Below are 57671 nucleotides of genomic sequence, written 5' to 3'. Positions count from 1 at the left end.
CAACAAAAATTTTAAGTGATTTTAGATCCATAAATTATTCCAATATAGAATAATATTTATAAAATTATTCATTATTTCACATACGTACAGCATATAAAATTACCTTATCTTCAAAATCAAGCTGTGATATTAATGCCTGTACAAATCGAACATCCGACCCGACTCAAATATATCAGTAAAATCATTTTGCAAATCAGTTTATTACTTGCTTTCTGGTGGATTGGCAGCATACTTCAATCCTTATTTAAACTTCCAGTATCTGGTGCAGTGATCGGGCTTTTTATTGTTTTAGCAGGTTTATTGACTGGATTTTTTAAACTTGAATGGATCAAGAGTGGCTCCGATTTTATTTTGGGTGAATTGGTTTTATTCTTTATTCCCTGTTTTGTTGGACTAATTAAATATAAACATCTTTTTTTAACAGAAGGCTGGCAATTAATCTTTGCTGTTATTCTGGGCACCATTTGTGTCATGGTGGTTACAGCATATAGTGTACATCTTGGCTTTCATTTTGAAAATAAAATCAAGAATAATCGCTCCCAATCTCTGCGTAATATAGATCAGGATGGAAAATAATCATGACTTTAATCGCCATTGTTTGTCTGATTTCAACTTTACTTTTTTATACTGTCGTAAAAAAAATCCATCAAAAATATTCTTATCTCATTTTATCACCAGCGATACTACCCCCTATCCTTCTGATTATTTTAATCTTATCTTTGAATATATCCTATGATACGTATATGCAAGATAACCAATGGATTGTCTGGATGTTAGGCCCTGCAACAGTCGCCTTTGCCATTCCAATTTATGAATACCGTGAAATAATCAAAACACATCTACTTTCTATCAGTATGGGCGTGGTGATAGGGATGCTAGCAGGAATGATCAGTTCATTTTATTTGGCTAAGCTGTTTAATTTTGATCAGTCAACGACCTATAGCTTAATGGCGCGTTCCATTTCTACACCTTTTGCAATGGAGTTGAGCAATCATATAGGTGGCTCTGTCGAACTGGTTATTTTGTTTACCATGATTACTGGTGTTATAGGTATGATCATTGGTGATATTGTGCTAGCCGCCTTACCGTTAAAATCTCATTTTGTCATGGGTGCATCTTTGGGCAACGCAGCACATGGATTTGGAACGACTAAAGCCTATAGTCGTGATAAAGAAGAAGGGGTGATTGCCAGCTTAACAATGGTACTTGCTGGTATTTTTATGGTTTTGGTAGGTCCTTTTCTGGTTCATCTGCTTGTATAGTTTGGTTCTGTCGTATTAAGGAATTTAGCTACATTCAAGATAGTGGTGATAATGCAAAAATGCGAGCTTATACCTCCCATTTTAGTCTTTAATTCACTTTTTCGCTTCGTCATAAACTATGCTATCAGCTCGTTTTCTAACGGTGTTCAGCAAGATAACTACCTAATCATCTTCGGTGGTGTTTCAATATGCTGAAAAAAATAGGTTGGCTTTTGATAAGATAGTGAGATGCAAATAACACTAGAAATCAAATGTCCAACCTGTCTAAGTGACAGTATAAAGAAAAATGGCTTCAAACTATATGGTAAGCAAAAATATCAATCCAAAAACTGCAAGCGTCACTTTATTGGTGATCATGCTCTTAGTTATCGAGGTTCTCATTCTAATATAACGTGTAGTGTTCCGATGAAAGAACCCAAATATACCCCTGAAATCAGAGAAAGAACGGTTCAATTATTGATTGAATCTGAAAAAGATTATCCATCGAATTCGGCTGTAATCACAGCAATTGCGCCTAAGATTGGTTGTACTCCTGAAACACTACGTGTTTGGTATCAAAAGCATTTAGATCAACAAAATCCTATTAAAGTACAACAGATATCTGATCAAGAAAAAATGAAGCAAATGGAACGTGAAATTAAAGAATTAAAGCGTGCCAATGAAATTCTACGTAAAGCAGCCGCTTTTTTCGCCCAGGCGGAGCTCGACCGCCCACACAAATAATGGTGGATTTTATCCATAACAATAAAGATCGATATGGTGTTGATGCGATTTGTAGGATTTTACCGATCGCAGCTTCAACCTATTACCGAACTTTAGATCTCGCTGATGAAAAGCATCGCTTTGCAAGGGAACATCGAGCGAAACGAGATCTACATGATGAGCATCATGCTGAGGAGATTAAACGAATTTGGAAGGAAAGTTCAGGTCGGAATGGTGTGCGTAAAGTCTGGCAAAAACTGAAACGTGAAGGCTATATTATTGCACGCTGTACTGTTGCTCGATTAATGAAAAAGCTAGGTATACAAGGTGTTGGGTGTGGTTAAGACTAAACAAAATCTTGAAAATTTTATTGAAGTTATTCTTTTTAGGATTCGTACGGGCTGTCCATGGAGGGATTTACCTGCTGCTTTTGGAGAACCAAATTCCATATTCAAGAAGCTTTCCCCATAGTCAAAAGACAATAACTTATTAAAAAATATTAAAGTTAATTTGATCTGATGCTGATTCGGAATAGGTGTCTAATGATGCCCGTAATGTGAGGGCTCTGCAGCACGCTACAGGAATCAAGGATCAAGCAATCTCAAAAAGTATCAGTGGAAACAGTTTTAAAATTCATTTGGGGGGGATTCTAATGGGAATCCTGTTTAGTTTCTAATAAAGGATGGCACAATACACGATATAAAAGTGGCATAGAACTTAGTTAACAACATAGACCTAAATAAGACAAAAATTCTCTATGCTGATAAAAGGTATGACTCTGAGTCATTGAGAAAACAGATAGAAAATACTGGTAATAAAACCAATATTTCCAAAAAATCTAATACGCTTTCAAATAATGATCATATGGGTTGTTATTTTTATAAAATCAGGCATTTAATTGAGAATACCTTTGCAAGGCTAAAGCAATTTAAAGTAATCGCCACACGCTATGATAAATTGGCTCAAAACTTCTTATCAGCGATCTACCTGGCTTCAACAATCATCTGGCTTAATTGATGACACGCCCTAGTAATTTTAGAAATAGATTTACTAATAAGATTAAAAGTTCTAAAACGATTTTGTTGCACGAAACTACTCTACTCTTAAAGGCTTCTTTAGCAATATAGTTTCCAGGACGCCTACATCTAGAATCCACCGTATAACCAATTGGTCCTCGTATAACTAAACTTTAATCAAGCGAGGAAATATATCAATCTGGTTTGACCCTAAGACCCAATGGTGCACAACCACAAGGCAAGCACGAACGAAATCAAACTTATTCCGATAAAGCCATTAAATGCTATTTAATGATCAAATCCTTTTTCCATCTTTTTTTATTCATGGCCACAGGCTTTGTTCGAAGTCTAATTAAACTCTGTAGCTTGAATTGGAGAGTACTAGATTACTCTGTCCTCTATAGATGACAAAAGCATATTGATATTGCGATAAGCTATTAAAAAATTCGTGATAGGTTACTGATAAGTTACACCTATTCATCGACTCTACGGGTTCAAGATCTTTAGGTGAAGGTGAATGGAAGCGTAAGAAACATCACCCAGAATACCGTCGAATGAGATAAACTTATTGTATAGATGTTGAAACCATGCAAATTCGAGCCGTTCACCTTGCGACAAATAATGTGAGTGATTCACAATTACTCAGGATTTGCTGGACCAAATTCAGTCAGATGAGCGAATAGATTCTGTCTATACCGATGGGGCGTAAGACATAAAATGCTGCAGAGAAGTGATTTCAGACCGATGAGCACATACTGTCATTACTCCAGAAAAAAATGCAAAATTCTAAAAAGATCAAACAACAGAATCTTTAGAGAAAAACGAATTATTAAAAACAGTCAAATGTCTAGGTAGAGCTGTTTGGAAAAAAGCCAGGTTATCATCGATGCAGTTTGATTAAAACCAAGGCGCATTGCATTAAATTATTAGGAGATGAGTTGACGGAAAAACATTTTTAAAGTCAGGTATGAGATTCATCTACGGGTAGCAGTTTTGGATAGATTTACGAAATTAGGCAAACTTTATACCTAATTTGCCTAACTTAGGAAGGATCTATCTCTAAAGCCTATATGCAATAGAGCCGTTTTTCTTCTATAGTCCTTACCACTTGTATTTTTTAAGAACATATATCTCCAAAAGTGTAGCAAGTTGCTACACTTTTTTCTAAATAAGGTCTTTACCAAAAATATCATTCAATCTTTCACGAATACTTTGAACGAATTCCGGGTTATTTTTAAGTTTATGCTTCATGTTTCGTTTAAAGTCATTCAGCCCTATACCAATTTCAGCAAAATCCATTTGGAATAAAGTGTCATTAATGACAATATTTGCTTGAGAGTCAGTGAGACACCCTACTTTTTTAAACCACTTCTTGAACTGCTGATAATTTTCATCATTATTAAAAATATACCAGGAACGTACATTCATATCGAATTTAGCACCTAACTCTTTTACGAATGCATTGTCTTCAAATGGAACATCAAGATAGATTTTTTCAATTACTGCCATTTCATCCGGTGCTTTATCAGCAATCCGATGATGCAGTTTGAAATTCACACCTACAATTGGACGGCCTTTCTTAACAGTTTCATACTCTAATTGTAGATCTGTATTTTCGTTAATTTCTGCCACTATTTTGTCTAATACATAGCGTCTAAAATCTACCCAGCGATCATATTTGGTTTCATTAATATCAATCAGTGCTTTCAAGTTTTCTAAAAGTAATGGCACTTCATAACTCTTTTGATTGGCGTACTTAAATTCGTTTTTAATGAAATAAGTATAAAGACTCATACTGGCAACAGAATCTAGGGCAAAAAGATGTTTTAGCTGATAGGTAGTAAAATTACCCCCAGCCAGTTGAGTGAAATACGGCAACACCTCACTAGTAAAACGAATCTGAATCGCATTTTTAGAGTCATCTTCCCATCTTAACTCACGGATAATGGGAACGACAGAATGTACTTTTTTAGTCTTTCTCTTACCATTATCAGCAGGCTCCTCAATAATAAAATGAGCTACCCGGGATGAAAGCTCTTTATAGATCCGATCTATTGCAACATTAATTGAGTTACGTTTATTTAATCCTAGTAAATCTGCCAAATCATCCTTATACAAATAAATATAAGTTTGTTCGGTAATTTCACCATCTACCCTATTTTTCTCACTATAGTTCGCAACCGCCATTGCATATAGAAGTGCCTTATATTCATTGGATGACAACTCGATTGGGCGAATTAAGCGGTTACTGGTACTGACAACGCCATTATGGCGAATGTTGCCTATACAGTAGGGAATATAATTCGTTTCTTCTTGCAATGGTTCAGATTCTGTCATAACCGTGATATTTATAATTTGACTTAAGTTTTTATATACAAAAGTGGAAAAACTTTCAAGACTTTCACCACAAGATTCTAAAAGTGGAAGGTCCGTCATCAAAAAAAAGCGTTATTATCTGGTTTTTTGCCTTTAAAGTGGAATTAAATACAGTATTTCCACCTTACAGTGACAGACCTTCCACCTTTAGCCCCCGAAATTACAGTTCAAAATGCTTATTTTTACTTTTTTTCTTCTAGATTTAGGTAAGCTAGCTCAAATAGAAACCCTCATGTGACAAGGCTTCCACCTTTCAGTTAGATTTGAAAGGTATAACTGCACATATAATCATCAGGAAATATCCAATAAAAACAGATTATCCACAGGTCAAAAATACACAGTGACAACCTTTCCACCTTTAAAGCTTATTTACGAGACTTTATTAACAACCTAAATTATTGTTTTTTTATATATTTTTAAAAAAAAATAGCAGTTTAAAAAGTAGCAGTGACAAACCTTCCACCCTAGTGACAAACCTTCCACTTTAGAGTGACAGACCTTCCACTTTACGATGACAAACCTTCCACTTTAGAGTGACAGACCTTCCACTTTAGAGTGACAGACCTTCCACTTTATGGTGACAAACCTTCCACTTTTAAAGAAATAAGTATTTGTTTTATATAATAAAAATATGCTCTTAATTATTAATTAGCTAAATAACTAATTATTCTAATTATTAATTAAGCTAGCCTAGTTAAAGATTTATTTTTAAAGCTGTTTTACATCTGAACAAATAGGATTTATAAATTTAAAAACTATAGTAAGATGAGTGAAAGTTATTTATATTACTAGACATTCAAATACGGAAGCATCTGACACGCATGTCTGCAAAAATTATTACTGTTGCTAACCATAAAGGCGGATGTGGCAAAACAACGACTGTTGTGCACCTCGCCTCAGAACTTGCCAATCTGGGCAATAAAGTTTTAGTCATTGATTTAGATCCTCAAGCAAACGCAAGTTTACATATTGGGATCCAACATCCAAGCGAAATTGTTGTGACTACAGCAGAATTACTGGTGGGCGATATTTCGTTGTTGGCAGATGCATTACAAGAAGAAACGAACTTTGAAAAAGTATCATTAATTTATGGTTCCTTGAATTTAGGAAAAACAGAAGACCAACTAAAAGAAGAAGCTCCCCGTCCTTCTGAAGAGTTAAATATCAAGCTAGAACTGTTAAAAGATCTTTATGACTTCATATTGATTGATTGTCCACCTAGTCTTAAATTATTAACCAGCAATGCGCTGGCATCTTCAACCCATGTCATTATCCCTATCGAATCCGGATCACAATATGGACTGTATGGGGTAACAGATCTTTTAAACCATCTTGAAAAGATCAAACGTATTAATCCAGATTTAGAGCTTTTAGGCGCTTTACTGATTAAGCATGATGAACGTCAGAATGTTTGTAAACTGATTCGAGATGAAGCCTTGAAACAGGTGGGAAAAATTTTAGAAACCACCATTCCTCAAAGTACTAAAGTCAATCAAGCAGCGATTCTGCAACAATCACTTTTGAAAGTAGAAAAAAATTCAAAAGTACGTAAGGCTTTTGAAAGCCTTGCCAATGAAATTGTAGCGAAAGTTTAAACCTGAGAGCATTATGGCAAGTACCAAGGAGCTTTTAGCTCAGAAACTGAAACAGAATACAGAAAAACACCAGCAAGCACAGAAAGACAATATTAAAGAGCTAAAAGAGTTTAGACGTAATGTCCCTATTGAGGATATCAGCCGCAGTCCAAACCAGCCGCGTAAAGTCTTTGAAGAGTCACAGTTAAAGGAACTGGCGGATTCTATTAATGAAATCGGCCTCTTGCAGCCCATTACAGTGCGTAAACTGGATAATCTGAAATATGAACTGATTGCAGGCGAGCGACGCTTACGGGCGCATCAGTTACTCGGTAAGTCTGTGATTGAAGCCATTATCATTGATGCAAATAATGTAGAAGCATCTTTGTTAACCTTGGCAGAAAATTTAAAGCGTCAGGATCTAACAGATTATGAAATTTTTATTGGCCTGAACTCTCTCGATGAGAAATTAAAGAAAAACAAGCAACGTTTAGCCAATTCACTGGGTTTAAATCGCGAAGATATGTACAAGTATTTAGCGTACGAAAAGCTGCCTCAAGCAATTTTAAATGACCTTGATGTGGAACCAGGCCTGCTAGGTCGTACTGCTGCAACTGCATTCAAAAAATTTCTATCGGATCATCTGGAACAACTTTCTGAGGCCGAAACGGCTTTACTCGGGGCTTGGGAAAAAGTAAAAGACAAAAAACTTGAGCAAAGTAAAGTTACTGCCTATGCTGAAAAAATATTGAGTCAGGATCCAGGAAAACTGACCACAACATCTGTGGTTAGAAAAATTGAATATGCAGGTAAGATTGCGGGGAATATCAAACTCAATCAAAAACAGCTTAAGGTTTCTCTGAATATCTCGGAAATTGACGAAGCTAGTCTCTTACAACTAGAAGATTTTTTAAAACAGCTTATTCAGAAAAGTGAAAAAGTGTAGCAAGTTGCTACACTTTTTTAGCACCCTCAAACTAATTACATCCTCATGCATTATTGAGATTTATTTTCTTAAGTATGCTTCTTTACATTTAGTCTTTGAGAGTGCTGTTACTTTCGACTAAGATTAAACTCTAACTTTCTTCTTGGGGACTAGTTTTATATTTATCCGGAAATATTTTATATGTCCATATAAGCCCCTCAGTTTTCACGTTTTGTATCAAAAAAAAATCAATTCCTATCAGATTTTCCGATAGGGAAATTTATATGCTGGTCGAACATAAATAATTTAAACTCGCTTAATGATAGCTTTTAACTTCAAGCTATTCGTTCTTTCTGGAGACCAGTTAAGCCAACATTAATGTTAGGTAAGCCTACTACTCGAAAAAAATTACAGGATTAATTCTTAGTACATCTTGTAATAAAAATAGTTTGAATCCGCTTTGAATTCGGCTAAACATTTAATGAGAATAAAATAGCAACTAATAATATATAGTTGTTTAAGTTTAGGTTTTAGTTCATTTAGCAGATAAATTTGACTGAATTAAATAATTTCTCTTTGATTAAAGTTCAATCCCTATATTCATTTGGTGGTGTCTCAAAAAGTATGCTGAAAAAAACAGGTTGGCTTTTGATAAGATAGTGAGATACAAATAACATTAGAAATCAAATGTCCAACCTGTCTAAGTGACAGTATAAAGAAAAATGGCCTCAAACTATATGGTAAGCAAAAATATCAATGCAAAAACTGCAAGCGTCAGTTTATTAGTGATTATGCTCTTAGTCATTGAGGTTGTCATTCTGGTATAACAAATAAAATACTACACCTGATGGTTAGAGGTAGTGGTGTAAGACATATTGCAGGCATTGAGTAAATCCACTTATCAAATTCCTCCTGAGCAAAAATATTATGAATGTCTTGAAGTTGATGAGTTTTGGACTTTTGTAGGGATTAAGAGAATAAATAATTACTTATTTACGCTTACCATAGAGAAACAGGAGAGATTGTGACTTAATTTTGGGATAAAGAGATCTAGCTACAGTCCAACGACTGAAGGAAAAGTGGAAGCAGTTAGGTATTCATTATACCCGAATTTCAAGTGATCAATCGGATAGTTTTATCACTGCATTTAAAGATTGTGAGAAAAGTATTGGTAAGTTTTTTCACTGTAGGTATTGAAGGAAATAATTGCAAAATAAGGCATCAGATTAGATGTTGCTTTAGGAGAAGTTGTAATTTTCAAAAAAGCTTGAAAACCACTTTAAAGCTTTCGACTTAACCTTATTTTATATCAATAATGGCTTCATTTAATCTCAGCATACTTTTTGGAACACTACCTATTTATTTAAATCAATATAGGAATTAAAAAGTGTAGCAACTTGCTACACTTTTTAGTAGCGAACAAATCGCAGTAAATGAAATGCTGGCTTATATAGCCAAGTTCTAAAATATTAACTACGATGCAAACTATGGGATATTCAAAAGATTTTAAAGACAAAGTCATTGAGATTATGACTAGAGATAAAATGTCTGTGCGAAAAACAGCACAGCATTTCAGTGTTTTTACACGTATGATCTAACTGTGGCAAAAGTCCACAGAGCGAAAACCTATTCCTGGGCGTCCAGCTAAAATTATTGAAGCACAAATATTGGCAGATATTGAAAAATATCCTGATGATTATCAGTATAAACGAGCTGAACGTTTGGGAGTGAGTACTCATGCTGTATTTAATGCATTACATAAAGCAGGAATATCACGTAAAAAAGACGTTAACTCCTCCAAAATCAGATGCTCGTTAATGAGAACAATTTAAAAATTTAATTGAAGATTTAGGACCTGAACTTCCCTTAACTTATATTGATGAAAGTGGGTTTCAGAGTAATGATACCCGCTCCCACAGCTATAGTCATAAAGGTGCACGAGCAGAAGGTACATTTAATTGGCAAATTAAGAACAGTTGTAATGCCATTGGAGCCTTGATTAAAAATAAGTTACTGACTGTGAGTTTATTCAACTGCTCTATCACGACAGAAGTATTTGAGGGTTGGATTGAGCATGATCTATTGCCGAAATTAAAAGAGAAAAGTGTTCTCATCATGGATAATGCGACGTTTCATAAAGGTAAAAGTCTTAAAAAATTAATCCAAGAAGCAGGCCATTACCTTGTATGGTTACCCAAATATAGCCCTGACTTAAATCTGATAGAAAAAATGTAGGCTCAAATAAAATCAGTTAGGAAAAGACTTAGAATTAAGGATATAGATTTATTATTCAAAGAACATTGCAGTAACTTATTTGGAATTTAGCTATAGTGTATGGAGGTCTAAAAAATTAATTAATTTATGTCTATGAAAAAATAAAAATAAATTTTCATATATCAATGATGTATTGTTATTTTTTATAATAAATAGCCTAAGCAATTATTAGTAAATAGATGTTTTTTGGATATGGTATAATTAGCTAAAAATCCAGACATCAGTGGTAAATTAAAATAAATCTTAAAGGATGCCAGCCTTAAACTACAGCTTTAATTTTTGTCTACATACGACGTTACCCAGTGTCACGTTACGGAACTGCACTCAGTGCGCTTGCCGGATTCAACAGTCTGGAGATCTTAGTATATTGCCCTATAAAGCTCATTTTATTAAAGATAATCTTTAAGAGTCAAAGGCATTCAAATGTATAAATAGGGACTGTGTCAGGAAATGTGCTAGTAGAGGTGGGCAATAATGTCTAGAATCAAGGTACGTAATTTTCTCAGTCGATTATTACGAATAGCCGCCGATTTTGTAGATGCCTTTTAATTAGATTAGACTGTCACCACTCTCCTAGACAAATTTAGTTTATTCTTTTTGCATAAATGAGAACATTATGAGTGGACAACGATATTCTCTCAGAATCACGTATCAATCATGCTGCTAAACATTCTCATTAAAACAAGGGAATGCATCTTTTTACTGATCTGTACCCTGTTTTCAATTTTCCTCTGTTCTTTAATTTAGTACTATCTTTATCACTTATGAGCACTCACTGGATTCACTGAATGAAGTATATGGAAATCAGAGATTTGATTGAGGCTGAATTAAAAAATTACAGTTCTAATCAAATGATTCCATCCGAACGGTACTTGGCATTAAAATTTGACTGTTCAAGGGAAACAGTGCGTAAGGCCTATGAACAGCTTCGTGCCGAAGATAAAATTTTCAAACGGCAAAATCTCGGCTGGTTTGTGAGTAATAAAAAAATTCAATACTATCCAAACTCAATTGAAAATTTTCGTTCTTATATGAAGGCACAGGGTTTTAATGCCAAAACTGAACTGATCTCGACCAGACAGCTGGAGCGATTTGATCACAGTGATCTTTTTAGTGAAGAAAATCGTAAATTGGGCTTTATTGAAATTATCCGTTTACGTTATGCTGATGATGTACCAGTACTTCTAGAATATAATTATTTACCTGTTGCGCTGTTTCCAGATGTGCTGAATTATAATGTGATTACTTCGGTCCAAGACGTCATTAAAAATCACTTTCATTATAATTACACGAGTAGTCAGTTAAAAATTAAAAATACCGGTGTGTCTCATTTTGAGAGCCAGCACTTAGGTATTCCTTTAAGTCAAACCGCCACTTATATTGAACGTATTTCAAAATCAGATGATCTAGTGATTGAATATGACATCGAAATCTGGTCACAGGACAAAATTGAAATGACCTTAGATATTCAAGCATAAGCTTATATTTATATCCTGCCTATTCAAATCCTAAGAAGTTAAATGGTTTTAGGATTTTTTTTATTTTCTTAGATTAGACCTCCTTCATAAATCATTCTTACTCAGTTGCAAATTATAAATTCCAGCAACTAGATTGAATCTCAAAAGAGGGGGGCTTTTAGCTCTATTGCGATAACGTTCTGAAAGCATTTTGAAAGTTTTTAGACTGCCAAATACATACTTAATTTCTATTCTTCTTTATTGATTTCCTGATTATAGATTTTTAGTTCAGGATCCAGTTTACAGCGGCTTTTGGCCTCTAATGGCAACAGGGTATTGGGATACAAAGTATAAATCCTTTGATAACCTCTATCTGTAAGAACAAAGGCTCCTGATGGGATCTGGTTTAAATTGTGTTTGAACAATTCTAAATCAAGCGTAATTCTCAGCATGACTTTCATATCAGGATGCCAATATCAGTAAATGCCAAGAAACTTAATCCAATATTAGAGGGTATTGGGAAGTGCATTTGATTGAAGTTGAGCAGGAAGGGAAAATTAGACGTTATATCACTTCATTAATGGATCCAAGTTATAGAACCTTGGGTTTATGTAAGAATACTTATCAGATGAGCTTTTTTGTAGTATTGATCGGCCAAATACGGACCGATTTTCTTGAAAATCTTTTATAGGGAATAAAATTTAATGGCAAATTATAAAAAGAGCATAGCAATGGTCAACTACAATAGAATCCAAGAAGACATAAACAATATGAAACTAGGTACGATGAAATGGCTCGGCAATAATATTGAGTTAAATGATATGCAGGGTGTTCATACTTTCTTATTAAGTTTAGAAGAAGAAGGTGGTGTTGATATGATCGCAGTAGGTCATGAGTCTTATACAGGACATCGCTGATACATAAGGTTAAGTTTGAAAAGAATTAGCACCTCCTCTGAGAGATTTTTCTTTACCAACTCCATCTTTGAAACATCAAGTAATTTTTTGTAACTTTATTGTTATTTATCGTTTACTTTGTTTATCATAGAGAACATGAAAGGTGGAGAATTTAAGATGCTCACTAAGGTCGAAGCCATTGTTATTTCACTAATGGTAATTGCATTAATACTCATTATTTATGAGATGGGACAAGGACTTAATTGGACTTTATAAAGGTTTTCTCGGCTTAAAAAAGTCCTCATATGAATCACCAGTTGTACCGACTGATGCTCGTAAATTTGCAGCTTCTAAACGATTGGTATAGCGAATAGAAAGATATTGAACACCTCTATCGGAATGATGAATCACATTCTTTGGCATGCCTCGATCGTGCAATGCTTGCTCTAATGCATCGAGCACCATATCTGTATTCATCCGTGTCGATACTTTCCATCCAACAATTGCTCGTGAGAACACATCAATAATAAAGGCGGTATAGACCCAGCCTGAATGAGTTTGAATATACGTAAAGTCACTCACACACAGTTGGTCAGGACGATCAGCATTAAAATTACGTTTCACTAAATCATCTGCTCTTTTTTGAACATCTCGGCTACGGGTGGTTTGTTTATTCTTACCACGCCAAACACCTTGTATACCTAGCTTCTGCATCAATCGAGCAACTGTACAACGTGCGATAACATAACCTTCATGTTTCAATTGTTGCCAGACCTTACGCACACCATACCGACCTGAACTTTCTTTCCAAATTCTTTTAATTTGTTCAGCATGATGCTCATCATGTAAATCTTGCTTTGCTCGATGTTCTGGATTGTCAGCGAGATCTAGAGTCCGGTAATAGGTTGAAGCTGCGATCGGTAAAATCCTACGAATCGCATCAACACCATATAAGTCTTTATTGTTATGGATGAAATCCACCATTATTTGTGTGGGCGGTCGAGCTCCGCCTGGGCGAAAAAAGCGGCTGCTTTACGTAGAGTTTCATTGGCACGCTTTAATTCTTTAATTTCACGTTCCATTTGCTTCATTTTTTCTTGATCAGATATCTGTTGTACTTTAATAGGATTTTGCTGATCTAAATGCTTTTGATGCCAGGCACGAAGTGTTTCAGGAGTACAACCAATCTTATGCGCAATTGCTGTGATTGCAGCCCAATTCGATGGATAATCTTTTTCAGATTCAATCAATAATTGAACCGCTCTTTCTCTGATTTCAGGGGTATATTTTAATTTTGTCATCGGGATACTACGCTTCGCTACGTCTTTCGAAGCAATGCTTCTCATCTCAAGAAAAGTGGTCTCCGACAAACCCGGTACGGTTCAATATGATCAACCTAAATATTACGCTGCAAATATTGATGGTAAGCTGGGTATTGGTTATTGGGAAAAGGATCCAAATACTGTACTGCAAAAAACATTGAAAGAATATGAAAATATGCTTCATCAATCATATGTTAGCCAAGAGGATCGTATTTCCATTAATGCACAATAGAAGAAGTTAAGTGTGAGTGTGCATACTTTAATGATGTTGCCTCTAATACTATTGAGAAACTGATTGATCAAAGTATTTCAAATTAAGAAATAAATAATTTTATATTTAGCTCTGATGGGATAACCATCAGGGTATTTTTTTGTCATTAAAATCTAATTTGAGACATCATTATGAATGATTTTTTTCTAGAAACGAATCGAAGCATCAAAATCAATGACATTGAAGTTCGTCAGATACAGATGAAAGACTTCGATACTTGGGCAATCCCTGCTAAGCCGTTAAAGAACTTCATTAAAGACCAAAATCATTCAAATGAAATTTTGAGAGGGTTATTCAAAGCTCATAGTGTACAGGTCATTTCGACCATGGCATGTGTTACTGATCTGAACAATGAATCACTGGTAGAATTTGCTGCTGATAAACAGGGATTTAAAGAGCTACTTAGTGAAGTCATGAAAATGAATTACGGTACATTTCAAAACTACGTTATCGCTTGAACTGAGGATAAGAAAGCTTGTTTGAATCGATATATTTTCATCCGCAGATTATGCGCGAATGCTAAGAAATCTGGAGTTCGAATATTAACCAAAAAGAAGATCATTTTTTGATTTATGCGAGAGATCTATTCTATTTTTATATTTATAAGGCTAAACTTGCCTTCAATTTAATACTGGTATGTACCACTTAATTTTAGGGCGTGTCTTCAATATTAAATGTATTTAAAAATACTGTTTGCATGTTCGCCTAAACGATGATTTTCCATTATTAGATAATGATCTAGCTCAGGAATAGTGATGATGACCATAATTACCAATGATTTAGGTCATGGTATGGGCAATGCCTGGGAAAATAAAGACTGGGCACATATTTCTGATCCAGAATTACAAAGCCTGCAGCAGCACTATTCCTGTTTACAAGGTCATTTTGAGATTTTGTGGTATAGTCCCCGGCCATTTTCATCTGCGGCGCTGGTCAAGGTGGAGCAGGATTTTGTGATCAGGGATGAAGCAGTCGCGCATCAGTATTTGATTAAGCGCAGCCATTGTTCCTTTCGTCGTGCCCGCGATATTTTACAGGAGCATGCTGTTCTTCAGCATTTAGCTAGCAAAGAAATTCCTGTTGCAGCATTGATTAGCTCAAATCAAGGTCTGACTGCTTTAGAGCTAGGTGACTGGACCTATGAAGTCTATGCAAAAGCAGTCGGCTTAGATCTGTATGCAGATCAGCAATCCTGGAAACCTTTTTTCTATGCTGAACATGCTGCGAAAGCGGGGCAATTACTGGCAAGGTTACATATGGCGATGCAGGATTTTCCCGAACAGCAGGGCAGATCAGCATCTTATTTGGTTTCCAATCAGCAGCTTTTAGACAGTGAAAATATCATTACAGCCATTCAACGGCGCATTGCAAACAGTTCAGAATTAAGCCGTTATTTTGCCGATAAAAATTTAGATCCTTACTTCTTAGATCGAATCTTACAGGTTCACCAGCGTATTCAGCCTGTATTGCAACAGGCAAGCAAAATTTGGACCCATAACGATTTACACGCTTCTAATCTATTCTGGTCAGCGCCGGATGCCAAAGCTGAAATTACTGCCGTAATTGATTTTGGTTTATCTGACCGAAACTCTGCACTTTATGATCTGGCTGTGACGATTGAACGTAATTTCATTAATTGGTTGGAATTAGAGCAGAGCCCACATATTCAGATTGATGAAGCTGGTTTAACTGCCTTTCTACATGCTTATTTTTCTGAAGTACATCCACAAGAAGATTTTAGTATTTTGCCAGAACTACTGAAAATCGTGCATTTGGATTTCGCTTTTTCAGAGCTGGAGTATTTTGTGGGTATTACCCACAACCTCAACCATGCAGATGCTGCTTATTACGACTGGATTATCGGTCATGTGGACTGGTTCTTTGGCGAACAAGGTCAACAATTTACCCAGACCTTAACCCGGCTCATTCAAGATGAATTGCAATCTTCTCAATGCTCTCTCTAAACCCAGCATCATCACCCACTTCACAGACATAAGGTTTCGTATGAACACTCGTCAACTCAAACAGAATGTATTAATCCGATCTTTAAATATGATCATTCTGTCGCAGCTGTGTTTAGTCCCGCTGACTTATGCTGAAGACGATGTTCAAAAGCTTGACACGATTGTTATCACAGCCGATCAAAGCATTCCTTACTCGAGTACCAAAGTGAATATTGAAGGTTTTGGTACGGAGAATTTGCAAAAAATACCTGCATCAGTTTCTATCTTGACTGCCGATCTCATTGCTGAACAACATGCTCGTGTGCTGAGCGATGTGGTAAAAAATGATGCAGCCATCGGTGATGGCTATGCTGCAATTGGCTATTATCCAAACTTTGTCTCGCGTGGCTTTGCACTTGATTTGGCATCAAGCTACCTCATTAATGGCAATGTGATTCGTGGTGAACAAAACGTTGCACTTGAAAATAAAGAGCGTGTGGAAATTTTAAAAGGCATTTCCGCGATTCAAAGTGGGATGTCAACCCCGGGTGGGGTGGTTAATTATGTCACCAAGCGACCGAAAGATATTCAGGCACTGACATTCTCGGCCGATCAACACGGCCAGTTTTCAGTGGCAACTGATCTCGGTGGTTTTTTGGGTGATGAGCAACAATTCGGATATCGCATCAATCTGGTGAATGAACAGATGGATTCTTATGTCAATCATGTGGAGGGTGAACGCTATTTAGCGGCATTGGCATTGGATTGGAAGATGTCAGCGCAATCCAAAGTAGAACTTGATCTTGAAGCACAGCGTTCCGAACAAAAATCAGTGCCAGGTTATCAATTACTGGATGGCAAAGCCCCAGAAAATGTGAAATGGGATCGATTGCTGGGTTATCAGACTTGGGGCAAACCGGTCACGATCGATAGTCTGAATAGCAGTTTAAAATATAGTTATGCTTTGAATGATGACTGGAACTTGGGACTCGTTGCAGCCCACAGTAAATCCAGAGTTGATGACTATTCAAGCTTTGCTTATGGATATTATCGGGAAGGCTGTCTAGAAGCGTATTCCTGTAATACGTTTGGTAAAGCTGGCGAGTATGATATTTACGATTATCAGAATCCAGATGAAACCTTTAAAACCAACCAATTTAAAGTCAAACTAGATGGGGTGATTGATACCAATTGGGCGCAACATTATCTAAATTTTGATATTACACAAACCAATAAATCGCGAGATCGTTTTGCTGGTGTCAATGAATGGATTGGTGTAGGTAATATTTATACAGAAACTATAGATTTTTCCCCAGTAACAGCGAATGCTGGACCAAAATATCAAGCACTTAAAAGTAAACAAACTGCATTTACAGCATTAGACCGTATTGAATGGAATGAACATTGGACCACTTTAATTGGCGGAAAATGGATCGAGCTTGATGAGCAAGCACATGCTTATGATGCAGAGGGTAAGCAGGTAATAAAAGTTCGCGATACCGATTTAGCTAAATTTTTACCGCAATTCGCAATCAGCTATAGCCCCTTGGAATCGACTACCGTCTATGCCTCGTATGCCAAAGGCTTGTCAGATGGAAAATCAGCACCTTGGTTTGCAGAGAATGCTGCTGAAACCCTAGCACCGATCTACTCAGAGCAATATGAAGTTGGTTTCAAACAACAGATCAAGCAGTTTTTATTGACTGCCTCGCTATTTGATTTACGCCAAGACAACCAATATAGCAAGCCGATTTCAGGACTTCGCTATTTTGTTGCGGAAGGCGAACAACATAGTCAGGGTCTGGAGCTCGGACTGAATGGTGCATTAACCGATCATCTGGCCTTAACTTCATCTTTTGCCTTGACTAAAGCCCGTTTAGAAAATGTAGAAGCGGTTGAATATGGTAATCATCAGGCGCAAAACGTGCCAAAAGCTCGTTTCGCAACACATCTTCGCTATAACGTACCGAGCATTGCAGGTTTCACTGTTCTGGCAGGTGGTCAATACAGTTCCAGCAAATATGCCAATAAAGAGGGTGCTGCGAAAGTTGCAGGTTATAGTGTGGTTGATTTAGGCGCTGCTTATCAATTTAAGCTAAATACGACCGATGCATTGCTGCGCTTGAATATTAATAATCTGTTCAACAAGAAATACTGGCGTGATGCAGGTGAATTTTTGGGTGATGATTATTTATTCTTGGGTTCGCCGCGTACAGCAACCTTGTCATTCAATCTGAACTTCTAAATTGGCTGCTTAATCAGGTTATATTGCTATGGAAAATATAGAAATTGCAGCGTTCATTTTAAACGTTTTAGGTGTCTGGCTGACCTCCAAACAATATAAAGTCTGCTGGTTGGTGAATATTGTCGCTGTATTTTTATATATGATTATTTTTTATCGTGTCAATTTATTTGCAGACGCAGCATTACAAGCCGTATTTATCTTGATGCAACTGTATGGCTGGTATAGCTGGTCGAAGAAAAATCATGACCAGGCTATCACCGTGCAGATTGGCTATTTGAATAAAAAAATCTGGGTATATAGCCTGATTGTGGGTATTGTCGCCGGTCTGGTGATTGGCGCCTTATTTGCTCATTTCACCACAGCATCACTCCCTTGGTTGGATTCCATGTTGGCCTCTTTTAGCTTGGTGGCAAGTTATTGGGCAGCCAAAAAATATATTGAAAGCTGGGGATTATGGTGTGTTCTAGATGTAATTTATGTCGGTATGTACACCCATAAATCATTGTATTTAACAGCCGTACTCTATTTTCTCTTTATTCTTCTTGCACTAAATGGCTGGAGGATGTGGCGAAATCTTTATAGAGTGACATTATCTGTAAGCATCCGGCTAACACAGCCTTACCAAGCGATCCTATAAGCCTTAATTTAGTTCCCACCTAAAAACAAGTGGGGACTTAATCCATGAACATGGATATATATTCAGCAACACCTCCTGTTGCTAAAAAACGCCGAAAATACAGCAAAGAATTCAAACTCAGTATTGTCAATGCCTGCAAAAATCCTAATACCTCGATCGCTTCGGTCGCACTGCAACATAGTATTAATGCCAACCTTGTCAGTCGTTGGATCAGGATCTTCAGCCATCATGAGGGTGCCGTGCAGGATCCTACTCATGTGAATCCAGCATTTATTGCTTTGCCTTACACTGCTGCAATCAGCCAACCTATTGATGAGAGGATCACGTTGTGTATCACCGTGCCTCATACGAATAATGATATTCAGCTAAAATGGCAGACATCAGAAATACCTGCCTTGGCAGAATTACTCAAGGCACTTGCAACATGATCCGCATTGATGAAATCTGGTTGTCTACTCAGCCCATGGACATGCGTGCAGGTATGGATACGACCATGGCTCAGGTGGTGAGAGCCTTTGGCTACATCAAACCGCATTGTGCTTACCTGTTCTGTAATAAACGTGGCCATCGCATGAAAGTGCTGGTACATGATGGATTGGGCATCTGGCTGTGTGCCCGGCGGCTGGAACAGGGCAAATTTCACTGGGCTCAAGTTCACCAAGGTGAAACCGTGGCCCTCAGCCCGGAACAGTTACAGGCACTGATCCAAGGTTTGCCCTGGCAGCGCATTGGACGACAGCAGGTGGTGACGATGCTTTAAACCAGGCTCGACCATTCTGCTATTCTCCAAACGTTCTATTTCATTCTTCTCATGACCTCAGGCATACTGCGGTCATGAATACGCTGCCTGACTTAAGCCAACTGACCCATGAACAACTGCTGGAATTCACCAGGCAGTTGGCGCTGCAGCATCAGTCTCTAGCACAATCAAACCAACAATTGGATGCCAAAGTTCAACATCTTTCTATTCTCAATCAAAAATACGAGCATGAACTGGCGCTGTTTAAAAAGCACAAATTCGCCCAAAAGAATGAACACTTAACGGCAAAACAAATCCATCTCTGGGATGAAGCGGTTGAAGAAGATATTGCCGCGGTTGATCTAGAACTGGAACGGCTAAATGCAGATAAAACCAATGCAGCGACACAGAAAGCCAAAACCAATAAACCTAAACGTCGACCACTGCCAGATCATCTACACACCATCCGTATTGAGCATGAACCTGCATCAACCCAATGTGCTTGTGGCTGCCAACTCCGTCGTATCGGCGAAGATGTCAGTGAAAAACTGCATTTCAGACCGGCACAGTTCTATAAGGAACAGCATGTGCGTGGTAAATGGGTCTGTGATCAGTGTGACACTCTAACTCAGCAAGCGATGCCCGCCTATGTGATTGATAAAGGCATTGCTTCACCTGAATTGCTCAGCCATGTGCTGGTATCGAAGTATGCCGATCATTTGCCGCTGTACCGTCAGCGCCTGATCTATCAGCGGGCTGGCATTGATCTGTCCAGATCCACTTTATCTGACTGGATAGGTCGCTGCGGTGTAGAACTGGAACCTCTGGCCAATGCCTTAAAAGAGGTGGTGCTGCAACAGCGGGTGCTGCATGCAGATGAAACACCGGTCACCATCATGCGGATGGGTGAGAATAATAAAAAACCGAAGAAAGGTTATGTCTGGGCCTATGCCACCACACAGTATAATCCAGTTCAGGCGGTGATCTATGACTTTCAGGATAGTCGTTCAGGCCAGCATGCTGAAGAGTTCTTGAAAGGCTGGCAGGGCTATCTAGTCTGTGATGATTACAGTGGTTATAAAGCACGTTTTAAATCAGGCCAGGTGATTGAGGTGGGGTGCATGGCCCATGCACGTCGTAAATTCCATGAACTGCATGTAACTGGGAAAAGTCAGGTTGCTGAACAGGCCTTAGTGCTGATTCAGAAACTGTATGCGATAGAAGCAGAACTCAGGAAAAAGACCGATGGTACAGCGGAAGACCGCCGCGAATACCGACAACAGCATAGTCAACCAGTGATGCAACAACTATATGAATGGCTCAACCAACATCATCTGACAGTGCCATCGAGTTCTCCCACCGCCAAGGCTATCAATTACACTCTGAAGCGTTGGCCAGCCTTAAGCCGCTATCTGGATGATGGCAATCTACCGATATGCAACAATTGGGTAGAGAATCAGATGCGTCCCTGGGCGTTGGGACGCAAGAACTGGCTGTTTGCAGGTTCGCTGCGCAGTGGTCAGCGAGCGGCAAACATCATGACTTTAATCCAGTCAGCAAAGCTGAATGGCTTGGATCCGTATGCCTATTTAAGTGATGTGCTGAAAAGGTTACCGACACACAAAGTGACCCAAATTGAAGAATTGCTGCCGCACTGCTGGAAACCTAAATCGAATTAAAAAATAGGTATGGGATTCAGCGGACGCTTACCATTATTCAGCGGACGCTTACCATTATCTTGAAATGACACTATTGCAAATAGAAATTTGAGGTGATGCTCTTTCCTTTAAAAAAAGTGTTTATAGACTAAAAACTTTATTTGAATTGGCCGCAGCTTGAAGATGTTGCTGATATTTTGTGAAAGCTAGCTACCATACATTCAAAGCGAACCGAAGTTCGCTTTTATTTCACTTCTTAAAAGAACCCGGCTGGTTTGGTCGAATAGCTGACTAGCAAGTTTTTAGTCTGCTGATAATGATCCAGCATCATTCTGTGATTCTCACGCCCAATCCCTGATTTTTTATAACCACCGAAAGCCGCATGGGCAGGGTAGATGTGATAACAGTTGGTCCAGACCCGGCCGGCCTGAATAGCACGGCCTGCACGGTAAGAGGTATGCGCTGAGCGTGACCAGACACCGGCACCGAGTCCATAAATCGTATCATTGGCGATCTTGATCGCATCATCGAAGTCTTTGAAGGTGGTCACAGCCAGTACAGGCCCGAAGATTTCTTCCTGGAAGGTTTTCATGTCATTGGTGCCTTTAAAGATGGTCGGTTCAATATAGAAACCTTGACCCACTTCATGACGTGCTTCACCACCGGTCAGGATCTGTGCGCCTTCTTCACGGCCAGTGGCAATACAACCCAGAATCTTGTCCTGCTGTTCCTGTGAGGCTTGCGCACCAATCATGGTGTCGGTATCTAACGGATGACCAGTCTTAATCCGTTGCACCCGCTCTACTGCACGCGCCAGAAATTCATCGGCAATACTTTCCTGTACCAAGGCACGGGAAGGACAGGTACAGATTTCACCCTGGTTCAGGGCAAACATGGCAAAGCCTTCCAGAGCTTTGTCCAGATAATCGTCTTCCTGATCCATAATGTCGGCAAAGAACAAGTTTGGTGATTTACCGCCAAGTTCCAGCGTTACCGGAATAATATTTTCAGTTGCATACTGCATTATCATTTGGCCGACGGCAGTCGAGCCGGTAAAGGCAATCTTGGCAATACGGGGATTGGTCGCCAGTGGACGGCCGACTTCGACCCCGTAGCCATTGACGATGTTCAACACGCCCGGCGGCAAAATGTCCTGAATCAGTTCAGCTAGCACCAGAATACTGACCGGAGTCTGTTCTGCAGGTTTCAGCACAATACAGTTGCCTGCAGCCAAGGCTGGCGCGAGTTTCCAGGCGGCCATCAGAATCGGGAAGTTCCAGGGAATGATTTGTCCGACTACACCAAGCGGTTCATGGAAATGGTAGGCGATAGTATCTTCATCAATTTCGGAAATGCCACCTTCCTGAGCCCGGATACAGCCGGCAAAATAACGGAAATGGTCAATGGCCAGTGGAATATCGGCAGCCAGCGTTTCACGGATCGGTTTTCCATTGTCCCAGGTTTCTGCTACAGCCAACATTTCCAGATTTTGTTCCAGACGGTCGGCAATTTTCAACAGAATATTGGAGCGGGTGGTCGGCGATGCTCTGTTCCATTGTTCTTTGGCTTTGTGCGCTGCATCCAGGGCCAATTCAATGTCTTCTACAGAAGAACGCGGTACTTTGGTAAAGACTTTGCCATCTACCGGAGAGAGATTGTCAAAGTATTCGCCTTTGACCGGAGCGACCCATTCGCCGCCAATGAAATTATCGTATTGTGCTTTAAATTGAATTTTTGAACCAGGTTGATTGGGATCGATGTAACGCATATTTATTTCCTTTGCTTATTTTCGTATGGCAAAACCGCTTCTACAGCTTTGGTATAAGGTACTTCTGCACCTTATTTGATTAATATAAATGAGGTAAGGTTGGAAAAAGGTTGGAGCTAGCATGTTCACGATCTTTTCATCTATTTTAAAAGAATAACGATTACAGCGGATGTAAATCATGAATTGTTGTGAGAATAAGGAATGATGACAAAACAAGATTTGGCGCAAAAAAGGCACAATATCGATCAGCTTCGGCAAAGTAGCAGTTTATCTCCCCTGCATGCAGAACAGCTGGGACAGAGTATTGCTAGTTCTTGGCAGCGCTCATCCTCGGCTGAAATCCCTAAGAATCGTTTAGCAGCACCACTGACAGATATAAAAAAGACCACTTCTTCTTTAACTTTAGCCTATGCTCTACACCATTGTGCACAAGACTTGAAACATATTGCAGAGCAGTCATCGATGGTGTTGGCAGTCGGTGATATAGGCAGCACCATCATCTGGACAGCGTCCAGCCCGCAAATGCAAAGTGCCGCAGAAAGTGTACATTTTATTGAAGGTGGACAATGGCGCGAAGAGCTAGTCGGAACCAATGCATTGGCACTATCCTTAAAAACTCAACAATCCAGCTGTGTCTTTTCCAGTGAACATTACATGTCCTCCATTCATGATTGGGTTTGTTACGCTGCTCCGATTATTGATCCCTATTCAAAACAGGTCTTAGGTGTCATTGATCTGTCAACTACCTGGCCAAAGCATAACAGTTTAGCACTACTAGCTGCGGAGCGCTGTGCTACGATCATCCAGTCGGCTCTACTAGAATGCCAGAAGCAGCGCCTGTTTATTCGGGCTTTTTCAGTACCTCAAGTGCTGTTTAATGGCAAGGTACTAGTTCTGACCCCTCGACAGATTGAAATTCTAGCCATTCTGGCCTTATGTCCGCAGGGCCTGAGTCTAGATACCTTGCATCAGGCCTTATATGGCGAACGCAAGGTCAGTATAGGGACTTTAAAAGCAGAAATGTCACAGTTACGCGATGTACTAGGTGGTATGCTGGGTTCCAGACCCTATCGTTTATTGGCGGATGTAGAGGCTGACTTTTTAATGATGGAGCAATCCCTAGATGCTGGATATATTGATTCAGCCTTGAAATTATGTACCGGCGTATTTCTGGCTAGAACAGAAAGTCCATTTCTATGCGCTTGGAGAGATTGTCTGGAATCACGCCTGAGCGATGCCATTTTCAAGGCTAATGAAACCGATGTCCTGCTGAAACATGTGGCACATTTTCCTGAAGCGATTGATGCTATAGAACGCCTGATTGAACTGATGCCCAAAATCCATCCCGTTCATCAGACTCTGTTAAAATATAAAAATCTTTAAAGCTGATGTAACTGTCGGTAAAGCTAAACAGTTAAAATAGGAAAATTCTGGAATATTAAGTATTATCCTTGCTTACTGTGGGTTTACTTATTGATTTAGACTGAACCTGATCCTAAAATTTTTATCAGTGGCTACCCAGTTTGCCTAGCTGCTTGATGGGATGCTCTTCATTAAAATCAGCTACGCTCACCTTCATGTCATTTGAAGGACGCGCAGTTTATTCCTCAGGGATCAAATATAATCGTAAGATAATACGCTATGAAATTTTATTTGTGGCTGAAACGGGCTAAAAAAATCTTGGCATTTTTCTACCATGGGATTAATGTCGATAATCATAATGAAAGGGGCTTGATAAAAAAGAAACACCCCCCGTTTTTATCCTCTTATGAAGGCAAAAGGATCAGCCAGGAACAGGAAAATGCATGTCTGCTCTTGGCACACTTCCTCAGAAAGTGAAACAGGGGCTGTTAAAAATGTAAGTCAGATGATTGGAAAGAAGACTTACATTGAGGCACTACATCGCCGCTTTAAAAATATCTACCACTTGGGCATGGCTGGCTTTACGTGGATTGGTCAGCATGCAGGCATCTTTTTGTGCATTTTCCGCCATGATGGCCAAGTCAGCTTCTTTTACATTCAATTCCGTCAGCCCAGATGGAATACCAATTGAAGCCGAAAGCTGACGAATGGCGCCAATCGCTTCATAAGCTGCTTCAGTTACGGTTAAGCCTTCTGTATTCACCCCCATCAATTGGGCAATTTTGGCATAACGTTCAGGACAAGCAATCAGGTTAAATTCACAAACATGGGGGAGCAGAATTGCATTACAAACACCATGCGGCAAGTTGTAGAAGCCTCCGAGCTGATGTGCCATCGCATGCACATATCCTAAAGAGGCGTTGTTAAAGGCCATTCCGGCAAGATATTGGGCATAGCTCATGGCATCCCGTGCTTCCAGATTATCCCCATTCGCCACTGCCGGGCTAAGCCATTCGCTGATCATGGTAATCGCCTTTTCTGCACAGGCATCAGTGATTGGGTTTGCTGCTGTAGACACATAGGCTTCTACTGCATGCGTCAAGGCATCCATACCTGTTGCCGCAGTCAGCCCTGCAGGTTTGGCCAACATAAGTTTAGGGTCATCAATCGCAATGAGTGGTGTACAACGCCAATCTACAATCGCCATTTTCACATGGGTATCGGTATTGGTAATGATACAGAAACGTGTCATCTCCGAAGCTGTCCCTGCTGTAGTATTGATTGCAATCAGTGGTGTCATCGGGACGGTACTTTTATCAATCCCTTCATAATCACGGATATGTCCGCCACCTGCAGTGACTAGGCCAATGCCTTTGGCACAGTCATGTGATGAACCCCCACCTAACGATACAATAAAATCACAGGCATTTTCATTATAAGCTGTAACTCCATGATGCACGTTAATATCAGTTGGATTGGGTTCCGCGCCTGGGAAAATATAACTGTCAACACCCGCCTCTTTCAAATAGTTTGCAATATCATCTGCAACACCAAATTTAAACAGCCCCGCATCAGTTACAATCAGCGCTTTCTTGGCACCTAAATTTTGTGCTTTTATCCCGATTTCTTTAGCACAGCCCGGACCAAAAAGTGAAACACAGGGAATATAAAAACCGTTAGTTTGATCTGAAATATTTTTAAAAGCCATGGTGTGATTCCTTCTACCATTCATTGATTATTTTATCGGTGACCCTCACCGTAATATGAGTATTGGATGAAGTTAAAAAGAATCCTACCTACCAAATACCTACCAATTTAAATTTTTGATTCTAGCCAAAATAATGAATCTGAAATATTTAAAAGTAGGTTGGCAAGGTTTAGCAGATACTGGGTAGATTGGTTCAATAGAGGGCATGTAAGTAGCGCACTAGGCTGTTTGCTACTTTCTGATTTTAAATAAATACTAAAGTGCTTTATTCATTTTTAAGATAAAGATAACCTGAGTTCGATGAAATCCACTTAACCTTTTAGCATATTTTGGAAAGTTGGCTTATTGGGGTTCAAACAATAAGCCACTACAGCAGCCATGATATTCACCATGAAGTTATTTACCGAACGATGACGTGAATGTTCAAGTTGATGTAAATTTTTTAATTGATCATTCACTGTTTCGATCAATCCTCTTCTGCAAAGTAATTGTTTTTCTTCTTCAGTTTGGATGGGTTTATTTTTCATATTCCGACGTGATGGGGTCAATATTTTCAGTCCTCTTGCTGCTAAAGCTTCGGCTTTTGCTTTGCTCAAATAGCCTTTGTCTCCGAGTAGGATCCCTTTTAATTCTTGAGTTAAAGATTCTAATATAGCAACATCATGAACATTTCCCGATGTCAGCTTGAGATTAATAATTTCACCTAAATTATTGATAACGAGATGTAATTTAAAACCATAAAACCAACCCGTACTACTTTTTCCACGACCGGCCAAGCCTTTAAATACACGATGCCTTTTAATCCGAAGATTATGGCAAACTACCAATTTAGTGGAGTCAATGATACTGATTCCCGTATCTTTTCCTTTCACCTGATGGAAGAAACTACTCAGAGCTTGCAAACAACGGGGCATGATTTCAATAAATCGGTTGTAGCTAAGCAGTTTAGGAAAAGCAGATTTCCAGAATGGAACGATCATTTGGCAATAAAAATATTTGAAGAATCTAAAACCGGATTGATGAAATAAAATGACAATGGTCATTGCTTCGGACAAGCTTAAAGCTGACTTTTTCAACTTGGTTTTTTGATTAGAAATTAAAGCTTTCTCTAAAGATTCATTAAATTTTTTGCAGAAATCATCCAAAATACAAAATAATTCGGTAATATGATCCATTGAGAAGCCTTGTTTTATAACATTTTGTCTTGAGAACCAATATGTTACAAAAACAGGGCTTTTTTTCTACTCTTTTTTTATATCGAACTCAGGTTAAAGATAAACAGTACAGGGCTTAGAAATATCCATAGAGCCACAAAGCTGATACTGGAGCTAAACCGGGTCCGTAATAAAACCATTGCAACGAATAAGAAAATACCTGCTGCGAATTTAGTGTACGTAGGAAAATTCGCTAAAAAAGCGTACCGAGATTTTCGGGTTTTTAGAATCTGCTTTGCACTTACAGTATAAAAGGCAAAGCAGCTTAGCCAAAGCAGACCGATCACTGCAATCCATATCATGTTGATGATTCCTGTTGCGTAACTTTTAGTTTGGCGTGAATTTTATTGACCGCCTTTTGATGAATAGGGGTAATTTTCTGGTGTAACAATAGGGCGAGAAGTGCCAAGCTCCACAACATCAGATCGATTCGCAGAAATGGCCAATAAGTCGCAAAAGAATCAACATATTACTGGGAAACTAAATAATAAATATCAATCAGGGGAAGGGCTTTGTTGCACAAAGGTTTGAAAGACAATGCTGCCCTAATTGAGCTAAATTCAAGTGACAACTTGGGTATTAGGGCGATCTAATTCTATGAATTTATTCAAAACTGCTACACGTGCATGAATCTCATCCACCTGACTAGCAAAACTCCTTGCTGTTAATTTATCGCCTAATCATTTGATGCAATGCATTTTGGTTTCCACTAAACTTCGATGATGATAACCAGACCATTTTTTCCAAAGTGACCGACCTAGCCGTTTGACTGATTTTAATAATTCATTCCTCTCTAAAGATCTCAATTTCTTATGAAGCGCTTTCTGACAGGCCGATCACCTTGTACCTTAGGCAGTCATGAAATACCATGCCGCTGCAAGCAGCGGTGTAACGACCAGCGTGTCAGATAAGGAATACTCGGCTGCAATGTATAAGGGCAATCGTCTAGCGGCAACAAAGTGCGTTTTCGAAAAGCAACAATTGCCGCCTCATTTTCAGGCGATAACACGCTTGAGCGAGGATTCTTTGGCCCTGTTGTAAGATCATCTACTGAAGTAAGTTTCTTCCATTTTGCGACAGTCTTTTGATTGATGCCGTAACGCTTGGCTAGCGTTATTAAGCTCTCTTAACTATTTTGTATTGCTCGACGCACTGTCTGTGTCGTTGTGGCGCTGTTGTGTAGAACTTGTCCCATAGTGCTGCATCTTTCCATTTCTCTGAGAATATTACACCATTAAAATCTGGGACTAAACACCTAGCTAGAAAGTTCCACAGTTTGAAATTAAACGTCGATAAGCCAAGAAAAAGCACAAGCTGCCGATCATTCCGAGATAAAGCAATTTAGGCAAGACTAGCTCTGTAGGTACACCCATCTGATTGAGTTGAATAAACATCTGCACAATTTGGGTGGAAGGCAGGATTTCGCCAACGACTTGCATCCAGATAGGCATTGCAGCATGCGGCCAGGCCGCACCAGATAAAAAGAACAGTGGAATGGAAGTGAATACAATCACATGACCCGCACGTTCCGGCAAATCCAGAAAACTGGCGAATGGTCATGCCAATTATTGTATAGATAAAAACTGGAACAGCCAGTAGCATCCCGAACAGGTTGCCACCACGTGGATAATCAAATAGCCAGAAGCTAAAGCCGAATAAATAGAAACATCCCAGACAGCCAATAGTAAAGACCGCTAAACACATCCCAACCAATGCATTTGCGTTTAATTCTACTTTTCTTTCCCGATATACTAAAATTAGCATACTCAAACCCAAAAGAATGGTTTGGTGAATAATTAAAGGTGCAACCGCAGGAAAGACATAGCTGCCATAGCCGGACAGCGGATTAAATAAAGGAATTTGATGCACAGAAAGGGCAGGTGAAAAATCCGAGACCTTGCCAAAGCGTTCAGTATAATCTGCCAAAGTTTGCTCAACTGATGTAGCTAAGCCCAGACCAATTTGTTTGGTCACTAAAAAGTTGGCCGTGCTTAAATACAGTCCAATTCCGCCTGTTTCACCATGCCTTAAGCTTTGCGATAAATTGTCCGGTAGTAACAAGATACCATCGGCTTTTTGAGATTCCATCCATTGTTTGGCTTCGGCAAAATTTCCGGTAATCGCCTGAATTTCGACATTGGGGCTTTGTGCCACCTGACCAATAATGCGGGTACTTAAGCTACTTTGTTCTTCATCGACAATAATAATCGGTAAGGCTTCAGCCTGCTGTGCCTGATAAGCGGTTGGATAAAAAAAGCTGTAAAACAAGACAGATAGAATCAGCGTGGTAAAGATCGTGCCGTGACTGACGATATCTTTAAAGCTTTGTAGATAGTAAAACCAAAGGGATTTCATGGTGTTGCTCCTTTGGCGATTTTTTTAAGAAACAGATAAGCCAGCAGAGCGTAGACTAGGGCATAGATCAGCAGCATTAATCCAGCTTGCAGTGAAATATGCAATGGACTACCAATCACCCATTGTTCAGTTTGTAATTTGGCATAGGGCGTGAACGGAATAATATTGGACCAGAACTGGGTGAATAGGGGCGCATTATTTAAAGGTAAGGTCACACCGGCAAAACTTAAAGATGAACCACCATAGACCGCAATGATGCCAAAAGATTTACTTAAATCTTTGGTTGCTAGAACCACTGCACTGCTTAAAAATGCATAAGCGCTATATAGCAGAAATTGTGCCGATAGAATCAGAGCGAGCGAGCCGGCAACAAACCAGCCGCGAATTTCAATCAGCCAGAACATCCAGATCCAGGTCCATAGACTAAAAATAGCCACATAGACCAGGTTCTTAGACAGTAATGTCATCCAGATGGATGAGTTGCTAATCCAGCTTGTTAAGGTCTGCCGCTTCAGTTCCTGACCGACGGAAAATGCCACACAACAACACAGCAGTAAATGCAGAATTGCCGGAATGACATAGAGTTCCAGATAGAATTCATAATTCAGTTGTGGATTATACAGCGGCGATATTTTGATATGCGGTGACGGTGCTTCGAGAGAAGGCAGCCGGTTGCCCAGATATTGCTGTCCGCTAAATTCAGCCAGTGCTTGCAGGGTACTGACCAGCATGGCAGAGGAAATGGTATTTCCGATACTGAAATAACTCTGGTTAAAGGCAATACTGATGTCAGCATCCCGGGCACGAACCAGACGTTGCTCGGCACCGCTGGGAATATGGATATAACCCCAAATTTTATTTTGATTTAACAGGCGCTCAATTTCAGCTGTTTGTTCCGACACCGTAGCAATTTTAAGAGTATGATTCAGCGCCACATGCTGATAAATGCTTTGACTCAGCGCACTCTGGTCTTGATCAATAATCGCAATCGGTAAATGATCCGGTTTCCCTTGAGCAAACATGCTGCTGAATAAAATAATCACCAGTGCAGGTGCGAGCGTGACCAGACACAGATCCCATTTTTCGCGGAGCAGATAGCGCAGTTCGCGCCATATACCCGTCCACATTATCGGGTCTCTTTCAGTTTAAATAACACGCTCATCCCAACTTTCAGTTCAGGAATCGCTGGTGTGGGCACAAGATGCAGCTTAAAACTTCGCACATCATAACCGCCGGTTTGGCGTGTGGTCTTAATGGTGGCAAATTCACCTTCAGCACTGATCTGCTTGATTTTAAAAGTGGCGGTTTTATCTAGGGCGGGAATATAACCTTCAATACTGCTCATTTTCTGAAACGGGGCATATTGGTCTTCACGAATATTCAGGCTCACCCACATTTGATCTTCAAACAGGCTGACCACAGGGACTGCGGTGGCTACCAGCTCCGAGACTTTGCCATAGGTTTTAGACACCGTTCCGTTTACAGGTGCTACTAATTGGGTTTCTGCTTCTAAAGCATTGGCTTCATTCAGCGCAGCCTGGGCAATATCTACCTGTGCATCGGCGGAACTCTTTTGCTGCGAAGTGCTGCCACGTTTGGCACGTGCGTATTGCTGATACGCCGCCTCTGTCATTTGCGCCGCTGATTGACTGGCTGCATACAATTCATCACGGCGCTGGCGTGAAATCACACCTTCCTTCAATAAATTTGCACCACGCTCATAAGAAACTTTGGCTAAATTTTGCTGTGCTTTCAGCGCTTGCCAGTTGGCATACAGACTGGCGATATTTTCTTCCTGCGAGCCGCGTTCAGCAGTCGATTGTAAGGCTAGCGCAGATTGTAAAGCCGCTGCGGCTTGCTGTTTTTTGGCCTGAATTTCCGGGCTGTTTAAGCGCACCAGTACATCGCCTTTTTTGACCCGCTGACCTTCTTCTACATAAATTTCTTCAATACGGCTTGGCACTTTGGTCGCCACCTGAACTGTTTCAGCTTCTACACGACCCTGCAATTCAAGCGGAGCCGGTTGGTAGCTTTTCCATAATCCAAAAGCGATGACTGCCAGCAGAACTGGAATCAGGGCGAGCAATAAATATTTTTTCTTTTTAGCGATTTCAGGAGCTTGTTGTTGCTCGGTCGAAGTCGTCGCGTTGTTTTCTATTTCAGTTTTTGTTTCTATCTGTTGCGCAGGCGATTTATCTGTATCGCTGGATGAAGCCGCTTCATTCACAGGATCATTGGATTGTTGATCTTCGTTCATGTTCGGCTCCATTAGCGAATATAGTGAGTGTTGGTATGTTGGATGTAGTTCGGAAATTCTGCAATCGAGCCATGGCTTTGTAATAGTGTGGCCAGTGACATCACATATTTGTAAGCATTCAAGGCAGTTTCGGCTCGTAGTCCGCTCAGCATATTTTGTGCATCGATGACCTGTATGGCGGTGCCCGTATCTTCTTTAAAAGACAATTCTTGGATGCGTAAATTTTCCTGTGCGGCTTTCAAGTTTTGTGCCAGAAGTGCATCACTTTGCTGTGCGCTGAGTGCTTCGCTATAAGATTTATAAATCAGATTTTCAATTTCCTGCTGGGTGCGTGCAGTGAGCAGTTCTGTGGCAGAGCGTTTGAGTTCGGCAGCCTGAATATTTTTGTTTTTATCGATCCCGGAAAACAGGTTATAGCGTGCGGCAACTCCGACAATCCAGTTTTCATTTTGATCCAGACTATATTCACCAAAAGCAAAAATATTCGGTTTTTTAGCTGCTTGCTGGGCTTTGACATTGGCTTGGGCCAATTGGGTATCCAGCTGCATTTTTTGAATCAGCGCAGAGTTTTGACTAAAGGTTTTCAGCAGATGATTTAAAGCCTGTGGCTCAGTTTTATTGACAAATAAAGGCGTCGAAAGTTCGGTGATGCCGCTTTCCTGAAGCAGATTATTCAGCTGGAACAGGGCAGCATTCAAATTGGCTTGCGTATTTTGCTGGCTGCGCTCGGCATTATTGCGTGCTACTTCAAACTGCATGCGTTGGCCTTTACTGATAAAACCTTGCTGTTCCATCTTTAAGGCATTGCGATAATGCTGCTGCATAGCATTCAGATTAAACAGCGCTGCTGCATGCAGTTGCTTTTGGAGCTGCACATTGAAATAACTTTGAATCAGTTCAAAACGCTGCGTGTCTTGCTGCTGTTTGTTGCTGAGCTGACTACGACCGACCTGAATATTGGCAATTTCTTTGGCACTACGGGTGAGGCCTCCGGTATATATTGGCATAATCACGGAAACAGTGGGGCGAATCACCTGATCTTCAAGGATGACATTAGACGTATCCGGAATCAGACCAACTCCGCTATGAATAGTATTGTTAAGTCCATCACGCAGTGGATCGGTAATACCTGCAGGTAGATCCACGCCATTACTGGCCTCCCACTCATTAAGCCGGCCATTCACGCCTTGGGAGAGTGAATTCTCCAGATTATTTTTAAATTGCTTTAATGGAATATCGACTTCACTGTGAAAGGCATAGGCACGAACATTCAGATCGACACGCGGTAGACCTACGCCTTTTACTGCTTCAGCTTCAAGTTTTGAAGCCTGTTCCAGACTTTGATAGGCTTGGCTGCTATAAGAATTTTGCAACAACTGACGTTCAGCGTCCTGAAAGCTGATGCTCTGTGCATGAGCAAAGCTGCCATACATCATCGATGCAAGCAGATTTAAACCCCAGACAAGCTGTCTTTTATTTTTCTTTAAGTTCATAAAGTCGCTAAACTGATTTAAAGCCGGTGATGTTATCCGGCTAGTATAAATCAAAGGTTCGTAGATAGAACTAGTGTAAAGTTATAGTATTGTTTCTTGTACATTTGTCTATAAAAAAGGAAGCTTATGCATCCTTAATTAACCCGAATCGCGGATAAGAAATTGACTTGAAAAATAAGAGGACTAGAGGCATCAGTTGAGTTACCACTGCTTCCGCCAAATGTTTAAATAAACCCTTGTTTTTAAAAGGTTTTATTTTTTATCTAGGGTTTTACCCCTCAACCTACCCCTCATCAAATTTTGGATGTGAAAAGGGCTTTGTTGCATAAACCTAGCCTAGAAAGATTATTCAGTCCTATAATTTCAATATGAATAAACCTGCTCCTAAAATCTATCGTACAACTAACTGGTCTTCCTACAATCGTGCCCTCATTAACCGAGGTAATATTTCCATTTGGTTTGATCCAAACACTCAGTGGTATGCACAAGACAAGCAAGGTCGAAATCACACTTACTCTGATACCGCTATTCAATGCTGTTTAATGATCAATACTCAGCAAGTTTTATATAGACCGCAATATTCGGGGAAATTTTTACTGGAAAATAACGAAAATGGTGGAAAACGATTCATTCTAAGTCATCTTGACGATGTGATCAGATTCAAATTTTGTAATATCTCGATTTCTAGTCTCCCAAAACAGTGCATATATTTAATAAATAGTAAATATAAATAAAAATCATTATTATTTGTTGTTTTGGTTTTTTTATAATGCTTCCATACATTTCCATTCGTTCTGCCGCCAAATGCCATATAGATTACTCCCACTTAGTTCAGCAATATTAGCAATCATTAATGTGTCGACTCATGCTCAGGCAACGGATACTGAAACAGCTCAAAGTTTACCGACGATAACAATTCAAGCTCAAGCCGAACAAAAGGAAAATAAAGAGTATGCTGCAAAAACTGCATCCTCTGTATTGCGTTCAAATGATCCTATATTTGAAACGGCACAATCCATTAGTGTCATAACGAGTGAGCAAATTCAAGAAAAACAGCTTAAAACTGTTGCCGATGCTTTAGAAGGCGTTGCTGGTGTTACATCAGGTTCATATGGGCGTCGTGGTTGGGATGATTTTATCATTCGTGGTCAAATTTCGAGTGCGCAAACCTATGTTGATGGATTGCGCGTGCAAACTTCAACAAATGTCTTAAGATCTGAAGATATTAGTGGATTAGATTCTATTCAAGTTGTGAAAGGGCCTACTTCTGTGGGTTTTGGTTTAGCTCTGCCAGGGGGCTTGGTGAATTTAACGACAAAGCGCCCCGAAGCGGAAACGTTTTATCGGACCAATTTGAGCTATGGAAGCTATGGGCTTAAAGAAGGCACATTTGATATTAACTATGCGCCAAATCAAACTGAAAAAGGGGCATTTCGTTTCGTTGGCCGTGTGTCTGATCAAGATGATCCGACAGATTATGTATATTTTAAAAATCAGTATTTAGCATCATCATATAACTTTGATTTAAATGATAAAAATGATCTTTCTGTGATTGCTAGCTATCAGCACAGAAAATATATTCGAAATCAGGGAATTCCGCAAAACTATCAAAATTATGGACGTAACATTTTTATTGGAGAGCCTGATCGCTATTATGATGTGGACGTATATCGTGTAGGCAGTAACTTCACTCATTATTTTGATAATGATTGGATTTTTAAGCAGAATTTTGCTGTGACGAAAAATAGCAGCTGGAGTAACTCAGTTTTTGCGGCTTCTGGAGCGGCCTTCCCAATTGTGAAACGGCAAGTCAATTATCAAGATAAGCAGGATACTAATTTTGCATTAGATAATTATCTGCAGCGAAGTTTTAAAACAGATCATATTGATTACGAAGTGACAGCCGGAGTTGATATGATGAAAGAGCGCAGTGACTACTATCAGCGGGTTGATAATGTAAACCCGATTGATGCAGATAACTTAGAGCATGGCATTACCCCTACGACGCAAGGCAAGCCGTCATGGAATTTGACCTATAATCAATATACCGGGCTTTATTTAAGAAATACCATTAAAATTGATGATCAGTGGATTTTAGGCTTATCTGGACGCCATGATTGGACGCAAGTGAGTGTTGAAAACCAAATAAATAATACAACCGTACAAAACTCGGATAATGCATTTACGGGCAGTGCATCATTGATGTACCGCATCAATGATTTCTTTGCGCCCTATATTAGCTATTCAACTTCATTTATGCCTGTAACCGATACTGGAGCGAATAGTACATTACTCGACCCCGAAGAAGGTAAACAAACGGAAGTTGGTATGAAGTTTCAAGGACTTGACCAGCGTTTACAAGGATATATCGCTTACTATGATCTCACGCGCCGCAATGTTACAGAAAATGATTCAACTCTAGGCTATTCAATTCAAACCGGTGAGCAGCAAACCAAAGGCTATGAAGCAGAATTATCTGCAGCTCTGTCTAACCAATGGCATGTATCCGCTGCCTATAGCTATATCCCAACTGCTGAAGTCACCGAAAGTTTAACCAGCAGTGAGATTGGGAAGCGCATTAATCATGTCCCTAAAAATGCAGCATCATTGTCTAGCCAATATTATTTTAGCCCAGATAAACTGGGATGGAATATGGGGGCAGGAGTACGTCTTCAAGGGGAACGAACAGCACAGCGTGGAACATATTCTGTCCGTATGCCGAGTTATACGTTATTTGATGTGAATGCTGGCTACGATGCTCAACGTTGGGGCATGGGTTTAAGCATTAAAAATTTATTTGATAAAGATTATATTCAAGGTACAACACCCAATGCCCAGTTGCTCAGTTTTGGCAGCCCGCGAACTTTTCTCTTTAATGTGAAGTTTAAATATTAATCAGTTCTTGTTTTTCGTCCATTGAACATTTTGTAGTTAAATTTAACCATATATTTTTGAGGAACTTTGATTTGAACGATCAAAGTTCCGATGTCTTTCAAGGTATCACACAGTGAAAAAACTTTTTTTAATGCTGATTGCTGCACTGAGCCTAGGTTTTTTAACAGCATCCATGAGTGCATTTGCAGCTAAAGTGAGTACGCATATCGCATTAATTTCTCAGATAAACGGGCCATCATACGCAAATGATTTGGCTATAAAACAGCACTTAGAAGCCTTGGGATATGCCGTTCAAATATTAGACCAGCTCCAAGATCCAAAACAAATTAAACAAGTTGATGCAATTATTTTGTCTTCAACAGTTGGATCAAAAAACTTAAAAGCAGGGTGGCGTCAGTTAGAAATTCCACTGATGACATGGGAAAGTGATTATATTGATGATTCAGCCATGACGGGGAAACGCTCAGGTCAGGATTTTGGTGAAGTCGATAAAGCTCGATATTTATGGCTTGTAAATGCGCCACACCGCTTATCTGCGAATTTACCTGCGGGCACGCTGAATGTTTATAAAAAACAGACCATGATGAATTGGGGGAAACCTGGATTAGGGGCTACGATCATTGCGACGGTCTACGGCGAACCTGAAAAAGCAGCGATTTGGGGATATGAAAAAGGTGCAACTATGGATTATGAATCTTTAGCGCCAGCTAAACGGCTGATGTTCTTTCTTCATAATGACACTTTTTCAGACTTGTCTTCAGATGGGGTTAAGCTATTCGATGCGAGTGTAAAGTGGCTGATGGCGCCGGAAAATTCAAAGTGATGGCAATATAGTTACAATTTTTAGGGTGTATCCTTATTTGATGTATATATTCCATTCTTCTCATCTATTGAAATAAAATATTTTTATGCCCTGTCTAAAATTAATTATTTGAATAGATTTCGCAGAGTTTGAACTGATGAAATTTGGATAAAAATCTAACAAACCACGAAATTTTATGGTAGCTACTTGTTGGAAGATTATGAGGCGGGGCAACTACAAAAACTTACCTTGCCTTTGAGGTAGATGTATACCCGACTTATTTTGAAATGATTGTGGAAATTCCACAATTGTCAAGTTGCAAGTTGATTGAAGTCGTAGGAATTATCGATGATCTGATTGTCGATAAAAGCTATGTCTGAAACAGCACTTCTTGCAGTAAGCAATTTGTTTGGAAGTAAAAATATTGAATAGTTATGTTTCGATACATAAAATAAATTTTGTGCCAAATTGACATCACAACTTTATTTTTAATCTAAGTCTTTGTAATAATATAATTATATTTTTTAATCCATCACTGGATAATATTTTGATAGCAAAACTTTGCCCAATCACTCATCAATCCTTTTCGTTTTTCTAGATAAGCACCACGTAAATAAGCCGCTTCTACTTCATCTGGTAATTTATGTGCAAGCACATGCTCACAAACTTCACGTGGATAATCGGTTTTGTCAGCAGACCAGTCACGAAATGTAGAGCGGAAGCCATGTGTCGTGATTACTCTATTCTGTTTAGGGTCAAGATAGCCTAAGCCATTTTTCTTTAAACTTCTGTTCATGCATTCGTTTGATCAGAGTGGTCAATTACATGTCAGAAAGCATCTGCCCATTACGAGGTGCAGGAAAAATGAAATCTTGTGCTTGAGTATATGCTTGAATTGATTTAAGCAAATTAATAGCTTGTTGAGACAAAGGAACACGATGCTCTTTATCTGCTTTCATTCGTTCTTTAGGAATAATCCAAACCTTTTTCTTAAAATCAATTTCTTGCCATTTTGCCCCAAAAATCTCACCAGAACGGCAAGCAGTTAAAATTGCAAATTCTAGGGCTTTAGGAGAAATACCTTTTTTCTGTCTTAGGTGCTGAATAAATTCAGCAAGATGTTCATAGGGTAACGATGGGTGAGGGCGTGATTCCTGCTTTAAATTACCTAGAATTGGTTCTAGATTGCCTTTCCATTCAGCAGGGTTATCACCTACAAAATATCCCATAGCTTTGGCATAATCAAAAATGGTTTCTATACGACCACGAATACGTTTAGCTGTTTCATTTTTATCAATCCAGATAGGCTTAAGAACTTCGGCAATATCAACTTTAGTAATGGTACTAATACTCATATCACTTAAAGTTGGGTAAATATAAGTTTCTAATGTAGAAGTCCATTGACCAATATGTTTTTCATTTTTGAGTTCACGGGTTTTATTTGCTATAACAACTTTTGCACACTCAATGAATGTTTTGTCACGTAGTTTCTGAATATGAAGCTTGTTGAGCTGTTCTTGTTTATGTGCAATTGGATCAATGCCATTTCGAATTTGTATTCTTAATTTTATTGCTTTAGCACGGGCTTCAGCTAAAGAAACTTCGGGGTAGGGACCAATACCAATATCACGGCGATGAGGCTTTAACTTTCCGTCTTTATCTAGACGTTTTCCCACTACTGCACGTAAAATCCAGACACGAGAACTATTCACAATACGTAGGTGCAAACCATCTACACCACCGACAGCATGCCTACCATTTTTTTGATTTTTGCTACACTGAGTGCCGAGAGTTCTTTGGCTTTTTTAGGCATAGGGTTATTCTTGTCCCACATAACAACCCACATAGAATATTGGAAATGGTTGGATTAAGCAAGACGTGGTTGGGAAGTTTTTGTTTTAAGTTATTGAAAGATAAATTTATATTGGATTGAGGCGGACTGTGTAAAACAAGTGTTATACGGACACACCAAACTCAAAACTCTAGTTCTGATGTTCAATAGTACCGAATTATTCTGCGTAATTGATGATTTTTCTTAAATTTGAATCAACTTATTGAGAGTTTCTCAAACAAAACCGTGGTTCCTTAAGAATCAGAACTGCTCAATTTACAATTTCAGAAATCTGCTTTATTGCCATTTGATACAAATGCTCTCATTTCAATAATTTCAAAGCCTTTTTTTAGCTGGGTAAAAGAAGGTAAAAGCCATTTATTTAAGTACTTGCCTTGCTATCAAAGGATGATTCATCTAATCAATATGCATGAATTAGCTCTACAAGCCTTACATGTGACACTGATGAAAGGCCAAGGTACACAATATCTATGGATTGATTCAACAACTCTGCCAGTTTGTAAAACTCAACGTATTCAGCATCATAAATTATTAGTCCAAATTGCATCTCGTGGTAGAAGCTCAATGGGCTGATTTTATGGCTGTAAATTACATATTGCGATGAATCAATTTGGTGAAATTGGCTGTTCTGCTTTATCGAATGGATATGTTGCTGACATAAAAATGGTTGAGCAATTGGTTGCTGGTGTAGAAGCAAAACTTTACGGGGATCGAGGTTACATCAGCCAAGAATTAAAAATTAGATTGAAATATCAAGGTATTGATTTAATTATTTATCATCGAAAGAATATGCAGGCTATTCAACTTTGTGTATCAGATGAATATCACCTAAGACAACACAATAAGATAGAAACATTATTCAGTTTATTGAAGGGGCAATACAATTTAGTGACGAGTAAAGCACGTAGTCTTCATGGATTTCTGCGTGGAATTTACGCCTCACTATGTGCATATCAACTCCCTCATCAAAATAAGCCAACAATTCAAATTAAGGAATCATCGGCTTAAGCAGGATTCGAGTTAAATAAGCTTTCAAAATAGCTTGATAAACTAAAGCTATTTTAAGCAGGCAATGAATATGAAATAAAACGCTAAAGAAAAATAAAAAAAACAGCGTATGATTTACTCAATTGAATTTTAGATGATGCAGACAAGATGATCCGTAATGATTGGTCACGTGCCGAAATACAAGAAATTTATGACTTGCCTTTAATGGATTTACTGTTTCAGGCACAGCAAATTCATCGCCAAAACTTTGAACCGAATACTGTTCAGGTCAGTACTCTGCTTTCAATTAAAACGGGCCGTTGTCCGGAAGATTGTAAATACTGTTCGCAATCTGCACATTATGATACTGATCTGGAAATTGAAAAACGCGTAGAAGTACAAAAGGCGATTGCTGAAGCCAAACAGGCCAAAGCTTCCGGTTCGACCCGTTTTTGCATGGGCGCAGCATGGCGTAACCCGCATGAACGCGATATGCCGTATGTGCTGGAATTGGTGCAGGAAGTCAAGAAACTGGGCATGGAAACATGTATGACCCTAGGGATGCTGAATGCCTCACAAGCGGAACGTCTGAAAGATGCAGGGCTAGATTATTACAACCACAACCTTGATACCTCACGTGAATATTATGCCAATGTCATCAGTACACGTAGCTTTGATGACCGCTTAAATACGCTTGATCATGTGCGTAATGCCGGAATTAATGTCTGTAGTGGCGGTATTGTCGGCTTGGGCGAAGGCGTACAAGACCGAGTCGGTTTGTTATTTGAACTAGCGACTATGCCGATTCACCCGGGTTCGGTGCCCATAAATATGCTGGTTCCTATTGAAGGCACACCACTGGCCGATGTTGAAAAACTGGATGTGATTGACTGGATTCGTACTATTGCGGTAGCACGGATTATTATGCCGAAGAGTTATATCCGCTTGCCGGCAGGTCGTGAATCTCTCTCTGACTCTGATCAGGCACTGGCATTTATGGCTGGAGCTAACTCATTATTTTCAGGTGATAAATTGCTTACTGCCCCGAACAGTGGTGAAGGTAAAGACAAAGCCTTGTTTGCTAAATTAGGCTTAAAAGCTGAAGCTGCCAAGAAAACAGCTAAAGAATTGGCTGTAGATGCGATGCAACCTGCTTAATTAATCGTGTAACAAACAGGGATCATTTCAACTTGAATTGGTCCCTTTTATTGGAGCAGACAAAATGAAGATACTGATGATTACGGGTTGGGGGCTAGGAACAGCGGTCTTAACCCCCGTTTGTAGAACAGTTACGGCAGCAGCATCAAGTTGAAGTATGGGATATTTTTGATCCTAACGTGGAAAGTATTTTGGCCGAAAAAGTTAGGCAGGCGAGTTCTTTTGATGTCTTGATGGGATGGTCTTTGGGTGGACAGTTGGTACTTTTGCTGACTAATGAAATCCAGCAACAATTGAAAATTGCCAAGCCAGTGATTTGCTGTATGTCAAATCCCTGTTTCGTGGCCAACGAAGCATGGCCACAGGCAATGCCAGTTGAACAATATACACAATTTAAATCCTCCATACTGGCTGATCCCAAACGCGGGATGCAGTGCTTTTGTACCTTGGTCACTTTAGCTGGCGCAGCAGCACGTGAACGTACAAAATTATTGCACCAACAGTTAAATAGTATTGATTTAAACTATCAGGTTAAGCATCTTTATCTATTGCAGCAATTAAATCTAGTGGATATCTTAAAAAATCATTCAGTCAAGATGCTATTTATATTTTCCGAGAATGATATGTTGGTTCCTTACAAAGTTAGTCAAGAATCTGTGTTTTTAACAACCCAAAATCTGAATTTGGTAAAAATACAGGGCACGCACGATGCCATCCTTTTTGATACCAAGTTACTCGTTGAGCCAATTTTAAAATTTTTAGCCGATCTGGCTTAAGCAAAAAGAAATTGGTAGCTCTTGACGTTTCATTTTCAGATTTAACGCGCTAAGATCAGTTTTAGTTTTAATAGGCTTTGTTGCACAAAGATTTAAAAGACAGCACCTGCTTATCTGAACAGAACTCAAGTGACAACTTGGGTATGAGGACGACCTAATTCTGTAAATCTGTTTAATACTGCTATGCGTGCATGAATCTCATTGACCTGACTAGGAAAACTCCTTGCTATTAATTTATCGCCTAATCATTTGATGCAATGCATCTTGGTTTCGACCAAACTTCGACGATGATAACCAGACCATTTTTTCCAAAGCATTCTTCCTAAACGTTTCACTGTTTTTAATAATTCATTCCGCTCTAAAGATCTCAATTTCTGATCTTTCCATGGTTTTGCATTTTTTCTTGGTGGAATGACCGCATGTGCATCTCGATCTAAAATGACTTGTCTGCAGTACTTCGTATCATAAGCACCGTCGGTATAGACCGAATCAATTCGTTCGTCTAAAGGAATTTGAGCAAGTAAATCATCGAGTACTTGTGAATCGCTCACATTATTTGTAGTGAGCTGTACTGCACGTATTTGCAAGGTGTCGGCATCAATACCAATATGAAGCTTACGCCATTGGCGACGATATTCAGGTCCATGTTTCTTACGTTTCCATTCACCTTCACCTAAAAACTTCAAACCAGTTGAGTCTACGAGTAGATGTAGCCCATCGCTACTTTTTTGATAGCTAATCGCAATATCAATATGTTTTTGTCTTCGACAAAGCGTGCTGTACGAATATCGCTGATATTCGGAGCAGCTCATCCACACAGTTTAATCAAACTTTGAACAAAACCTGTGACCATGCGTAAAGAGAGTCTGAATAGAGATTTGATCATTAAACAGCATTGAATAGCGGTATCGGAGTAAGTTTGATTTCGACCTTGCTTGCCTTGTGGTTGTGCATACTACTGAGTGTTTGGATCAAACCAAATGGAAATATTACCTCGGTTAATGAGGGCACGATTGTAGGAAGACCAGTTAGTTGTACGATAGATTTTAGGAGCAGGTTTATTCATATTGAAATTATAGGACTGAATAATCTTTCTAGGCTAGGTTTATGCAACAAAGCCAATTGGATCCTGAATTGAAAATCTATAATCAGGAAATCAATAAAAGAAGAATCGGAATTGAGCATGTATTTGGCAGCCTGAAAACCTTCAAAATCCTTGCTGAGCGTTATCGAAATAGAGGTAAAAGGCTTGGTTTGAGATTCAATTTAATCGCTGGAATCTACAACTTGGAACTGAGCAAAAAATGATTTATGAAAGAGGTCTAATAGTTACAGCAAATCTCTCTAGCTCTTATACATATTGTATTTTTTTATAAAAATAATAGAGAGTTTGGTAACTTAATTTCATCCGCTCCAAGCTTAAAATAAATTGCTGTTATAGTGTGAACTATAATATTCTAATTCATGCATTAAAATGAAAAGATTACCTACTATTTCAAGTATTTGCCTATTTCTCTTGAGTATTTCCATTCAAGCAGAAACCTTTCCTGAAACTTATATATTATGGGAACAATATTACCAAGTTGAGCAAAAGGATCTCGAACAGGCAACACAACTTTTACAGCAGATTAGCCAGAAATCACCGCGAGATCCAAAGGTCTGGAAAACTTGGACATATCTGGAAATGCGCAAAAATAATAATCCCGAAGCTTTAATTTATATTGATCGAACTCTTGAATTAACGCCAGATGATGAACAATTGTTGTTGCAAAAAGCCTATCTGTTGAATGCTGCTCAGCGTAATCCCGAAGCTTTAGAAATATTTAAAAAACTGCAAAGTTCCTCAAATCCTGAGACTGCAGCAAAAGCCCAACAGGCCGTACTTAATTTAAATGGAACAACAAGTGGTCAGACTAAAAATACCTTTGCCGATATCTATTTTTCTCCTTCTTTTGAAGGACGTTATGACACGGCCATCTTACCCTTGAAGCTCCGTTATGGACGTTATTGGGGAGAAGAAAACCGTGGCCAGATTTATGGCTTTGCCAGCATTAACAGGGATACCCAATCTACCGGCGGTGCACGACCTGAGATTATTGACCAGAATGCAGCCATTGTCGGTGTTGGAACAAATTACCGTCCTTGGGAATGGCCGCTCTATCTATATCTGGAACTCGGCGGAAGTTATGATCTAATCGATTTAAACCGAGACAAATTCAGAGAAAGTATTAATTTTGGTTTGACCGGTTATCGGGAATGGTATTGGCATGATTCCGAAACTAGTCATAGTCCGGTTACCCAGAAAACTCAGTATTTTGCCGAACTGTATGGCAATGCAGCGAGCTATTCACGTGAGGATTATAATGTAATTGGCGACCTGCGCCTGCGTACCGGTTGGAACTTTAACCGGGATCAACTAGGCAATATCCAGACTTATCTGAAGTTACATACGATTAATGATTCCAATAACGAATTTTATAATAACCTGGCAGAGTTGGGGCCGGGTATAGCCTGGCAACCTGCAGACTTCCCGGTCAAGCTACGTATTGAACAGATGTATGGCAAATATGTAAATGGGGCACCTGAGTCTGGAAAAAGAACTTTTGATAATACCCGAGTGGAACTGACTTATTACTGGAGCTTTTAACCATGCCGATTGATCTTTCTTTTATTTTTGGTACCCGCCCTGAGCTGATTAAATTAGCACCAGTCATCTTAAAAGCCCAGCAAGATTCACGATTTAGAGTCAATGTGGTATTTACCGGTCAGCATCTGGAATTGGTACAGGATGCGATCGAGTTTTTCCAAATCAAGATTGATCATCATCTGCAAATCATGCAACCCGGCAAAAGTCTAAATATTCTATTAAGCAAGGCATTGACCGAACTGGATCAAGTATATCGTGACATGCCGAAATGTGATGTAATTGTAGTGCAAGGGGATACCACCACTGTACTTGCAGGTGCTCTGGTGGCCTTTAACCTGAATATTCATCTGGCGCATGTTGAAGCCGGATTACGCTCTTTTGATCTGATGCATCCATTTCCGGAAGAAGGAAACCGGCAACTGGTTTCCCGCTTGGCTCACTGGCATTTCGCACCGACCCGACGTTCTGCAGAAAACTTGCGTCAGGAAAATATTCCAGACCCGCAGATTTTTATTACCGGTAATACCGTGGTTGATGCTATTTATCATGCCCGTGATTTAATGCAATCTTCTTCTCAGCAGTCTCAGCAAAGGTTAGAGCGAATGGGGCTGAAATTAAGTGAACAAGATAAACTGGTCTTGCTGACCGCACATCGACGGGAAAATTTTGGTGAAGGTATTCAAAATATCTGTGCCGCCATCCATGCACTATGTCGCCGTTATCCAGAGCTGCATTTTGCCTGGCCTGTGCATCTCAATCCGCAGGTATATGAAATTGCCTATCGCGAGTTTCTGGATCATCCGCAGGTACATTTGTTAAAACCTCTGGATTATCCGGACTTACTGGCTGTTTTAGGTGCAGCCTATTTTATTATGACCGATTCAGGCGGTATTCAGGAAGAAAGCCCCACCTATCAAAAACCGGTGCTCATACTGCGGGATGTAACTGAACGTCCGGAAGTGGTTGAAGCAGGTTGTGGAATACTAGTCGGTACTAATCAGGCCAAAATCGTACAAGAGTTTTCTCGTCTCATGGATGATTCAGCCTATTATCGACAACATGCAGAAGTCGAAAATCCATTTGGTGATGGTCATGCTTCGGAACGTATTTTGGAACAGATGCTGCAAGATTTAATAGTCAGAGCTTAGTAATTGATTTTCATCCACAAATAAAGCCAGAGCACACTGGCTTTATTTAAATAATGTGGACCGTCAAAAATATAGACACGCTCTCCAGCATAAGCTTTTAACTGTTTTGCAATTTCCCAAGGATAAGCTGCACGGAAGCCGCCTCCCGGTTTAGGCCGGAAAGCTTCGAGAATAATCACAACTCTTTTGTCCCCAACCTGATGTTTAAGATTTTGATAAATCACCGCCGCTTCTTCGGGGCTGCGCGTGCCCACACCGACGCCATCCTGAAAAAAGACTTGAGCATTATCAGGTAACCAGCTTTCAAGCCAATAATGTAAAAACCGTGATTTGCGGTCTGCACTATAAATGCTGATCCAGACTGGTCGCTGGAATTCGGCAACATAACGTGCCAGATTGGCAACTCCATGCCAGCTTGGATCAGCTTCTACAGGAAAATAATAAGCAGCAGGCTGAACTGGAAGAGACGTTTCAATAATCTGTTGGGATTGTAAAAAGAGTTGGTCAATATTTTCACGTGCCACAGGTTCCTGAAAAATGCCTGCCAGACCTAAGATAACCTGCTTGGACCAGGGTTGTTCGGCAATCGTATTCCAGTCCGGCTGATGTTGCCATTGGGCTCCGGGGATTTCTTTAAAAAAGGAGCGTCCGTCTACAATACTCCATTGAGTGACTAAGGTATCGATGCCTAATAAGTGCCAGTTACCGGAGGCGTGACTCATCTGGTCAACCTGCCAGAAAATACCCTCAATTTTAGGCGCTGTTACCGCTTTAGCATCTGCACGTGCCATAAAAAACGCAGAGCCAGTAAAAGCCAAGGCAGGAAGTGCCAGTAACACCAGTAAGCCTAAAATCAGGTATTTTTTCATCATTATTCTTCTTTGGTTTTTTGTGCCTTACGGGTTCTGCGCCAGAACAGCAGCCCTATAATAAGTGCAGCAACAATCACTAGAATAATAGCAATAGTTCGCATGGAAATCTGTTCAATTATCGGGGTTTCTGCTTTTTCTATAGCGGTTTGACTAAGTACGGTAATTTGCCCTTGGGCAGAAATAAACAAGGCCGCAGTATTGTTCGGGATTTTCTGCTGGATTTGCGGCCAGAAGCGGGTAAAATTTTCTACCCCGAGGTTGTTGTCGCTATAAATCCAGAAATTTCCGTTTCTGACGGTGATCAAACTACCATTTGCCGTAGTAGGTAAGTAAAGAATCTGGCTGTATTTTTGCAATTCGGATTGATAACGCTGGGCATTCAGCAGGATATTAATGGTTTTAGGTGTACTTGGATTCAGCTGGGTGATATTCAGACCAATTGGATCATTACTGAGCAGCATGTTCTTGGCAACTTGAGCCAGGCTGATCGCGATGGGGGTGGCTACAGGCGTATTCATGGCAATTTCAGGAGTCTTGTCAAAAACTGTAGACAGGCTGATGACTCCCTGTTTCATCTGGTAAGGCAGACTAAGCTTGGATTTTTTAGCATCAATCCATAAGGCATTACCCGCATTAGGTAGACAATTATTGCTATTTAACTGGTTATTACTCACCGTCATGTTAAAGCTGTTGGTATAGGGATAATCTGCACCTACAAATTCAAACTGCCGCTCAACCGGGCTGGAATCCAGTTTTGCCAGACTGGTACTACCTGCGAGTACTTCATTGAGCCAAACCTGTAAGGTCGAGCCTTGTAAGAGTCCGCTTTGCGAACGGAAATTAAGCTGACCCTTTAAAATATCCGTAGCCTCCCAAACAGCAGGAAAGACCAGTGAAATATTTTTGGGAGTATTGTCTAGTTTGAAATCGGAAATGCCCAGATCAGCCAAGCTTTCAAAACGGCGTACACTGGCCCAGTTTGGTCGTGCGACAGGGCCATTTAAACTCGCTGTTGCAGTATTTAGTTGTGCCAGATATTGCTGATTGAGCAGGGCATTGACGGCCATCAATAATTGGGATTCTGAAGAGTATTCAATCGTGAGACTTGGTATCTGGTTGACCTGATTTAGACTCATCCTGGCTGCGGGTAATTTTGCGGCCGAACGCTGAATATTGATCATGAAATCAGGTGCTGATTCAGGAGTGGTATTTAGCCGCCATTGCACAGGTGTCGCAAAATTCCAGGCAGTTGCCAGCCTACTCATCATGGTGGCTTCCAGGAAATTTGCCGTATTAAAACCTAGCAGTGCCTGTACTGGTTCTGGTCGGTTCAATTGACTATTGAACAGGACATCCGGGAGTTGATTCAGCTGCATGCTGTTACGCTGCGATTGATAACTCAGATTTGGTTGAGTCAAGGTAGTCTGTAAATTGCTTGATTCAAGACAAATATTGGCAGTACTTTGTCCAGGTCCTGGTTTTTGTAAAATACTGATATCCAGCCGATGAAAACCGCTATCGGCAGGGGGGAGGCTAAAATTTAATGTGCCTTTACCACTCAAATTTTGTTGATGAATCAGCTGATTGTCATACCGGACAATCACCGTACTGCTACCCTGTACATTGAACTGACTGCTGAACTGGACATCCTGCCAGCTTTCACCTTTTCCAACATAAAAAAAGTAAGGCGTAGTTTGCTCTACATGCCGCGCAACTACATCATCAAGCTTCCAGATGGCCGCATAGAGAGGTGCACTAGACAATGCCAAGATAAGTGAAGACATTAATCTCAAAGGAGCTGTTTTTATGTGCATGATCATTTTTTTTCCTTCTTTCGTTCTGTCTTGTACCAGGTAATTCCTTCACCTTTGATTTTGCCTTTTAACATGTCCCAGGCAGCTTTAAAGACAATCAGGAGAAAGATTTGTGAATAGGTGAAATAGGCAATAAAGGCATAGAAGTAAAATCGTTTAGGCACTTCTTTTTCCAGACTGAGGGTGAACCAGATCTGGACCAGATAAAGAATAAACGCCAAAATGAAGAGTAAGGTAAATGGGCCGGGAATCGTGGTGCCATCAATACCGAGTAGGCCAACCACCAGCGTCATATGACTTAAGAACAGGGCTGGCACAAAAATGATGTAACACATAATATTATTGCCGATCTCCATTCCGATTGGAAAAGGATGCCGGAGCGCTGTTCTTAAATATTTACGGGTTACATAAAAGTTACCTTGAGTCCAACGCGAGCGTTGTTTGATAAAAATATTCAGGTCGCCCGGATCCTGTTGCCAGCCTACGGCATAAGGCACCCATTTAATCCGTTTATGTCCTAGAAAAATCCGGTAACTCATTTCGGTATCATCGACTAAGGATTTTTCGTCAAATCCCCCTAGAATATCGAGTGCATCTCGCCAGATCACATAATTGGTTCCCATTAGGGTGGAAAGACGGAAACGCAGCCAGCGTCCACCCTGAAAAATCCACTGAAAATAGATAAACTCGATAGCGATAAAGGTACTAAGGGGGCTGTCTTTCCAGTTGCGGGTACGGACTTTGCCATTCACTGCGACCAGACTAGAATCTGCCAGCAAGGTCTGGGCAATCAGCCGTACACAATCCGGCTCTGGCGTACTGTCCGCATCATAAACCGCAATCAATTCTCCGCGGGCGTGTTTGAGTCCGTTATTCAAAGTTCTGGATTTACCTTTACCACCTTGACCTTTAGGCACATTGATGACCCGAATGACTGGAAATTCGGCTGCTATACGATCGGCAATTTCCTGGGTATTGTCTTTGGAGGCATCATTAATTAGTAGTACTTCATAACTTTCAGCCGGATAATCCTGTGCAGCTAGAGAGCGTAAGGTATCTTCAATCACAAGTGCTTCGTTATATGCCGGCACCAGCACACTCAGCATGGGCCAACGTTCAGGTATTGGTAAATTGGTCAGTTCCTGACTGGCACGAATCGAATAGCGCCAGGCAGAAAAGCTGAGCCAGGCCCAAAAGGCCTGTGGAATCCAGATCCCGATAAAGCCGGTAATAAACAGAATATCGATCATGCTCATGATTTTTTGAACCTCCGCCATAACATGGTGATCAGGAGGATGAGCATTAAGATAACGATCACAACAACGGATGCCCAGGAAGTTGAGGTACCCCAGAAGCTTAATAAATTAGGGTAATGGGTCGAGAGCACCAGGTGTAATGGCAAGATGACGATTCCTGCTGAGAGCAAAACATAGCCGAGTGGATTGGTATGCACCCGGTTCAGTTGGCTGTCAAAGCGTGTATTTAAAAAGGTCCAGGAAATTCCCAATTCAGGATAAGCAATTTCATTTTCGGCAAGTGGCCCCTGAGGATTCAGGATAATTCCGGTACCATTGAAAGCAGTTTGTGGGTAGGCGGTGTAAAATTGTTGCTGACCAGATTGAATTAAACGGGCGGGTAAAGGCAGTTGTCCTGGATTGGCCTGAACAATGTAAAGTCCCGCAGGTAAAGTTTTGAGATTCGGATTCCAGCCATCCTGTATATAGGCAGCCATGGGACGTAGACCTGCACTGGTGGCGAGGGTCGCAAGTCCGCGAAAACGCTTTGGTTCGATACTGCTTAGATCAAGAATCGGGATAGCACCTTCCGAAACCTCCTGTTTGATCTGAAAGTAGATTGATGGTTTCATGAAATTTTCAGGAATGATTAAACCCGGTTTAATACCCTGATTTTTCATGGTTTGATAAGTTTCGTACTGTAGTTGATCCAAGCTAAATACCGGCCATAACTTCCTAGGAGCTGGGAAATAGGCTGGAATTTGCTTAATATCTGAGGAATCTTGCTGCTGAACCGGATCGGCTGTTTTAAGCTCACATTGATAATATTGTTGATAATAAGAACTCAGTACCGGGTCAGGCAGTGTATTGACTGAAACGACCAGACCGCAGACATGCAAAAAATGACTCATAGGCGTTCCTCCAAGGAGGGTCGGCCCTGATGATGGGGTAAATGAGTAATCTCTGTTTTAATCAGTTCAATCTGTTTGATTTTTTCAATCAGTTGTTTGGAAATAGTAGATTCTCGATCGGCAATCATAATTACGCGCAAGACCGAGAGCCGGCTATCAGTAAAGGAAAAATGAGGAACTTCGAACTTACTTTCCAGCACATGGATAATTTTTTGTTGTAACAGTTTTAGTTCATCCACCTGCAACATATCTCTTAATAAATTGTGGTTGGTAATTTCTATATAAATTTCATCATATTGAGGAATCAGATTCAGATTTAACATATCCTGAACTTGAGTTTGGGTATAGAAATAAGTACTGATAGGTAATGTTTTATGGGTCAGGTTTTTACGATAAGTATCTAGTAAATTGTCGGTTTGCCTGTTGGTCGACATCATTTCATAGTAAATACTGAGTAGAAGTGGCGCTAAAGGTAGAATAAAAAGCTGCAAGAAGCGAGTATTGATATCCATGCTATCAGCCTGGACATTAAATAAAATATAAATAAAAAGAGTAATAAAAATGACAATACTCAGTACAACGGACTGAACTACATTTAAAAAGCGTCCCAGTAGAATAAAGCCAATTAAAAGAATCCAGCTTCCGACCAGTTCTGTACGTACCCATTCATAGCCAATTAGTCCTATAAATATAACTATGACCATGGGCAAAAAAGTAATAGTTTGATTTGTCCTTACTAACCAATTTTTTTCCATTAAAATAATTATTTAAAGTAATAATTTAGGATGTTAATGAAATAATTACATGAATAATGTATGAAAAATATATATTTGTTTTTCAGAGTTTAAAGTAATAATATTTTTTGTATAGAAAGAATAAAAATTATTTTTAATATAAAGCATTATGATTAATTTCATATGCCATTATTATTTATTCAAGTATAGAGATTTATTCTTGAGATTAAAGACATAACCGTATGTCATAAGTCGTAAGATACAACATGATGTGTGATTGTCTTATATATGAATATGGCTTAAATGTTCTGGTCATGATGTGAATATTCTTACTATCCCGTTTTTCAGCCTGAGATAGCAGTTTTTTCTTGTAGCTATCGGCTAACTTGCCGAATTGTGAATAAAGAGGGCATGGCCTAGGTCGCTTTATTCGTACAAAGATCTAGGCGTTGGGTTATTAGCGTTAAGACAGGCACTTTTTTCTTTTTTGGTTAAAAGTATTTTCATGCTTTTTTGAAAAGCAATAATTTTTAGCCGAGAAATTTTATGGCTTGAAGGCCTAATGTATTTTCACAGGGAATAGCAGATGAATATATTATTGATTGCAGGCTGGGGACTGGGGACAACCGTCCTGAAAGAATTTTCTGAAAAACTCAGGACAGATCATACAGTAGCAATCTCTGATATTTTTGACCCCTTTGATGCGGTGACCCTGCAGGAAAAGATAAAGCTCGCACAAGATTATGATGTGCTCATAGGCTGGTCTTTAGGAGGACAATTGGCCATATATTTGGCGAATGAAATCTTTCAGCAGACACGAGTAGCAAAGCCTGTCATTGCCTGTATGTCCAATCCTTGTTTTGTTGCCAATAAAGATTGGCAACAAGCAATGCCTGAAACTGATTTTGAACAGTTTCTCCAGGCCGCCCGACTAGACATGTTAACGACATTGAAACGTTTTTGTCATCTCGTCTGTATGGGAGCGAAGGATGCACGGCAACGGGTAAAATATTTACAATCCAAACTGTCTTTAATTGATTTAAATCATCAAGAAAAGCATCTTTATCTTTTAAAGCAATTAGACTTGGTAGAGATATTAAAAACCTGTTCAACGAAGATACTGTTTATATTTTCAAATCAAGATTCACTAGTTCCTTGCCAAGTTTCCATAGAACCTGTCTTTTATCAACAAAGTTTAATCAAAGTCAAAGAAATCGAGGCCGCACATGATGCAATCCTGTTCGATACAGAATTGGTGCTAACACCTATTCTGGATTTTCTGGATGATTTATCAGTTGCTTCAGCAAGATAGAGAGTTCAGTCATTTGCATTTTCAACTGAGCAGGCTAAGATCGATATTTCCACAATTTTTCAGGATGAATTTTGTGTTTGACGCTTTTGATCAAGAGCATATTTGGCATCCTTATACCTCAATGACTACCCCCTTGCCATGTTATCCGGTCGCTAGCGCCAGCGGTGCCCAGATCTATCTGGAAGATGGCAGGGCGCTGATTGATGGGATGTCCTCCTGGTGGTGTACGATTCATGGCTACAGTCATCCTGAGCTGAATCAGGCCGCCATTGAGCAGCTGAATAAGATGTCACACGTGATGTTTGGCGGATTGACCCATCAGCCTGCCATTGAACTTGCGAAAATCCTGCTGGAGATTACGGCATCTGAGCTTGATAAAGTCTTTTTTGCTGATTCCGGTTCTGTTGCTGTAGAAGTTGCCTTGAAAATGGCGGTGCAATATTGGCATGCCCAAGGTCAACCGGAAAAAAGTAATTTTGTCACGACACGTTCGGGCTACCATGGTGATACATGGAACGCGATGTCAGTTTGCGATCCCGTCACGGGTATGCATCAAATCTTCGGTTCAAGCCTGCCTAATCGATATTTTGTTCCTGCACCTGAAAGTCGCTTCAATGGCGAATGGCAGGAGCAGGATATCCAGCCACTGAAACAGTTACTGGCAGAAAAGCATGAGCAGATTGCAGCCATGATTATTGAGCCGATTGTTCAGGGTGCGGGAGGGATGCGTTTTTATCATCCTGAATACTTACGCCAAGCCAAAGCTTTGTGTAAGCAATACGATATACTCCTGATTCTGGATGAGATTGCGACAGGTTTTGGACGCACTGGTAAGCTATTTGCCTATGAGCATGCCGATATCATCCCTGACATACTTTGTTTAGGTAAAGCCCTGACCGGTGGCTATATGACATTGTCTGCTACGCTCACCACTAGGCAGGTTGCAGAGACCATTTCTCGGGGGGAAGCGGGTGTTTTTATGCACGGCCCGACCTTTATGGCCAATCCGTTGGCGTGTGCAGTTGCAGTAAAAAGTATCCAGCTTTTACTGGCACAGGACTGGCAAGCCAATATTCAGCATATTGAACAGCAATTAAGTACTTTGTATGTTTTAGATGGGCATCCTGTAGTCAAAGATGTGCGGGTGCTTGGGGCAATTGGAGTGGTTGAGCTGCATCAGGCAGTGAATCTGGCTGAATTCCAGGCAGAATGTGTTCGTCGTGGTGTATGGATTCGTCCATTTGGCAGACTGGTGTATGTCATGCCACCTTTTATTATTTCTACAGCCGAATTGCAGACATTGCTGGAACATATGATCGCTATGATTCAGCACCTGGAGCTTGCAGCATGAATCACCTCGAACATTTTGCACAGCAACTTGATGTATTAAAGCAACAAGGGCAATACCGCGAGTTTAAATCCAACATTACCAGTGCTGCCCATTTTGAACTCAACGGCAAAAACATGTTGAATCTGGCATCGAATGATTATCTGGGTCTTGCCAGCCAAATGGATTTACGGGAAGCATTTTTTGATATGACTCCTGTTTCTGAACGGCAGATGAGTGCCAGCTCCTCCCGATTGCTGACTGGAAATTTTCCCGCTTATGAACAGCTTGAACATAACATGTCGCAAGCCTTTGGCCGTGTGGTACTGCTGTTTAATAGCGGCTATCATATGAATATCGGGATTTGGTGGTGTTTCAAAAAGTATGCTGACATTAAATGAAGCCATTATTGATGTAAAAAAAGGTTAAGTCGAAAGCTTTAAAATGGTTTTCAATCTTTTTTGAAAAATTACAACTCCTTCTAAAACCGCGCCTAATTCGATGCCTTATTTTGCAATTATTACCTTCAATACCTACAGTAAAAAATTTACCAATACTTTGCTTGCAGTTTTTAAAAGCAGTGATGAAACTGTCCCAATGATCACTTGCAATTCGGGTGTAGTGAATACCTAATTGTTTAAGCTTTGTCTTCAATCGTTGAACTGTAGCTAAGTCTCTTTTACCCCAAACATAAGCAACAATCTCACCTGTTTCTCGATGGTAGGCGTAAATAAGCCATTGTTTATTATTTTTATTTCCCACGAAAGTCCAAAACTCATCAACTTCAAGAGACTCATAATGACTTTGTTTAGGCTGAATTTGGTAGGTCGATTCGGTTAAAGTACGTAAAACTTTACCGATACTGATTCGCTCAACTTCAGCGATATCTCGTATACCACTACCTCTGACCATCAACTGTAATATTTTTCGAGTAATGCCTGAATTACATCCTAGATAGCTCAGAGCATGGTCACCAATAAACTGACGTTTACAGTCTTTGCACTGATAGTTTTGTTTCCCATCTACTTTGATGCCATTTTTCTTTATACTGTCACTGAGGCAGGTTGGACATTTGATTTCTAGAGTTATTCGCATTTCTCTATTTTATCAAAATTCAACCTGCTTTGTTTCAGCATACTTTTTGAAACACCACCCGGGATTTTACCTGCGCTTGCAGACAGTAAAACCCAAATCATTGCTGATAAACTGGTTCATGCCAGTATGATTGATGGTATCCGTTTATCTAAAGCGAATTATGTGCGATATCGGCATAATGATTTAGATCACTTGGCACAACTTTTATTGAAATATCATTCAGATGAGTCGATTGAACGTATCATTGTCGTCACAGAATCCATTTTTAGTATGGATGGGGATGAAACCGATTTAACTGCTTTGGTGGCGCTAAAAAAACAGCATCCTAAAGTCATGCTGTATGTTGATGAAGCGCATGCGGTAGGCGTACGCGGTTTACGTGGACTGGGCTGTGCCGAGCAATACAATGTGATAGGGGATATCGACTTCCTGGTAGGTACCTTTGGTAAAGCGCTTGCTTCGGTTGGTGGCTATTTGGTCTGCGAACCGATAATCCAGGAATATTTGATTAATTCAATGCGCCCGCTCATTTTCAGTACGGCCCAACCTCCCATCTGTATGGCTTGGACAAATTTTATCTTTCAGCATCAACAGGGCTTACAGGCAGAACGTCAATCGTTAACTGCATTATCACAATACAGTCAGCAGGCAGTAAAAAATCTGGGTTATGACTGTCCGTCAAGTTCCCAGATTATTCCGGTCATTATTGGAGATACGCATCAGACCGTAGCTTCAGCAGCCTATTTGCAAGATCATGGTTTTTATGTATTGCCTGTACGTCCACCCACTGTTCCCAAAAACTCGTCACGACTGCGGATATGTTTGCATCACGGAATAAAGAATCAGGAAATTCAGCACTGTTTTAGTGTACTGGAGCAGTATCAGCCATGAACAACACACTGGTTGCACAACGATTTGCTCAGGCTCAGCACAGTTATGATCAGCATGCCGTAGCACAGCACCATGTCGCTCAACATTTACTTCATTTAATGCAACAGTATATTCCCCAACCACATATGCAACGTGCGCTAGAAATTGGTTGTGGTTCAGGTCTGTTTAGCCATGCTTTTTTACAGCATTATGAGGTTGATCAGTTGTTTTTAAATGATCTTTATCCTGAAGTGAAACAGCATTTTCCTGAAACTGAGCAATTCATCTGGGGTATAGGCGATATCGAACAGTTGCCATTACCGCAGTCTTTAGACTTGGTGGTGTCCTGTTCAGCCTTGCAGTGGATTCAGGAGCTACCAGCCTTAATCCGAAAAGTGGCCAATGCCTTGAACCCATCAGGATACTTCTGTTTTGCCAGTTATGCAGAAGACAATTTAAAAGAAATTAAAGCATTAACAGGACAGGGTCTGGATTATTTACCACTGGAAACTGTAGCAAATATCTTGCAGGCACAGGGCTTTGAACTGCTGATGGCAAATGAAGAACGGATCCAACTCAACTTTGCCCAGCCTAGAGATGTGTTAAAACACATGAAATCTACCGGTGTGCAGGCAACGGCTCAGGGTTTTCGTTGGAGCAAAAGCTCACTTGCGCAGTTCGAGCACCATTATGCTCAATTCCAGATCCCGGAAACAGAGGGTTATCCTTTGACTTACCATCCCATTTACCTGATTGCACGGAAGGCTCTATGAGTTTGAAAATCTATTTTGTCAGCGGCATTGATACCGCTATTGGTAAGACCTATGCCACCGGTTTTTTAGCCAGAAGCTGGAATGAACAGGGGATTCGAACCATTACCCAAAAGCTGATTCAAACTGGCAATGTGGATGTTTCAGAAGATATTGAGCAGCACAGGATGATCATGGGGTGTGGACTGCTGCCTGAAGATCATGACAAGCTGACCATGCCAGAAATTTTTAGCTATCCAGCCTCACCGCATCTGGCATCTGAACTGGATCGGCGTTCAATCGATTTCGAAAAAATTCAGCAGGCAGCCACTATACTGGCCGAGCGTTATGACCGGGTTTTGCTTGAAGGGGCAGGCGGATTAATGGTGCCGCTGACCCGGGACATGCTGACAATCGATTATATTGCAGCGCACGATTATCCTGTCATTCTGGTAACTTCAGGCCGTCTGGGCAGTATTAATCATACTTTACTGAGCCTGGAGCTACTCAAACAGCGTAAAGTCACACTTCATGCTGTGGCATTTAACCATACTGATGACCATCAGGACCAAACGATTGCGATGGATACTATTCAATATTTAAAGGAGTATCTGCCCCAGTATTTTCCAACAGCCGTATGGCTGGATATTCCTAAGCTTGCAGGTCACGCTTAGACACGCCGCACTTGATTTCAATGCGAAGCCCATAGGGCCGTCGGGCATTAAAAGAGAGCAGATAACCATATTGTTTTAACAGGTTAGCGGTTAATGTCAGCCCCAGACCATGGCCGTGCTGCTGAGCAGATTTGCGCCAGAAGCGTTGTCCTAAATGTTGGATATCCTCGGCTGTAAGTTGTTGTTCATTATCTTTAATCACTAGGCAACCAGGATGCAGGGATGGAGCTAAAGACTTCCGGTTGCGCCTTGTTTTCAACCCCATATGCGCCAGCCGCCGCGAAAATGATCATGATCAGCAGGATAAAAATAACCGCCTGAAATGAGCCATTTTGCGCTATCTACCAAAAGGCAGACTG

Annotated in this window: 43 protein-coding genes, 19 pseudogenes and 2 other annotated features (1 of these 64 running past the window's edge); of the genes and pseudogenes, 37 read left to right on the top strand and 25 right to left on the bottom strand. The window is 40.1% G+C overall.

All coding sequences use genetic code 11. The annotated features are described in order from the left end of the window. Window positions 1-31: the start of a LysR family transcriptional regulator gene (locus tag C3F22_RS17060; protein WP_004779974.1), read on the bottom strand. The gene continues 869 nt to the left of window position 1, outside the view; 31 of the gene's 900 nt are visible here — the first part of the coding sequence; its start codon is at window positions 29-31; its stop codon lies off the left edge, out of view. Between the two features lie 101 nt (window positions 32-132). On the opposite strand from C3F22_RS17060, the gene C3F22_RS17055 reads away from it, so the two are divergent. The 6 genes and pseudogenes from C3F22_RS17055 (at window position 133) to C3F22_RS17025 (ending at window position 4012) form a co-directional block, all read left to right on the top strand. Beyond that, window positions 133-576: a CidA/LrgA family protein gene (locus C3F22_RS17055; RefSeq protein WP_004779973.1), complete on the top strand. Its 444-nt coding sequence runs from the start codon at window positions 133-135 to the stop codon at window positions 574-576. A 2-nt stretch (window positions 577-578) separates the two neighbouring features. Beyond that, window positions 579-1262 (top strand): LrgB family protein, encoded by a 684-nt coding sequence (locus C3F22_RS17050; protein ID WP_004812048.1) that lies wholly within the window; start codon window positions 579-581, stop codon window positions 1260-1262. Window positions 1263-1490: 228 nt separating this feature from the next. Beyond that, window positions 1491-1655, top strand: a pseudogene (locus C3F22_RS17040) (transposase-like zinc-binding domain-containing protein); the annotation flags it as partial. Between the two features lie 12 nt (window positions 1656-1667). After that, window positions 1668-2305 (top strand): annotated as a pseudogene (locus C3F22_RS17035) (IS3 family transposase); the annotation flags it as partial. Further along, window positions 1943-2059: a sequence feature (AL1L pseudoknot), on the top strand. (Overlaps the previous pseudogene by 117 nt.) Window positions 2306-2312: 7 nt before the next feature. After that, window positions 2313-2981 (top strand): annotated as a pseudogene (locus C3F22_RS17030) (IS5 family transposase); the annotation flags it as partial. A 106-nt stretch (window positions 2982-3087) separates the two neighbouring features. Beyond that, window positions 3088-4012, top strand: a pseudogene (locus C3F22_RS17025) (IS5 family transposase). A gap of 132 nt (window positions 4013-4144) precedes the next feature. Here the strand turns inward: C3F22_RS17025 and C3F22_RS17020 are convergent. Then, the gene (locus C3F22_RS17020; RefSeq protein ID WP_034424580.1) at window positions 4145-5317 is read right to left on the bottom strand and encodes a replication initiation protein; all 1173 of its coding nucleotides are present in this window, start codon (window positions 5315-5317) and stop codon (window positions 4145-4147) included. 860 nt (window positions 5318-6177) lie between these two features. On the opposite strand from C3F22_RS17020, the gene C3F22_RS17015 reads away from it, so the two are divergent. The 6 genes and pseudogenes from C3F22_RS17015 to C3F22_RS16990 all read left to right on the top strand — a co-directional run bounded on the left by C3F22_RS17015 (window position 6178) and on the right by C3F22_RS16990 (window position 11607). Beyond that, window positions 6178-6951, top strand: a complete 774-nt coding sequence (locus C3F22_RS17015; RefSeq protein WP_001274705.1) for a ParA family protein — start codon at window positions 6178-6180, stop codon at window positions 6949-6951. 13 nt (window positions 6952-6964) lie between these two features. Beyond that, a complete protein-coding gene (locus C3F22_RS17010; RefSeq protein WP_004812054.1) occupies window positions 6965-7876 on the top strand; it encodes a ParB/RepB/Spo0J family partition protein in 912 nt (303 codons plus the stop codon). Between the two features lie 643 nt (window positions 7877-8519). Continuing rightward, window positions 8520-9184 (top strand): annotated as a pseudogene (locus tag C3F22_RS17005) (IS1 family transposase). Window positions 9185-9453: 269 nt separating this feature from the next. Beyond that, a complete protein-coding gene (locus C3F22_RS18670; protein WP_276553158.1) occupies window positions 9454-9687 on the top strand; it encodes an IS630 transposase-related protein in 234 nt (77 codons plus the stop codon). 7 nt (window positions 9688-9694) lie between these two features. Continuing rightward, window positions 9695-10090, top strand: coding sequence for a transposase (locus C3F22_RS18855; RefSeq protein ID WP_155757634.1), 396 nt, complete (start codon window positions 9695-9697; stop codon window positions 10088-10090). Window positions 10091-10917: 827 nt separating this feature from the next. Next, window positions 10918-11607, top strand: a complete 690-nt coding sequence (locus C3F22_RS16990; protein ID WP_004812055.1) for a GntR family transcriptional regulator — start codon at window positions 10918-10920, stop codon at window positions 11605-11607. Window positions 11608-11834: 227 nt separating this feature from the next. On the opposite strand, the gene C3F22_RS16985 is transcribed toward C3F22_RS16990, so the two are convergent. Then, the gene (locus C3F22_RS16985; protein WP_004812056.1) at window positions 11835-12047 is read right to left on the bottom strand and encodes a hypothetical protein; all 213 of its coding nucleotides are present in this window, start codon (window positions 12045-12047) and stop codon (window positions 11835-11837) included. Between the two features lie 243 nt (window positions 12048-12290). Between C3F22_RS16985 and C3F22_RS18390 the strand changes: the two genes are divergently transcribed. Next, a complete protein-coding gene (locus tag C3F22_RS18390) occupies window positions 12291-12503 on the top strand; it encodes a hypothetical protein (protein ID WP_004812059.1) in 213 nt (70 codons plus the stop codon). 276 nt (window positions 12504-12779) lie between these two features. On the opposite strand, the pseudogene C3F22_RS16975 reads toward C3F22_RS18390, so the two are convergent. Next, window positions 12780-13783 (bottom strand): annotated as a pseudogene (locus tag C3F22_RS16975) (IS3 family transposase); the annotation flags it as partial. Next, window positions 13392-13508: a sequence feature (AL1L pseudoknot), on the bottom strand. Its footprint overlaps the pseudogene before it by 117 nt. A gap of 34 nt (window positions 13784-13817) precedes the next feature. Between C3F22_RS16975 and C3F22_RS16970 the strand changes: the two are divergent. The 8 genes from C3F22_RS16970 to C3F22_RS16935 all read left to right on the top strand — a co-directional run bounded on the left by C3F22_RS16970 (window position 13818) and on the right by C3F22_RS16935 (window position 21318). Further along, on the top strand, window positions 13818-14036 hold the full coding sequence (locus C3F22_RS16970) for a hypothetical protein (protein ID WP_004812062.1): 219 nt from the start codon (window positions 13818-13820) through the stop codon (window positions 14034-14036). 170 nt (window positions 14037-14206) lie between these two features. After that, entirely contained in the window at window positions 14207-14533 is a 327-nt protein-coding gene (locus C3F22_RS16965; RefSeq protein ID WP_004812063.1) for a hypothetical protein, read from the top strand. A 300-nt stretch (window positions 14534-14833) separates the two neighbouring features. Beyond that, window positions 14834-16039: a phosphotransferase enzyme family protein gene (locus C3F22_RS16960; protein ID WP_034424589.1), complete on the top strand. Its 1206-nt coding sequence runs from the start codon at window positions 14834-14836 to the stop codon at window positions 16037-16039. 40 nt (window positions 16040-16079) lie between these two features. Further along, complete coding sequence (locus C3F22_RS16955) at window positions 16080-18263, top strand: TonB-dependent siderophore receptor (protein WP_004812065.1); 2184 nt, start codon at window positions 16080-16082, stop codon at window positions 18261-18263. A gap of 28 nt (window positions 18264-18291) precedes the next feature. Beyond that, the gene (gene pnuC, locus C3F22_RS16950; protein ID WP_104427062.1) at window positions 18292-18900 is read left to right on the top strand and encodes a nicotinamide riboside transporter PnuC; all 609 of its coding nucleotides are present in this window, start codon (window positions 18292-18294) and stop codon (window positions 18898-18900) included. Window positions 18901-18944: 44 nt separating this feature from the next. Next, window positions 18945-19328: a transposase gene (locus C3F22_RS16945; protein ID WP_001055585.1), complete on the top strand. Its 384-nt coding sequence runs from the start codon at window positions 18945-18947 to the stop codon at window positions 19326-19328. After that, the gene (gene tnpB / locus C3F22_RS16940; RefSeq protein ID WP_000618091.1) at window positions 19325-19660 is read left to right on the top strand and encodes an IS66 family insertion sequence element accessory protein TnpB; all 336 of its coding nucleotides are present in this window, start codon (window positions 19325-19327) and stop codon (window positions 19658-19660) included. The genes C3F22_RS16945 and tnpB overlap by 4 nt, the downstream gene beginning before the upstream one ends. Before the next feature lie 74 nt (window positions 19661-19734). Then, window positions 19735-21318: an IS66-like element ISAba25 family transposase gene (locus C3F22_RS16935; protein WP_005080957.1), complete on the top strand. Its 1584-nt coding sequence runs from the start codon at window positions 19735-19737 to the stop codon at window positions 21316-21318. Between the two features lie 235 nt (window positions 21319-21553). Here the strand turns inward: C3F22_RS16935 and C3F22_RS16930 are convergent, their stop codons facing one another. Beyond that, complete coding sequence (locus C3F22_RS16930; RefSeq protein ID WP_004779936.1) at window positions 21554-23065, bottom strand: aldehyde dehydrogenase family protein; 1512 nt, start codon at window positions 23063-23065, stop codon at window positions 21554-21556. A 201-nt stretch (window positions 23066-23266) separates the two neighbouring features. Between C3F22_RS16930 and C3F22_RS16925 the strand changes: the two genes are divergently transcribed. Then, window positions 23267-24448: a hypothetical protein gene (locus C3F22_RS16925; RefSeq protein WP_004779935.1), complete on the top strand. Its 1182-nt coding sequence runs from the start codon at window positions 23267-23269 to the stop codon at window positions 24446-24448. Between the two features lie 514 nt (window positions 24449-24962). Here C3F22_RS16925 and mdh read toward each other — a convergent pair. From mdh to C3F22_RS16870, 10 genes and pseudogenes are all read right to left on the bottom strand, one after another. Next, the gene (gene mdh / locus C3F22_RS16915; protein ID WP_004647793.1) at window positions 24963-26135 is read right to left on the bottom strand and encodes an iron-dependent methanol dehydrogenase; all 1173 of its coding nucleotides are present in this window, start codon (window positions 26133-26135) and stop codon (window positions 24963-24965) included. Between the two features lie 311 nt (window positions 26136-26446). Continuing rightward, window positions 26447-27310, bottom strand: coding sequence for an IS982 family transposase (locus C3F22_RS16910; RefSeq protein WP_002122622.1), 864 nt, complete (start codon window positions 27308-27310; stop codon window positions 26447-26449). Window positions 27311-27387: 77 nt separating this feature from the next. After that, complete coding sequence (locus tag C3F22_RS18800) at window positions 27388-27651, bottom strand: hypothetical protein (protein ID WP_104427061.1); 264 nt, start codon at window positions 27649-27651, stop codon at window positions 27388-27390. Then, a pseudogene (locus tag C3F22_RS18795) lies at window positions 27648-27857 on the bottom strand (PepSY domain-containing protein); the annotation flags it as partial. The gene C3F22_RS18800 and the pseudogene C3F22_RS18795, both read right to left, overlap by 4 nt. Window positions 27858-27909: 52 nt before the next feature. Further along, a pseudogene (locus C3F22_RS18665) lies at window positions 27910-28158 on the bottom strand (IS5/IS1182 family transposase); the annotation flags it as partial. A gap of 50 nt (window positions 28159-28208) precedes the next feature. Continuing rightward, window positions 28209-28544 (bottom strand): annotated as a pseudogene (locus tag C3F22_RS16890) (IS481 family transposase); the annotation flags it as partial. A 64-nt stretch (window positions 28545-28608) separates the two neighbouring features. Then, window positions 28609-29704: pseudogene (locus tag C3F22_RS16885) on the bottom strand (ABC transporter permease). Beyond that, window positions 29701-30831 carry an ABC transporter permease gene (locus C3F22_RS16880; protein WP_004812069.1) on the bottom strand — a complete coding sequence of 377 codons (1131 nt, stop codon included), beginning with the start codon at window positions 30829-30831 and terminating at the stop codon, window positions 29701-29703. Before C3F22_RS16880 ends, C3F22_RS16885 begins: the two are co-directional and overlap by 4 nt. Continuing rightward, the gene (locus C3F22_RS16875; RefSeq protein WP_004812071.1) at window positions 30831-31961 is read right to left on the bottom strand and encodes an HlyD family secretion protein; all 1131 of its coding nucleotides are present in this window, start codon (window positions 31959-31961) and stop codon (window positions 30831-30833) included. The genes C3F22_RS16880 and C3F22_RS16875 overlap by 1 nt, the downstream gene beginning before the upstream one ends. Window positions 31962-31972: 11 nt before the next feature. Beyond that, window positions 31973-33454, bottom strand: a complete 1482-nt coding sequence (locus tag C3F22_RS16870) for a TolC family protein (RefSeq protein WP_004812073.1) — start codon at window positions 33452-33454, stop codon at window positions 31973-31975. Window positions 33455-33822: 368 nt separating this feature from the next. On the opposite strand from C3F22_RS16870, the pseudogene C3F22_RS16865 reads away from it, so the two are divergent. The 3 genes and pseudogenes from C3F22_RS16865 to C3F22_RS16855 all read left to right on the top strand — a co-directional run. Next, window positions 33823-34008: pseudogene (locus C3F22_RS16865) on the top strand (transposase); the annotation flags it as partial. 250 nt (window positions 34009-34258) lie between these two features. After that, entirely contained in the window at window positions 34259-36349 is a 2091-nt protein-coding gene (locus C3F22_RS16860; protein ID WP_004812079.1) for a TonB-dependent siderophore receptor, read from the top strand. Between the two features lie 112 nt (window positions 36350-36461). After that, the gene (locus C3F22_RS16855; protein WP_004812080.1) at window positions 36462-37172 is read left to right on the top strand and encodes a hypothetical protein; all 711 of its coding nucleotides are present in this window, start codon (window positions 36462-36464) and stop codon (window positions 37170-37172) included. 511 nt (window positions 37173-37683) lie between these two features. Here the strand turns inward: C3F22_RS16855 and C3F22_RS16850 are convergent. Continuing rightward, window positions 37684-38964, bottom strand: a pseudogene (locus C3F22_RS16850) (tyrosine-type recombinase/integrase). 178 nt (window positions 38965-39142) lie between these two features. Between C3F22_RS16850 and C3F22_RS16845 the strand changes: the two are divergent. The 3 genes and pseudogenes from C3F22_RS16845 (at window position 39143) to C3F22_RS16835 (ending at window position 41924) form a co-directional block, all read left to right on the top strand. Next, a pseudogene (locus C3F22_RS16845) lies at window positions 39143-40011 on the top strand (IS982 family transposase). A 147-nt stretch (window positions 40012-40158) separates the two neighbouring features. Next, entirely contained in the window at window positions 40159-41148 is a 990-nt protein-coding gene (gene bioB / locus C3F22_RS16840) for a biotin synthase BioB (RefSeq protein WP_104427060.1), read from the top strand. A gap of 64 nt (window positions 41149-41212) precedes the next feature. Continuing rightward, window positions 41213-41924 (top strand): annotated as a pseudogene (locus C3F22_RS16835) (alpha/beta hydrolase). A gap of 125 nt (window positions 41925-42049) precedes the next feature. Here C3F22_RS16835 and C3F22_RS16830 read toward each other — a convergent pair. Then, window positions 42050-42990, bottom strand: a pseudogene (locus tag C3F22_RS16830) (IS5 family transposase). 56 nt (window positions 42991-43046) lie between these two features. On the opposite strand from C3F22_RS16830, the gene C3F22_RS16825 reads away from it, so the two are divergent. The 3 genes from C3F22_RS16825 to wecB all read left to right on the top strand — a co-directional run bounded on the left by C3F22_RS16825 (window position 43047) and on the right by wecB (window position 45719). After that, entirely contained in the window at window positions 43047-43232 is a 186-nt protein-coding gene (locus C3F22_RS16825; protein ID WP_286739450.1) for a transposase, read from the top strand. Between the two features lie 166 nt (window positions 43233-43398). Next, window positions 43399-44571, top strand: a complete 1173-nt coding sequence (locus C3F22_RS16820) for a tetratricopeptide repeat protein (protein ID WP_104427059.1) — start codon at window positions 43399-43401, stop codon at window positions 44569-44571. Between the two features lie 2 nt (window positions 44572-44573). Further along, window positions 44574-45719: a non-hydrolyzing UDP-N-acetylglucosamine 2-epimerase gene (wecB, locus tag C3F22_RS16815; protein WP_104427058.1), complete on the top strand. Its 1146-nt coding sequence runs from the start codon at window positions 44574-44576 to the stop codon at window positions 45717-45719. On the opposite strand, the gene C3F22_RS16810 is transcribed toward wecB, so the two are convergent. The 5 genes from C3F22_RS16810 to C3F22_RS16790 are packed head-to-tail and all read right to left on the bottom strand — an operon-like array spanning window position 45716 to window position 51306. Continuing rightward, window positions 45716-46591, bottom strand: coding sequence for a hypothetical protein (locus C3F22_RS16810; RefSeq protein WP_004812102.1), 876 nt, complete (start codon window positions 46589-46591; stop codon window positions 45716-45718). The two genes, wecB and C3F22_RS16810, sit on opposite strands and share 4 nt — an antisense overlap. Continuing rightward, entirely contained in the window at window positions 46591-48411 is a 1821-nt protein-coding gene (locus tag C3F22_RS16805) for a hypothetical protein (RefSeq protein ID WP_004812104.1), read from the bottom strand. Before C3F22_RS16805 ends, C3F22_RS16810 begins: the two co-directional genes overlap by 1 nt. After that, the gene (locus C3F22_RS16800; protein ID WP_004812106.1) at window positions 48408-49661 is read right to left on the bottom strand and encodes a glycosyltransferase family 2 protein; all 1254 of its coding nucleotides are present in this window, start codon (window positions 49659-49661) and stop codon (window positions 48408-48410) included. Before C3F22_RS16800 ends, C3F22_RS16805 begins: the two co-directional genes overlap by 4 nt. After that, the gene (locus C3F22_RS16795) at window positions 49658-50551 is read right to left on the bottom strand and encodes a hypothetical protein (protein WP_004812108.1); all 894 of its coding nucleotides are present in this window, start codon (window positions 50549-50551) and stop codon (window positions 49658-49660) included. Before C3F22_RS16795 ends, C3F22_RS16800 begins: the two co-directional genes overlap by 4 nt. After that, window positions 50548-51306: a hypothetical protein gene (locus tag C3F22_RS16790; RefSeq protein ID WP_004812110.1), complete on the bottom strand. Its 759-nt coding sequence runs from the start codon at window positions 51304-51306 to the stop codon at window positions 50548-50550. Before C3F22_RS16790 ends, C3F22_RS16795 begins: the two co-directional genes overlap by 4 nt. 565 nt (window positions 51307-51871) lie before the next feature. Here C3F22_RS16790 and C3F22_RS16785 point away from each other — a divergent pair. The 3 genes and pseudogenes from C3F22_RS16785 to C3F22_RS16775 form a co-directional block, all read left to right on the top strand. Next, window positions 51872-52597 carry a hypothetical protein gene (locus C3F22_RS16785; protein ID WP_004812113.1) on the top strand — a complete coding sequence of 242 codons (726 nt, stop codon included), beginning with the start codon at window positions 51872-51874 and terminating at the stop codon, window positions 52595-52597. Window positions 52598-52670: 73 nt separating this feature from the next. Continuing rightward, window positions 52671-53948, top strand: coding sequence for an adenosylmethionine--8-amino-7-oxononanoate transaminase (gene bioA / locus C3F22_RS16780; protein WP_104427081.1), 1278 nt, complete (start codon window positions 52671-52673; stop codon window positions 53946-53948). Next, window positions 53945-54289 (top strand): annotated as a pseudogene (locus tag C3F22_RS16775) (8-amino-7-oxononanoate synthase); the annotation flags it as partial. The gene bioA and the pseudogene C3F22_RS16775, both read left to right, overlap by 4 nt. Window positions 54290-54317: 28 nt before the next feature. Here the strand turns inward: C3F22_RS16775 and C3F22_RS16770 are convergent. Continuing rightward, window positions 54318-55019: an IS1-like element ISPa14 family transposase gene (locus tag C3F22_RS16770; RefSeq protein WP_001223318.1), complete on the bottom strand. Its 702-nt coding sequence runs from the start codon at window positions 55017-55019 to the stop codon at window positions 54318-54320. Between the two features lie 27 nt (window positions 55020-55046). Between C3F22_RS16770 and C3F22_RS16760 the strand changes: the two are divergent. From C3F22_RS16760 to bioD, 3 genes and pseudogenes are all read left to right on the top strand, one after another. Next, window positions 55047-55910 (top strand): annotated as a pseudogene (locus tag C3F22_RS16760) (8-amino-7-oxononanoate synthase); the annotation flags it as partial. Beyond that, on the top strand, window positions 55907-56662 hold the full coding sequence (bioC, locus tag C3F22_RS16755) for a malonyl-ACP O-methyltransferase BioC (RefSeq protein ID WP_004812119.1): 756 nt from the start codon (window positions 55907-55909) through the stop codon (window positions 56660-56662). The pseudogene C3F22_RS16760 and the gene bioC, both read left to right, overlap by 4 nt. After that, window positions 56659-57312, top strand: coding sequence for a dethiobiotin synthase (gene bioD, locus C3F22_RS16750; protein WP_004780106.1), 654 nt, complete (start codon window positions 56659-56661; stop codon window positions 57310-57312). Before bioC ends, bioD begins: the two co-directional genes overlap by 4 nt. Here bioD and C3F22_RS16745 read toward each other — a convergent pair. Continuing rightward, window positions 57290-57535: pseudogene (locus C3F22_RS16745) on the bottom strand (ATP-binding protein); the annotation flags it as partial. The gene bioD and the pseudogene C3F22_RS16745 sit on opposite strands and share 23 nt — an antisense overlap. Then, window positions 57525-57647, bottom strand: a pseudogene (locus tag C3F22_RS16740) (ion transporter); the annotation flags it as partial. The pseudogenes C3F22_RS16740 and C3F22_RS16745, both read right to left, overlap by 11 nt. Window positions 57648-57671: the final 24 nt, after the last annotated feature.

Source organism: Acinetobacter sp. ACNIH1 (assembly GCF_002934695.1).
GTDB lineage: Bacteria > Pseudomonadota > Gammaproteobacteria > Pseudomonadales > Moraxellaceae > Acinetobacter > Acinetobacter variabilis.
The sequence above is the reverse complement of the archived record's forward strand: the minus strand, read 5'-3'. Positions and strand labels throughout refer to the sequence as shown.

Excerpts from the sequence above, each read along its gene's own strand:
- C3F22_RS18800 (WP_104427061.1), bottom strand. The coding sequence starts at position 27,651 with ATGATATGGATTGCAGTGATCGGTCTGCTTTGGCTAAGCTGCTTTGCC.
- C3F22_RS16810 (WP_004812102.1), bottom strand. The coding sequence starts at position 46,591 with ATGATGAAAAAATACCTGATTTTAGGCTTACTGGTGTTACTGGCACTT.
- C3F22_RS16785 (WP_004812113.1), top strand. The coding sequence starts at position 51,872 with ATGAATATATTATTGATTGCAGGCTGGGGACTGGGGACAACCGTCCTG.
- C3F22_RS16800 (WP_004812106.1), bottom strand. The coding sequence starts at position 49,661 with ATGAGCATGATCGATATTCTGTTTATTACCGGCTTTATCGGGATCTGG.
- tnpB (WP_000618091.1), top strand. The coding sequence starts at position 19,325 with ATGATCCGCATTGATGAAATCTGGTTGTCTACTCAGCCCATGGACATG.
- bioD (WP_004780106.1), top strand. The coding sequence starts at position 56,659 with ATGAGTTTGAAAATCTATTTTGTCAGCGGCATTGATACCGCTATTGGT.
- C3F22_RS16875 (WP_004812071.1), bottom strand. The coding sequence starts at position 31,961 with ATGAACGAAGATCAACAATCCAATGATCCTGTGAATGAAGCGGCTTCA.
- C3F22_RS16860 (WP_004812079.1), top strand. The coding sequence starts at position 34,259 with ATGCCATATAGATTACTCCCACTTAGTTCAGCAATATTAGCAATCATT.
- C3F22_RS16985 (WP_004812056.1), bottom strand. The coding sequence starts at position 12,047 with ATGAAAGTCATGCTGAGAATTACGCTTGATTTAGAATTGTTCAAACAC.
- C3F22_RS17050 (WP_004812048.1), top strand. The coding sequence starts at position 579 with ATGACTTTAATCGCCATTGTTTGTCTGATTTCAACTTTACTTTTTTAT.
- C3F22_RS16925 (WP_004779935.1), top strand. The coding sequence starts at position 23,267 with ATGATGACAAAACAAGATTTGGCGCAAAAAAGGCACAATATCGATCAG.
- C3F22_RS16945 (WP_001055585.1), top strand. The coding sequence starts at position 18,945 with ATGAACATGGATATATATTCAGCAACACCTCCTGTTGCTAAAAAACGC.
- C3F22_RS16805 (WP_004812104.1), bottom strand. The coding sequence starts at position 48,411 with ATGATCATGCACATAAAAACAGCTCCTTTGAGATTAATGTCTTCACTT.
- C3F22_RS16910 (WP_002122622.1), bottom strand. The coding sequence starts at position 27,310 with ATGGATCATATTACCGAATTATTTTGTATTTTGGATGATTTCTGCAAA.
- C3F22_RS17010 (WP_004812054.1), top strand. The coding sequence starts at position 6,965 with ATGGCAAGTACCAAGGAGCTTTTAGCTCAGAAACTGAAACAGAATACA.
- C3F22_RS18390 (WP_004812059.1), top strand. The coding sequence starts at position 12,291 with ATGGCAAATTATAAAAAGAGCATAGCAATGGTCAACTACAATAGAATC.
- C3F22_RS16880 (WP_004812069.1), bottom strand. The coding sequence starts at position 30,831 with ATGTGGACGGGTATATGGCGCGAACTGCGCTATCTGCTCCGCGAAAAA.
- C3F22_RS17015 (WP_001274705.1), top strand. The coding sequence starts at position 6,178 with ATGTCTGCAAAAATTATTACTGTTGCTAACCATAAAGGCGGATGTGGC.
- C3F22_RS16820 (WP_104427059.1), top strand. The coding sequence starts at position 43,399 with ATGAAAAGATTACCTACTATTTCAAGTATTTGCCTATTTCTCTTGAGT.
- C3F22_RS16770 (WP_001223318.1), bottom strand. The coding sequence starts at position 55,019 with ATGCGAATAACTCTAGAAATCAAATGTCCAACCTGCCTCAGTGACAGT.
- C3F22_RS16935 (WP_005080957.1), top strand. The coding sequence starts at position 19,735 with ATGAATACGCTGCCTGACTTAAGCCAACTGACCCATGAACAACTGCTG.
- C3F22_RS16990 (WP_004812055.1), top strand. The coding sequence starts at position 10,918 with ATGAAGTATATGGAAATCAGAGATTTGATTGAGGCTGAATTAAAAAAT.
- wecB (WP_104427058.1), top strand. The coding sequence starts at position 44,574 with ATGCCGATTGATCTTTCTTTTATTTTTGGTACCCGCCCTGAGCTGATT.
- bioB (WP_104427060.1), top strand. The coding sequence starts at position 40,159 with ATGATCCGTAATGATTGGTCACGTGCCGAAATACAAGAAATTTATGAC.
- bioC (WP_004812119.1), top strand. The coding sequence starts at position 55,907 with ATGAACAACACACTGGTTGCACAACGATTTGCTCAGGCTCAGCACAGT.
- C3F22_RS16930 (WP_004779936.1), bottom strand. The coding sequence starts at position 23,065 with ATGCGTTACATCGATCCCAATCAACCTGGTTCAAAAATTCAATTTAAA.
- C3F22_RS17055 (WP_004779973.1), top strand. The coding sequence starts at position 133 with ATGCCTGTACAAATCGAACATCCGACCCGACTCAAATATATCAGTAAA.
- pnuC (WP_104427062.1), top strand. The coding sequence starts at position 18,292 with ATGGAAAATATAGAAATTGCAGCGTTCATTTTAAACGTTTTAGGTGTC.
- C3F22_RS16960 (WP_034424589.1), top strand. The coding sequence starts at position 14,834 with ATGACCATAATTACCAATGATTTAGGTCATGGTATGGGCAATGCCTGG.
- C3F22_RS16790 (WP_004812110.1), bottom strand. The coding sequence starts at position 51,306 with ATGGAAAAAAATTGGTTAGTAAGGACAAATCAAACTATTACTTTTTTG.
- mdh (WP_004647793.1), bottom strand. The coding sequence starts at position 26,135 with ATGGCTTTTAAAAATATTTCAGATCAAACTAACGGTTTTTATATTCCC.
- C3F22_RS16955 (WP_004812065.1), top strand. The coding sequence starts at position 16,080 with ATGAACACTCGTCAACTCAAACAGAATGTATTAATCCGATCTTTAAAT.
- C3F22_RS16970 (WP_004812062.1), top strand. The coding sequence starts at position 13,818 with ATGCTTCTCATCTCAAGAAAAGTGGTCTCCGACAAACCCGGTACGGTT.
- C3F22_RS16870 (WP_004812073.1), bottom strand. The coding sequence starts at position 33,454 with ATGAACTTAAAGAAAAATAAAAGACAGCTTGTCTGGGGTTTAAATCTG.
- C3F22_RS16965 (WP_004812063.1), top strand. The coding sequence starts at position 14,207 with ATGAATGATTTTTTTCTAGAAACGAATCGAAGCATCAAAATCAATGAC.
- C3F22_RS16795 (WP_004812108.1), bottom strand. The coding sequence starts at position 50,551 with ATGAGTCATTTTTTGCATGTCTGCGGTCTGGTCGTTTCAGTCAATACA.
- C3F22_RS17020 (WP_034424580.1), bottom strand. The coding sequence starts at position 5,317 with ATGACAGAATCTGAACCATTGCAAGAAGAAACGAATTATATTCCCTAC.